The organism is Algoriphagus mannitolivorans DSM 15301 (assembly GCF_000429425.1).
GTDB lineage: Bacteria > Bacteroidota > Bacteroidia > Cytophagales > Cyclobacteriaceae > Algoriphagus > Algoriphagus mannitolivorans.
In genome coordinates, this window is record NZ_AUBV01000009.1 from 1 (window position 1) to 57,671 (window position 57,671).

Below are 57,671 nucleotides of genomic sequence, written 5' to 3' on the forward strand. Positions count from 1 at the left end.
AGGCAAGTGGGGGCAGAAATACGGCTATGCCATCAAAAGCTGGAGAGAAAACTGGGAAGAACTCACAGCTTTCCTGGACTTCCCACTGGAGATCAGAAAGATCATCTATACCACCAACATCATCGAAAACCTAAATGGAAAAATCAGAAAATACACCAAAAACAAGCTTTCCTACCCCACCGATGAAGCCGTCCTCAAATCGGTCTTCTTAGCAGTCATGGAGGCCACAAAAAAATGGACCATGCCCATCCGAGACTGGGGAATGATCCTAAACCAATTTATGATTATGTTTGAAAACCGTCTAAAACTCTAACTAACCCTAAAATCTATTTACACACTTTTCGGGATAGTGTCTCAGTTTGGAATTTTTTAAATCCGAAATCCGAAATCCGAAATCCGAAATCCGAAATCTCAAATCCGATATCGGCTTATTTTCCCCATTTACCTCCTCCAATGGTTATTCCCAGTGTAAATCCAAAATACTGGTTGATGGCCTCGCCGATGACTTGTCCATTGACATTCTGAAGATTGCTTGGAGGTACAATATTATATTCTGCACCCAGTCGGAATTTGGCCAATTCAATTCCTGCACGGATCATCGGGGCCCAAACAAAATCAGCTTCCAAGTCTCCAGATCCAGAATTGGTGGAATTGGTGTCATTTACTTCCACATTGGCAAGGGCATAGTATCCAAAGCCTGCTCCGATGTACGGAGCTACTCGGCTGTTGCCGTTGTTGAAGAAATAATTGGCAGTCCCCGATACAGAGACATTGGCGGAAACTTCCCCTTCATAATCCTGAGAAACACTGTAATAGGTAACGTCTTTCGCCAAGCCTGCCACACCCATTCGGATGCCGACAGCAAGGTTTTCTTTGACAAGAATTTGGGGTTCCAGGTTAAATAAGGCCCCAATTCCGCCTCCATTAGGAATCGCAGTTCCCAAATCAGTACTCAATCTAAAAGCTCCGGCTCTTTGCGCTTCGGCAATTTGAAAAATGAGCAAGGCAAACAGTAATCCAATGAGTTTTTTCATCGCGTTGTGGTTTTAATTTTTTGTGTATATCCGCTTTCTTACCAGTAGGCCTTACAATTGGAATAAAATCCCGATTGAAATTCAGTTTTAGTCAGCTTCGGTCTTCAGTCTTCGGACTTCCGACCGCCAAACCAAAGGAATTTTGGATTGCGGTGCAATTGCGGATAATCATATAATTTATCTAAGTTTCGCAAAAAAGATTCCAAGTTGGAAATTCTTCTCCTCCTTTGAAGAACTTTTGGAAAGGATCATTTTATTTTAATTGCCTGTAAACTTAGTGTTCTAGAAAAATCATGCTTGTAGTTTCTCATTTGGTAAAAAAATTCGGCAAGCAAAATGCCGTAGATGACATCAGCTTTCAGTTGGACGGGGGTGAGGTTGTGGGGCTTTTGGGTCCTAATGGAGCTGGTAAAAGCACGACTATGAAATGCATTGTCGGCTTGCTTCGAAAGACTTCGGGAGAAATAAGCATTGGAGGATTTGATCATCTGAGTGTAGAGGCAAAACGCTTTTTCAGCTACATCCCGGAAACTCCCTATGTGTATGACCTACTTTCTGTATGGGAACATCTTCAGTTTATTGCCCAGGCTTATGGGATTAAGGATTGGAAGGACAAAGCCGCTGAGCTTTTGGAACTATACGAATTAGATGACAAAAAGAATAAGCTGGGTAGGGATTTGTCCAAGGGGATGCGACAGAAAGTATCGATCTGCTGCGCCTTGTTGCCGGATCCACAGCTTTTGTTTTTTGACGAACCGATGATCGGCCTTGATCCCAAGGCGATCAAAAACACCAAATTGATTTTCAAGAAACTCAAGGAGTCCGGTAAGACCATTCTGGTTTCTACTCATTTGATAGACAGTGTGGAATCCATTGCAGATCGGATCATGATCATGAAGGAAGGCAAAATCATCGGAAATGATACTGTGGAAAACCTGAAACTTCAGGCTGCGGCAGGTGCTGAAGGACTGAGTTTGGAGGATTTGTTTTTAGAATTAACCAAAGATGAGAGAGCTTAAACTTCTCCTTAGAAAGGATCTTTGGATCCTCAAAAACAACCTGCTTCTGATCCTGAAAAATCCACTTCGGCTTTTGCCGTACTTGGTGCTCGTGGGATATTTTACTTTCATTTATTCTCAAAGGATCAAGTCCAGAAGGAATACTTCAGAAATGGGGATTGAAGGGGTGAATCAAATTGATTATTCCGTACAAAATATAGTAGGAGCCATCACTTTGCTGGTTTTGGGATTTTTGATATTTCAATTGTTCCGTGCCACTAAGTACAATGTGACATTTTTCAAGATGGCAGATGTCAACCTGCTGTTTCCTGCTCCTGTTCGGCCTCAGAATTTGCTGCTATACTACATGATCCGGTCCCTGATTCCATCTTTGGGAGGTGCTGTTTTATTTATGGTTTATGGTGGGAGTCAACTTGCGGGGGATATAAATCTGAATCTAATCAGCGGGACTTTTATGGTCTTGGGTTTTGCCTTGTTTTTCTTCATGATTTTCCCGATCCGGTTTTTGGTTTATACCCTTCACACGAAGTATGGGATCATGGAGTATATCCGGTTTGGAGTCGTCGCGCTGGGGATTGTCCTGGGTTTGATGGTAGTGATTCCCGGGTTTATGGCAGATAAGTTTTGGCAGGGGATGTTTTCCTGGATTGCCTCTCCTTGGTTTGATTTTTTTCCATTGGTGGGATGGAGTCGTGGGATTTTATCTTTTACCATTCATGGGAATTGGGTGATTTCCACTGGTTTTATATTGTTATATGTTCTTTCATTTTATACCGTCCTACGCTTGGTAATCCAGTTTTCGGGCTATTACTACGAGGATGTCCTGGAAGCCACCAAATCCAATGAAGAGAAGCTTGAAAAAGCCAGAGGCAAAAAAGAAATAACAGAAGATACCTACAGCCTAAACGCCAAAAAACAGTTGGCACTTCCGGACTTTGGAATCGGAGCAAAAGCCTTTTATTGGAGAAATTATGTGCATAGTAGTCGGCAGGATTTTCACCCCTTAGTCGGAGTCTATAGCTTGAGTTTGGCAGGTATCGGAATCCTAATGGCAGGCCTCTCTAATTTTGAGTGGTTTTCCCACAAGGTGCTCTATTTTTATTTGATCCTATTGATGGGCATTTATTTCATGGCAGGAATTGGGCGGGCAAACATCGGAGATCTGAAAAAGCCATGGTTTATTCTTGTACCTGCTTCTTGGGCTGCCAAATTCTGGAATATGATAAAGCTGGACTTGATTCAAATTGCCATTTTCTCCGCCCTGTTGATCATTCCCTCAGTTTTTTTGGCTCAAGTCAGTATTGGACTAATTCCCTTGTTCCTATTGGGGATGATCTGTAGCTATCTGATTGGACTTTCCATCAATCTGATCCCTCAAGTGGCCCTGGAGGAATCCTGGGATAGGTTTCTGATCAAACCTTTGATGATAGGAGGGATTTTTATTTTCGGGATTATTCCAGCCTTGGCTTTGGGGATTTTAGTATTCATAGTCTTAAAAAAATTCATCTGGACGCTCTTGGTAATTGTCTTAGGATTTGTCGGGATAGCCGCAATTCTCCTCCATGTTGTTTTGGATGTATTGAAGCGACTGGAGTTTAAAGAATTGTAGGTGAAGGCACTTTTGCAGAAAATTGAGGCTTTGGAAAACACCAATTTTGCTCTGCACTAAGCTTTGGAACTCAAATGGGTCAAATTACATTTCTTCAATTGAATCAGGAGGTTAGGACTTAACCTCCAGGCCAAAAAATCAAAGGAAAGTCCAAGAGTGATACAAAATAATATTCTGTAAAACCTTGAGATTTTTCCTTCCTCCTTGAAAATTCCGCTAATTTTACCCCTCCAAATGTAACTGACTATGATTTACAATTCCATCATCGAAACCATCGGAAATACGCCGATGATCCGTCTCAACAAGCTCGCCAAAGGTATCAAAGGAGAAGTCTTGGTGAAGGTAGAATATTTCAACCCCGGCAATTCCATGAAAGACCGAATGGCCATCAAGATGGTGGAGGATGCGGAAAAAGCGGGGATTTTGAAGCCTGGAGGAACCATCATCGAAGGGACTTCCGGAAACACCGGGATGGGTTTGGCTTTGGCAGCGGTGGCGAAAGGCTACAAGTGTATTTTTACAATGGCCGACAAGCAGTCCAAGGAAAAGATCGATATTTTGAAGGCTGTGGGTGCGGAAGTGGTGGTTTGTCCTACGAACGTGACACCTGATGATCCGAGATCTTACTATTCCGTAGCTCGAAAGCTGAATCAGGATATTCCTAACTCCTTTTACCCAAATCAATACGATAACCTTTCCAATGCCGCTGCGCACTACGAAACCACTGGTCCTGAGATTTGGAAGGATACCGAAGGGAAAATCACCCACTATGCTGCCGGAGTAGGCACGGGTGGTTCTATGTGCGGAACAGCTAAATTCCTTAAAGAGCAAAACCCAAATGTGGTAACCGTGGGGATCGATACTTACGGATCAGTATTCAAAAAATACAAAGAGACCGGAGTTTTCGATGAGAAGGAGATTTATCCTTATCTCACTGAGGGTATTGGAGAAGATATTCTTCCAAAAAACGTGGACTTCAGCCTGATTGATCACTTTATCAAAGTGACTGATAAGGATGCTGCAGTCATGACTCGGAGATTAGCCAAGGAGGAGGGTTTGTTTGTGGGTTGGTCTTGCGGATCTGCCGTTCACGGTGCTTTGGAATATGCAAAAGAGAATCTAAAAGAAGGGGATGTGATGGTGATCATTCTTCCTGATCACGGCACCCGATATTTAGGTAAAGTCTATAACGATGAGTGGATGAGGAACCACGGATTTTTGGAAGACAAAACCTTCTCTACAGCAAGAGATATCATTGCTCAGAGAAATGGAAGCTATCACCTACTCTCGGTCAAGAAGTCCGATTCTGTAAAGGAAGCGATAGGGCTGATGAACGGGAAAAGCATTTCCCAGATTCCTGTATTGGATAAAGGTGAGGTAGTAGGAAGTCTTACGGACAATAAGCTTCTGTCCAAAATCATTGAAAATCCCCAGTTGAAAGATGTGGAGGTAGCAGAAGTCATGGAGCCATCCATGAAGTTTGTGGCTTTGGATTCCACTTTGGATGTGCTTTCTTCCATGGTGGAAAAAGAGAAAGCGGTGCTGGTAAGAGATATGATGGATAATATTCACATCATCACCAAGCACGATATTCTCGATGCCTTTACGAAATGATAAAGAATGAATTCAAACCGTTTTGACCGTCTTTTGGAGACAGATTGGGATCTGGATATCAGAAGGGTCTTTGTCAAGGCCTGGGAGCTTTTTAAGTCCCAGGCTTTGCTATTTGTAGCTTTTACACTGTTGATATTCAGCAGTGCTTTGATGTTTATCATTTATTTCCAGCCCTATACGATTCTTTTTTCGGCTTTTTTAGCCCCGCCGCTCTACGCAGGGTTTTATTTGGTAGGGAATAAAATCAGTAGGGGAGAAGAGATCATTTATCCGGACTTTTTCTTGGGATTTCAGTATTGGATTGTCACGGTAGGGATTTCTTTGATTTCCCAGATTTTGATTGCGCTAGGGATTTTTGCCTTTGTGGTTCCTGGACTTTACCTCTTGGTGGCGTATATGCTTGCAGTTCCCATGGGAATATTTGCGGGAGTGGATCTGTGGTCAGCCATGGAGCTGAGCCGAAAGCTGGTGACCAAATATTGGTGGAAATTCTTTGTCTTGCTGATCTTGCTATTGTTGTATAATGTATTGGGTGCTTTCTTTTTCGGAGTGGGGATTTTGATCACATTTCCGATGACTTTTTTGGTGATCTATGTGGTTTTTGAGGAATTGACTGCGGAGATATTGAGTGAGGAAGAACCATTAGAAAAGGATTTCCAGAATTAAAAGGAATTAACCGTGTGCGACCAGCATCGCCTCCAATCTGTTTTTGCATTGGGCTGAAAAATCATTGACAGCTTTTTCGGAAGGGTTAGGCGGAAGAATTGGCTTGGAAAAGTAGATTTTTACTTTTCCCGGACTCAAGAGGATGGACCCTCGCTTCATGATTTGGTCCGCACCAATGACGGCCATTGGAAGGATGGGAATTCCCGTTTCAATGGAAAGCCGAAAAGCTCCTTTTTGAAAGGGAAGTAAAAGTTCATTGCTGTCATTTCTGGTGCCTTCAGGGGCTACTACGACGGATTTTCCTTTTTCAAGAATCTGGACGAGCTTTTCCAAACTTGCTCTACGGGACTCAGTGGAGCTCCTGTCAACCCAAACGGCTAATTTTCCCACTACCCAACCGAAAAAGGGAATCTTGGACAGCTCTTTTTTTCCTAAGGCCCGAAGTTCCTGTGGGATTGCCATCGGAATTACCGGTGCATCGATAAACGAACGATGGTTGAAAATATAGATATAGGGTTTGCTGCGGTCAATATGTTCAAGCCCTTCAATCTCATAGCGAATACCGGAAAGAAAAGACCAAATCCCAGCCCAAAGGCGGATGAAAATAAAAGAAATCCGATCCCCTTTGTCACTGATCAGAATGGGAATGACAATAAACCAACCGAAAATCAGCATCAGAAGGATAAACAGCAATCCTGAATAAAGGGTATAAATCCACTGAAGGAACTTGATCATAAGTAGAATTGGCTATATTTGGGTTCGTAATTAACCTTTAACTCTTTGCTTGCAGGTCCCGCTTTTGCGGGACTTTTTTTGACTAATTTTAATTTTTCTAAATCAAATTTAAGCCGTTCAAATAACAAAAAGGAAGATTACCTAAAAGAGCTTTCTTTTTTTTTTTCGAATTAGGTTTTATGTTAAACTTAAATCTTTTCAAACATGAAAAAATCATTGCTTGCTTTTGTATTAGGTTGTGGTATTTGTTTTTTAAATAGCCCAACTACTTTGTATGCCCAGGCATCATTTCCTGACAGTTATTACATCAATATTGAATTTTGTTATTGTGGAGCTTCTGTTGTTAAATGTAGGCCAGAAGGTTTAGGCAATTGTGAAACATCAAGTCAAATTCCATGCGGAGAGGCATGTGAAGGTTAATTAATTTTTATCAGGGCTTATTAAGCCCTGATTTCTTTTTAAAATTCATATTCTGTTAAATATGCGATTCTTAGCAAATTTCAATAAAAATTTCTATTTCCTTTTTGGATTAGTTTGCTTATCGAACTGTGGAAAATCATTTCAATCCAAAGAGATTATTGAAAACATTTCATTTGAAAAGTCAAAACTCGAGAATTTGTCTCAATTCGTTGAAGAAATTGATTATTTGATTTTAAAGAATCCGAATAAGGCTTTTGTTCAGGTGGACAAAATGTTTGTTGTTGATGAAAATCTTATTGTTGTTGACCTTTTTGGGATGCAGTCTTTGCTTCAGTTTGACCTCCAGGGGAATTTTCTCAATACAATAGGTAAGCTAGGAGAAGGGCCGGAAGAGTATTTGAATACTATAGATGTTGCTTATAGCCACGATGAAAAGCTCATTGAAATTCTTTCAACTAAAGGGATTATCCAATATGGGTTGGATGGAAAATATAATTCCAGAGTAGATTTGGAATCAAGGCCTCATAGATTTTTGAAAGTAGACCCCTCTCGTTATATTTTTTATATTCCGGAAGTCATGGCGTCCGAGTTAAGAGAAGGATATGGAAAAGATATTCTTTATTCCTTTGAGGTAAAATCGAAAAGGCTGAGTCCTTTACTAGAACCTATATTTCCAGAAGTTTTGAATTTCATGGGGGATAAAAACAACCTTTTTCACTTCGGAAATGAAGTGGTTTTTTCTTCTAGTTTTTGCGATACCATCTATTTGATTTCACCTAATGCTGAAAAGAAGAAATTATTCTTGAATTTTGGTTCATCCCAAATTGACCTGTCCAAACTTTATAATCTTTCTGCCTATCAGTTGGTAGACCAAATTAATGGGGAAAATCTTCGTCAAAAATCACTTCATGTTCCTCATTTGTTTTACAATGAAAGATATTTAACATCCTCTTTCCTCAAGGATCGCTCCTTTCATTTTTTTGTTTATGATTTAAGAAACAAGACGACCTATCTTTCTTCAAGAATGAAAAATGACTTGGATAGTGGACCGGGACTTGGGGTGATCAAAATGATGGACAAGGAATATATCTATTCTGTATTTGAACCTGAGGAACTCATCCAACATGCTCGGAATTTAGATCCAAATTCAAAAAAGAGAAATGATTCATTTTTAAACCTAGTAGAGAATTTAAGCAATGATGATTTTTTGGTGGTGGCGAAATACAAATTGAAATAGAAATTAATTGAGGTACTTGCCATCCTAATTTTTACAGTTTTTTTCCCCTGGGAGTGATTCCTGGTTTTTTTTTAGGAAGCTGTCGAGACCTCGGGGGGATTAATAAAAACTTAATGTGCAGGTTATTATTATGTTTTCTTACAAAATTTAGAAGAACGGAGCTGGTAAATTATTTTTAAACTACGGATTCAGAATATTATATTTTTTTGGGATATCGTCTTTTTAAAAAAAATAAAATTCCTTTTTCTTTTTGTAATTATTAAATCTAAATATTTGGTAGTTCTTTTTTTTTTTACATTCACAAGACTAACTTTTCTATAACCATTAATTATTCATTTTATGAAAAAGTACCTTTTATCAGCCACATTCGCTTTTGCAATGGTGGCAATGTTGTTATCTTCTGGGAAAGTACAAAGCCAAGCCTCTCTGCCAGAACAGGGCTATGAACCAAAGCTTGAACCTTGTAGCTATCCTATAGTTGCTGGTACACTTTGGGTCGTTAAGTGCAGGCCATTAGAGAATCCATCATGTTCAGTTTCTGCTCAAATTCCATGTGGCGAAGGTTAAATTTAAATAAGCCTGAATGAATTGGTTATTCATCTAGGCTTATTTTTTTTAAATTGTATTATGAGAACATATTTCTTTTGCATTGTTTTGTTCGTTTTCTTTAGCTGTACAAAAGAAATCGACAAAGAGAAAATTTCGATTAATTTGAACGATACTAAAGATTTGAAGTATTCGGATATTTTTCAGGGTTTTGAATATATATTTCTGCAAATTCCTGATAGTGTACCTCTTATAAACCCTGCCAAATTAACAATAAATGAATTCGGGATTTTTGTTCAGGATAGAGACCAAGATAACCTATTAATATTTAGTAGTTCAGGTAAATTTGAAAGAATCATTAAATCATCCGGGCCTGGACCTGGTGAATTCTTAAATTTGGAAGATTTCCAAATTCTCCTAGGTGAAATTTTAATATTGGACAATAATCTAAAGAAATTAATAAAGTTTGATTTGTTAGGAGGATTTAAAGAGGAAAGTAAAATTGAATTTCACCCTTACAACATTCATCAATCAACCAATCGACTATTATTGTATTTTGCGAATAGGCCTGAGTACAAGAATTTTTCTATTGTCGGAAAAAATAAGAATGAGCTTTCAGGGATAAAAAAAGTAAAAGAAGAATTCATAGGGATAAATTATTCTTCAACTGCTGGGTTCTTAAAAGACGATTTAAGGAAAAAGATTTTTTTAAAACTTGACACATCTTATGAAGTAGTCGTTTTTGATGAAACTGGGAATATCGAAAATGAGATTGAATTTGATTTTGGACAGTATAATTTTTCAGACCAAAAAAGAAAGGAATTCGGGCTTTCTCCTGAACGTTATTCTTACTTAAGGGAGAATAATATGGTAGAAAATATATTTTCCTTTCTCCCACTTAAGAATAATTTCTTGGCAACGATTGTTCAAATTGGATTGAAGACCAAATACGTTATTTTAAATGAAGACTTAAAAAGTTATACAGTTGCTTCTAAATTCATTAATGATATCGATAACTTTGAGGGCGATTTTTCGCCAATTTCGCAATTCAATGGGAATATTATTTTATTTAAAGATTCAAGAAGTTTTCAAAAAGAATATCTCAAAAGTTTTGGAGGGAAATCAATTAGTTCTAATAATTTTAATAAACCGGATGGCATTCATCAGTTTTATAGAAAAAATGAAAATGATTTTCAAAATGATAACTTTGTTGTAATTAAAGCCAATGTGAGATAATGAACAGTTTTTTTATTTGTAAAATAGCTGAATAATCTTCCACCACCCCCCTTCTCCTTTTCCGAAAAAACCTTACCTTTGCAGTCCGTTCGGGTGAACGGGGCATTTTGGGATCCCAAAGTGTTGAATACTAACCTAAAACCTCTGATCTCATGACTCTAGGATCTGCAGGCTTTTCAGAGTCGTTATTTATTTATGTCTAGTTCAAAAGAATTTAACTGGGAAAACTTCGAAACCAAAGGATTCGGAGAAGGCTATTCCAAAGAGCAAAGAGCTCAAATGGAAGCCATGTACGCCGGAACCTTGAATGAAATCACCGAAAAAGAGGTGATCAAAGGTGTGGTAGTAGGAGTAAATGACAAGGATGTGATCATCAACATCGGCTTTAAGTCTGATGGATTGGTGCCTCTTTCCGAATTCCGTGATTTGGAATCCATCAAGCCTGGTGATACCGTAGAGGTATTTATCGAAGAGCAGGAAAATGCCTTGGGTCAGTTGATCCTTTCCCGAAAGAAAGCCAAAATCGTGAGAGCTTGGCAGGACATCGAGAGCGCTTTGGAAAACGACAGCGTGATCGAAGGTCTAGTGAAAAGAAGAACCAAAGGTGGTTTGATCGTAGATATCTACGGGGTAGAAGCCTTCTTACCAGGTTCTCAAATCGACGTGAAGCCTATCAGAGATTTCGATATCTATGTAGGTAAGAAAATGGAAGTGAAAGTGGTGAAAATCAACCACGCTAACGATAACGTAGTCGTTTCTCACAAAGTGTTGATCGAGAAAGATCTCGAGAAGCAAAAAGCAGAGATCCTAAACAACCTGGAAAAAGGTCAAGTATTGGAAGGGGTGATCAAGAACATGACCAACTTCGGTGTATTCATCGACTTGGGTGGTGTAGATGGATTGCTTCACATCACAGATATCTCTTGGGGACGTATCAACCATCCAGAGGAAGTGTTGCAGCTTGATCAGAAAGTTCAGATCGTTGTTTTGGACTTTGATGACGATAAGAAGAGAATTTCTTTGGGCATGAAGCAGTTGACTGCTCATCCTTGGGATTCTTTGGCAGCTAGCCTTGAAGTTGGATCCAGAGTACAAGGTAAGATCGTTAACGTAGCTGACTACGGTGCGTTCTTGGAATTGGCTCCAGGTGTAGAAGGTTTGATCCACGTATCCGAAATGAGCTGGTCTCAGCACTTGAGAAACCCAGCAGACTTCGTGAAAGTAGGAGACGAAATCGAAGCTGTAGTCTTGACATTGGACAAGGACGAAAGAAAAATGTCTTTGGGCATCAAGCAATTGACTGAAGATCCTTGGACTAAGGGCGACATGTCTACCAAGTATGCGGTAGGTACCAAGCACAAAGGTGTAGTAAGAAACTTGACCAATTTCGGTCTTTTCCTAGAATTGGAAGAGGGTATCGACGGATTGGTTCACGTATCTGACCTTTCTTGGACTAAGAAGATCAAGCATCCTTCTGAATTCGTGAAAGTTGGAGACGAGCTAGATGTAGCTGTTTTGGAACTTGACGTGGAAAATAGAAGATTGGCTCTAGGTCATAAGCAATTGGAAGAAAATCCTTGGGATACTTTCGAGACTGTGTTCCCAGTAGGATCTGTTCACAAGTGTACTGTAGTTTCCAAAAATGACAAAGGTGCAGTTCTTGAGCTTCCTTACGGTTTGGAAGGTTTCGCGACCGTGAAAAACTTGGAGAAGGAAGACGGTTCTCAGGTAGAAGTTGGTGAAGCTTTGGATTTCAGAGTAACCGAATTCTCCAAGGACGACAAGAGAATTGTATTGTCTCATACGGCTACTTTCAGAGAAGAAGCTAAAGCTGCTAAGAAACCTGCAGGGAAGAAGAAAAGCGAAGACAGCGCAGAAGCGCCAGCTCCAGCTGAGAAATCTACCCTTGGAGATATCGATGCACTTGCCGAACTGAAAGAGAAAATGGAAGGCAAGAAGTAATTTCAGATTTGATATTTGAAATATAAATAGAAACGCCGGCTGCAAAGTCGGCGTTTTTTTGTGTCCTAACTTAGGAAGCCTCCTTGCCAGATCCCCATTTAAACCGAAAATTAGATTCCAGGGAATGCGTATGCAGGAAAAGATAGATGGCGAATTAGTCCAGATAAGCGCTTTTTTGGAGGATTGGAAGAATGGATTCCAAAGAATGCCTAAAATAAAAAAGCATCCGCGATGACGGATGCTTTTAATTCTGGAGGTCGCGAGCAGACCTGCCTGTTGGCAAACAGGTTCTAACCGCTATACAAGGTTTTGTTTTTAAGGAAGAATTGAAATAAAAAAAGCACCCATGGAAGGATGCTTTTGAATTTGGAGGTCGCGAGCGGACCTGCCTGTTGGCAGACAGGTTCTAACCGCTATTCAAGGTTTTGCTTTTATGGAAGAATTGAAATAAAAAAAGCACCCATGGAAGGATGCTTTTGAATTTGGAGGTCGCGAGCGGATTCGAACCGCTGTACAAGGTTTTGCAGACCTCTGCCTAGCCACTCGGCCACGCGACCATGATTTTCGGAATGCAAATGTAGGATTATTCTGCGCCTCTCCAAATTTAGTTTTCATAAAATTCTCTCTTCGAGCCCAAAAAAAATCCTTCGGTATTACCCTTTAGGTGCTTAATTTTTTTGGGAAATACTGATTATCAGTGAGGTATAAAAAAGGGATAAAATTTCCATTATTTATAAAGATTCTAAATTGAATTTAGAATAAAAATAACTTCCTAATAAATTGAAAATCAGTATTCTAGAGAGCTAATTCTAGGCATAAAGGTGAATATTTGGGCTTTAATCTGTTATTTGAAAAATTGGGTTCGGGTAGTACCTTTGCAGGGGTTAAATGAGAACCGTTAAAACTATTTAATTAGCTAAAATATGTTATCCAAACGCTCGTTAGTAGGGATTCGATTGAATTTCCAGACACTGGCAGTGCTGTTTTTCATGCTGATTGGAGTTTCGGCGTATGCTGTGGATCCGGCTGTGGCAAACAGTGATGAGGCAATCTCCGCAGGTAAAACCGTCTTCAATGCCAATTGTAAGCAGTGTCACAAACTGGATCAAAAAAGCGTTGGTCCTGCTCTTAGAGGCATCACCGATCGCAGACCAGTAGACTGGGCAAAAAGCTTTATCAAAAACTCTCAGGCAGTAATTGCCTCAGGGGATGCTTATGCCACGGCTCTTTACAAAGAGTACAACAACACCGTCATGCCATCACATGAGTTTTTGAGTGATGACGACTTGAACAATTTGTTGGCCTACATCGAGTATGGAGACAAGGTAGATCCAAATGCTGTTGTAGCTGGTGCCGAAGGTGCCGCTGCCGGAGCTGCTGGAGGAGGAATTCCTACCGAATACCTCAGCGTGATCCTAGGTGTTTTAGTATTGGTTCTCTTGTTGATCCTGGTGGTTCTGGGATTGATCATTTCTGTTTTGACCAAATACCTGAACAAGCAGCCTCTCTCTGAGGATGATCAGGAGTTTGTAAGTCAAAAGACCGATTTCGGTAAAATCTTCAAGTCTGACGCCTTTATCATCATTGTTACGGCATTGGTAGTAGCCTTGGTAGCTAAGACAGCTATCGATGGACTATATAATGTAGGGGTGCAGCAGGGATATGCTCCAGCTCAGCCGATTGCATTCTCTCACGCTTTGCACGCTGGTCAATATGAAATCGCTTGTCAGTATTGCCATACTGGAGTTGAAATCGGAAAATCCGCAAATATCCCTTCTCCAAACATCTGTATGAACTGTCACATGCACATTCAGAATGTGGGAGGAAAAGAGGGAATCTCTCCGGAAATCCAAAAAATCTACGATGCGGTGGATAATAACCAACCGATCGAATGGGTACGTGTACACAACCTACCTGACTTGGCATATTTCAACCACTCTCAGCACGTAGCTGTGGGAGGTATTGAATGTCAGACCTGTCACGGTCCAATCCAGGAAATGGAAGTGGTCGCACAGCATAGTTCTTTGACTATGGGCTGGTGTATTGATTGTCATAGACAGACTGAAATTGCTGCAGAAGGCAATGCGTATTATGACAAGTTGGTTCAACTTCACTCTGACTCCAAAGATGCCTTGAAAGTGAAAGACATCGGGGGCTTGGAGTGTGCCAAGTGTCATTATTAATTCCTTATCCTTTTTGCTAATTCATTCCTAGAAATAAAAATGAAGGAAAATAAAAAAACCTACTGGAAAGGGCTCGAGCAACTCAGCAACGATCCGGAGTTTGTAAAGCATGCCGACAGGGAGTTCCCAGAACTTCCGACTACTTTGAATGAAGAGGGTAGTGCTTCGAGAAGAGATTTTCTGAAACTGATGGGATTCAGCTTGGCAGCAGCTTCATTGGCTGCCTGTGAGACTCCGATTAGAAAGGCTATTCCTTATGTGAATAAGCCGGTGGATATCAACCCTTCTATTCCTAATTATTATGCATCTACCTTCGCTTCCGGAGGTGATTATGCAGCCGTAGTGGTAAAAACCAGAGAAGGTCGTCCGATCAAAATTGACGGTAACGAGCTTTCTCCTATTAACAAAGGAAAAGTCAATGCTATTGTAGAAGCTTCTGTGCTTTCACTATACGACAAGCAGCGATTGACTGGACCTATGGTGGGCGGAGCAAAATCTGACTGGAAAACAGTGGATGAGCAGGTTAAATCCAAATTGGCTTCTGCGGGCTCTGTGAAAGTTGTTTCCAATACCATCCTTTCACCTTCTACTGAAAAAGCTATCCAGGAAATGGGTGCTGCTTTCGGAGGGGTAGAGGTAATCACTTACGATCCGATTTCGAATTATGGAATTACAAAGGCCAATGAAACCTATTACGGTAAGGCGGTAATTCCTTCTTATCATTTCGATAAAGCAAAGACTATCGTTTCTTTTGGTGCTGACTTCTTGGGTACTTGGATTTCTCCGATTGAATTTGCCGGAGCTTATGCCAAGACCAGAAAAATTACCAAGGAAAAGCCAGAAATGTCCCGTCACTACCAGTTTGAGTCTAATCTCTCCATGACTGGTGCTAATGCGGACTATAGAACTCCAATCAAAGCTTCTCAAAGCGGTTTGGCAGTTTTGGCACTATATAATGCTATTGCCTCCAAAGCAGGCGCGGCGACAGTTTCCGCTCCAAAAGTGGAAATCGCTCACTTGACTCAGGCGGCGAATGATCTTTGGGCAGCCAAGGGAGCTGCCTTGGTAGTTTCAGGTTCCAATGATCCAAATGTACAAGTGGTGATCAATGCCATCAACGAATTGTTGGGAAGCAATGGTACTACAATTGATTACAGCACTCCTGTATTCTTCAGAAAAGGAGACGATGCTAAAATGAACCAGTTTATCGGGGACTTGAAAGCAGGTAGAGTAGGTGCTGTGATTTTCTACAACTGTAACCCAGTGTATGACCACGCACGTGGTGCTGAAGTAGCCGAAGGAATTGCAAAAGCTAAAGTAAGCATCGCGACCAACGGAACTTTGGACGAGACTGCATCCTTGGTACAGATTGTAGCTCCGGATCATCACTTCCTTGAGTCTTGGAATGATTTCCAACCAAAATTGGGTCATTACTCACTTTCTCAGCCTACAATTTCTCCTTTGTTTGACACTCGTCAGGCTCAGGATTCTTTCTTGACTTGGGCTGGATCTACTTCCAATTATTACGATTTCCTTCAGGCCAACTGGAATTCTACGCTTTATGGTGTAGCTGGAAATGGTGATTCATTCCAGGAATTCTGGGATAAAGCACTCTATAATGGTGTGGTGTCTGTAGAATCTTCCGCCGGAACTGTTTCCCCAGTAGGTGACTTGGCTTCTGCTGCTGCAGAAGTTGCAAAAAGTTACAAGGCTGACAACGCTGGTGCTGAATTGGTAATTTATTCCAAAGTCGGAATGAGTAACGGTACTTTCGCCAACAACCCTTGGCTTCAGGAAATGCCAGATCCAATCACTAAAGTTACCTGGGATAACTATTTGACTGTATCTCAAGCTTGGGCTTCCGAAAACGGAGTGACCATGGTGGAAGAGAATACACAGAAAGCTCAAATCACTGTCAATGGTAAATCTTTGATCGTTCCTATCTTGATCCAACCAGGTCAAGCAAATGGTACTTTCGGTTTAGCATTAGGTTACGGACGAACCAAAGCGGGTAGAGTGGCTGATGGAGTAGGGGTTAATGCCTACGAATTGGTGGATTCGAGCAAAGGTTTCGTGAATTTTGACATTACTGCCGGTGTGGAAGTGGTTGCGACTGGAGACTCTTACAAAATCGCAAGAACACAAACTCACCAGACTTTCATGGGACGTGAAAACGTGATCCAGGAAGCTACTCTGGCAGAATATAAGACTGATGCTTCTGCGGGTCGATACAAACCTGAAATCTACAAAGACGGTGAATTCGTGAAGCCTTCCAAGATTTCACTTTGGAAAGGTCACCAGTACAGCCAGCACCACTGGGGTTTGGCGATTGACATGAACTCATGTATTGGTTGCGGCGCTTGTACGGTAGCTTGTCAGGTTGAAAACAACGTGGCAGTAGTCGGTAAGCAAGAAGTGATCAACCGAAGAGAAATGGCTTGGATCAGAATTGACCGCTATTACTCCTCAGATGCTCCTGCAGATGATTTGAGAGGAATGGAAAAAGCTTCTGAAAACCCTGAAGTAACCTTCCAGCCGATGATGTGTCAGCAGTGTAACAACGCTCCATGTGAGACGGTTTGTCCAGTTGCTGCTACCACTCACTCTTCTGAGGGTTTAAACCAGATGACTTACAACAGATGTATCGGTACAAGATATTGTGCGAACAACTGTCCATATAAAGTGCGTCGATTCAACTGGTTCAAATACCATGACAACAAGGATTTTGCAGCGGTGAACGTCGCACAAAATGATGACTTGGGTAAGATGGTCTTGAATCCGGATGTAACTGTTCGTGTGCGTGGTGTAATGGAAAAATGCTCCATGTGCGTGCAGAGAATTCAGGCTGGAAAGCTTGCGGCTAAGCGTGAGAAGAGAAAAGTTCAGGACGGAGAAATCAACGTGGCTTGTGCTGTGGCTTGTCCTACTGATGCTTTGGTATTTGGTGATATGAATGATCCAAACAGCAAAGTTTCTCAAATGCTTAAGATCGAGGAAACTACTTCAGCACTAAAAGAAGTAGGAGAGGAAAGAGCCTACCATGTTTTGGAAGAGATCAACGTTAGCCCTAACGTTTGGTACTTTACCAAAATCAGAAATAAAGAGAAAAACGAAGCGTAATCATAATTTTATAAACTATGCAGGTTACATCATCTGTACGTAAGCCGTTAGTTACAGGAGGAAAGACCTACCATGACGTGACGCATGATATTGCCCGTCATGTGGAAAATAAGCCTACCAAGGCTTGGTTTCTTGCCTTCCTTGCCTCGGCGGGTACTTTGGGATTAGGATTCATAGCTATCGCTGCGACCCTCTGGGAAGGGATCGGTATGTGGGGGCTAAACAAAACTGTAGGTTGGGCTTGGGATATCACCAACTTCGTATGGTGGGTAGGTATCGGTCACGCCGGTACACTGATCTCAGCGGTTTTGTTGCTTTTCAGACAGAAATGGAGAACCTCCATTAACCGTGCAGCAGAAGCGATGACCATCTTCGCGGTTATTTGTGCGGCGATGTTCCCGATTATCCACATGGGTCGTCCTTGGTTGGGTGCTTATTGGGCTCTTCCACTGCCAAATACCTTCGGATCTCTTTGGGTAAACTTCAACTCACCGCTTCTTTGGGACGTTTTCGCAATCTCTACCTATTTCTCTGTTTCCTTGGTCTTCTGGTATATCGGTTTGATTCCGGATTTCGCTACGATCAGAGATAGAGCAACCGGTTTGAGAAAAACTATTTATGGTGCGCTTTCTTTCGGATGGGATGGAGCAGCTAAGACTTGGATGCGTTACGAATCAGTATCCTTGATTCTCGCAGGTTTGGCTACTCCGTTGGTACTTTCTGTACACACCATTGTATCCTTTGACTTTGCTACTTCTGTAATTCCAGGATGGCATACCACGATCTTCCCTCCATACTTCGTTGCGGGTGCGATTTTCTCCGGATTCGCGATGGTATTGACCTTGATGATCATTACCAGAAAAGTGTACAAACTGGAAGATTACATCACGATGGAACACATCGAGTTGATGAATATTGTAATCATCATCACCGGTTCTATTGTAGGTATTGCCTATATCACCGAATTCTTTATCGCTTGGTACTCTGGAGTAGAAGCAGAACAATATGCCTTTATTAACAGAGCAACTGGTCCTTACTGGTGGGCTTACTGGTCTATGATGACCTGTAACGTAATCTCTCCACAGCTTTTCTGGTTCAAAAAAATCAGAACTTCCATCGTAGCTACCTTCATTCTTTCTTTGGTAGTAAACATAGGGATGTGGTTTGAGCGATTTGTGATCATTGTAACCTCTCTTCACAGAGATTTCTTGCCATCTTCTTGGGCGATGTTCTACCCAACCCTTTCAGACGTTGGAGTTTACGTATTCACCTTTGGATTATTCTTCACCTGTTTCTTCCTTTTTGCGAAGTTCTTCCCAGTGATCAACATGGCTGAAGTTAAATCTGTATTGAAGTCTTCATCTGATAAAGTGAGCAAATAATTATGGAAAGAGATACACATTTCATTTTGGGAGTTTACGACGATGAGGACGTATTGCTCCACGCAGTTACTGAAGTAAGAAACAGCGGAGTAAAAATCCATGAAGTTTACTCACCTTATCCGGTTCATGGCTTAGAGCATGCTCTGGGTTACAGAAGATCCAGATTGCCAATTGCTGCTTTCCTCTTTGGTCTATTAGGAACAAGTTTGGCGATCACCATGCAGGTATATATGCTCGGGATTGATTGGCCAATGATCATCGGTGGTAAAAATTACCTTGCCTATCCTGATTTTGTTCCGGTATCTTTTGAGCTGACAGTTTTGTTGGCTGCTTTCGGAATGGTTGGTGTGTTTATGGTTAGTTCTAATCTGAAACCATGGGCTCTACCTAGGATTTTCGATGCCAGAAGTACAGACGACAAGCACATTATGGCGATCGATATTGCAAACAACAGTGCGTTGGAACAGGAGAAAATCAAAGAGATTTTGAAGTCTTCTGGAGCTACTGAAGTGAATAACAAAAGTTTTGAATAGAAATAACGGATATATGAAAATTGCTAATGCATTAGTATTCGTAGGTTCTGCACTTGCCATCTCCTTTTTGGTGGGGTGTAAAGCAAACGGAGATAATCCTGGCCTTGAATATGCGCCTCAGATGTATCATTCTGTTGCTTATGAGCCTTTGACTCAAATCCAAAATGAAGGAGAAGGTTCTTGGCTTTCCACTCGGGAAGACGGAAAAGGAGAATTCTTCAACTCCAACATGAACAACCCACATGAGATGAACATGAGGGAGCCGGTAGAAAACACTGTTCCAAGAACAAAAGGAGGCTATCTTCCTTACAGGCTAAAAGCTTTTGAACTGGAGCAGGCTGCTTTGGTGAAAAACCCAGTTGAATCTTCTGAGGCAGTTCTTGCCGATGGAGAAAGACTTTACCTTCAGTATTGTAATGCTTGCCATGGTACCAAAGGTATGGGTGATGGTAAAGCAGGAGAAGTTGTAGGTGGTGTGGCTAACCTGACTGGTGGCGCATACATCAACCTTCCAGAAGGTCATATTTTCCATGTCATTACCAAAGGAAAAGGTAGAATGGGAGCTCACGGTTCTCAAATCCCTGCTGAAAGCAGATGGAAAATTGTTCACTATGTCAAACAAGTTATCCAAGGTCAATCTGCAGCAGCTGCTCCGGCACCTGTGGCTGACAGCACCGCGGTAGCACAAGTAACCCCAGCTAACTAATCATGGCTCATCACGGCGAACAACATTATAATTTGGATCAGCGGTTTGATTTTACAGCCGCTACCAAGAAATCCATCATGACTGTATTGGTCATCGGTGCGATTCTTCTAGGAATTGGTATTGTCCTTGCGATGACTGGAGGCCACCATGAGGAGGCTGGAGAAGCAGGTGGACATGCGTTTCATTGGTATGAAAGATTGTATGCCAATCTTTGGATCAACAACGTATTCTTCACAGGTATTGCAATCGTAGGGGTATTTTTCTTTGCAATCCAGTTTGCTGCTCAGGCAGGATGGTCTGCTCCACTATTGAGAGTAATGCTTTCTTTTGGTAACTGGTTACCAATTGCAGGTATCCTGATGATTGCTACTTTCTTCCTAGCTAATCACGACCTCTTCCACTGGACACATTCTTATCTTTTTGATAAAAATGATCCTCAATATGATTCCATCATTGACGGAAAAGGAGCTTTCTTCTACTGGCCAATGGAAAAGGGTACTTTCCCAATTTTCTACATTGCCAGAATGGTCCTTTTCTTTGGATTCTGGGTATTCTTCTTCAATAAGTTCAAGAAGATCTCAGCACAGGAAGATCAATTGGGAGGAAGCTCTCATTGGTTTAAAATGAGAAGTTGGTCAGCGTATTTCCTAGTTTTCTTTGCAGTTTCTTCTTCAATTTCTGCTTGGGACTGGGTAATGTCAATTGATACTCACTGGTTCTCTACCTTGTTTGGGTGGTATGTGTTTGCTTCTTGGTTTGTATCTGGTCTTTCTGCTATCACCCTTTTGACCATCTTCCTTAAGGGCAGAGGTTATTTGGAAATGGTTAACGAAAACCACGTGCATGACTTGGGTAAGTTTGTTTTCGGATTTTCTATCTTCTGGACATACTTGTGGTTCTCTCAGTTTTTGTTGATCTATTATGCCAACATTCCGGAGGAAACTGTTTATTACATCGAAAGATTGTCCAGCGATGTTTATGGAGGGTTCATTTTTGTTAACATTATTCTAAACTTCTTCCTACCCTTCTTAGTTTTGATGACAAGAGATTCCAAAAGACACGGGGTATTCTTGAAGGTTGTTTGCTCTATCTTGTTGGTAGGTCACTGGATTGACTTCTTCTTGATGGTGCAGCCAGGAACTTTGGGTCACAATGGAGGTATCGGATTTATGGAAGTAGGTTTGTTCTTAGTTTATGGTTCTGCGGTGGCGTTGGTTGTTTTGGGAGGTTTGGCTAAGAAAAACCTGATCGCGAAAAATCACCCGATGCTTGACGAAAGTTATCATCATCACATTTAATTAATTATCCGAAAAAAATAAGATATGTACGGATTTCTGATTGGAGTAGGGGTATTGTTGTTACTATCCATTATCTGGATGGTATACAGAATTCAGACCTTGGTGTCTGTAGTGAAAGGCTCAGACAAGAAAATTGTAACTGGTAGTAACAAAATCAATGCGATTCTATTTGTATTGTTCTTGTTGGGATTTGGGTTTTTGATGTTCTGGTATTCTATCAAAGAATTTGGGAACTATCAACTTCCTATTGCTTCTGAACATGGAGTCGTGACTGATAAGTTATTTTGGGTCACCATGGCAGTGACAGGAGTAGTGTTCTTGATCACTCACGTGCTTTTGTTTGTTTTCCCATACAAATACCAGTATAGAGAGGATAGAAAAGCTTCTTTTTATCCAGACAACAACAAATTGGAGGTTATTTGGACTGCTGTGCCAGGTGTGGTTTTGGCAGTACTAGTAATCACTGGTTGGATGGCATGGTCTGATATCACAGCACCTGCTCCTGAAAAAGCCCATGTGGTAGAAATCATGGGATACCAGTTTGCTTGGGAAGTAAGATATCCAGGTAAGGACAACGTTTTGGGTGATTATGATTATCGTTTGATCACTGCATCCAACTCTCACGGGGTTGACTTTACTGACAAAAATGCTTTGGATGATTTTCCATCTCCAAAGGTGGTAATTCCTAAAGGCGAGCCTGTTTTGTTTAAAATTAGAGCAAGAGATGTATTGCACTCTGTTTTCGCTCCTCATATGAGATTGAAAATGGATGCTGTTCCTGGCATGCCAACTCGTTTCTGGTTTGTTCCTACCAAGACAACCGCTGAAATGAGAATTGAATTGAATGATCCTGAATTTGAATATGAAATCGCTTGTACAGAAATCTGTGGGCGTGGGCACTTCTCAATGAAGAAGGTGATAGAAGTGGTAGAGCCTGAGGCATACCAAAAGTGGTTGGCGGAGCAAAAATCTTTCATTCAGCAAAATCCTGCTTTGGCAGAGAATCTTCCAGCTGAGATGAAGGAACTTGCAGAAATTCAATTGAGCGAAAGTAAAAAATAAATTTAAAGGTTATGGCTACAGCATCTGTTGCACATCACGACGCGGCGCATCATGATCACCATGAGCACGAGCATCATGATAACTTTATAACAAAATATATCTTCACCCAGGATCACAAGATGATCGGTAAGCAGTTTTTGGTTACCGGTATTTTCTGGGCTTTGATTGGAGGTTTTCTTTCTATCCTATTCCGATTGCAGCTAGGATTCCCGGATATGAATCTGGAGTTTCTTAGACCTTTGCTAGGCGGTTGGATTGATGAAGGTGGAAAACTGGATCCTACTTTCTATTTAGCATTGGTGACCATGCACGGTACCATCATGGTATTCTTCGTGTTGACTGCCGGCTTGAGTGGAACGTTCTCCAACTTCCTGATTCCTCTTCAAATCGGTGCCAGAGATATGGCATCCGGTTTTATGAACATGCTTTCTTACTGGTTCTTCTTCTTGTCCAGTGTGGTCATGTTTATTTCCTTATTCATTAAAACTGGTCCAGCAGGTGGCGGTTGGGTAGTGTATCCTCCTCTTTCTGCTTTGGAGCAAGCAATTCCTGGTTCAGGTCTGGGGATGACCTTATGGTTAGTTGCAATGACTTTCTTCATTGCTTCCTCCTTGTTGGGTGGTATCAATTACATCACAACAGTAATCAACTTGAGAACCAAGGGTATGTCTTTCTCTAGACTACCTTTGACTATCTGGGCATTCTTCCTAACCGCTGTAATCGGTTTGTTGTCTTTCCCTGTTCTCTTTGCTGCTGCTTTGCTTTTGGTATTTGACAGAAGCTTTGGTACTTCATTCTATCTATCTGATATCTATGTAGCTGGTGAAGCATTGCCAAACACTGGTGGTAGTCCAGTATTGTTCCAGCACTTATTCTGGTTCTTGGGCCACCCTGAAGTATATATCGTATTGCTCCCAGCTTTGGGTATTACTTCGGAAGTAATTGCTACTAACTCCAGAAAGCCAATCTTTGGTTACAAAGCGATGATCATTTCCATGTTGGGAATTACCATCCTTTCCTTCATCGTATGGGCTCACCACATGTTCGTGTCTGGAATGAATCCATTCTTGGGATCTATCTTCATGTTCCTGACTTTGATCATTGCAGTACCTTCAGCGGTAAAAGTATTCAACTACCTGACTACACTTTGGAGAGGTAACTTGATCTTTACCCCGGGTATGCTTTTCTCCATCGGTTTGGTATCTTTCTTTATCTCCGGTGGTTTGACAGGTATTTTCTTGGGTAACTCTGCAATTGATATTCAGCTTCACGATACCTACTTCGTAGTAGCTCACTTCCACTTGGTAATGGGTTCTGCATCTTTCTTCGGTCTTTTGGCTGGTGTTTATCACTGGTTCCCTAAGATGTTTGGAAGAATGATGGACGCGAGATTGGGTTATATCCACTTCTGGTTGACATTTGTTGGGGTTTACTTGGTATTCTTCCCAATGCATTACATCGGTATTGCTGGATTCCCTAGAAGATACTATTCTTGGACAAACTTCGAGTTTTCTAACATGTACACGGATTTGAACATGTTTGTGTCTGTAGCTGCGATCGTAACGTTCTCTGCTCAGTTTATCTTCTTGTTCAACTTCTTCTACAGCATGTACAGAGGAAGAAAAGCAACTCAAAACCCATGGAGATCTACCACTTTGGAATGGACTACTCCAATTGAACCAGGACATGGTAACTGGCCAGGTGAGATTCCAACTGTTTATCGTTGGCCTTATGATTATTCTAAGCCAGGTGCTGCAGAAGATTTCATTCCTCAAACTGTACCTCTTTCTCAAACTCCAGAGTCTAACCTTCCTCATGAGCAGGAGCAGGTGAAACTTGAGCTTGAAATCATGAAAGAAGAAGAAGAGGTGCTGGTTGCAAATGAATCCAAACACTAATCATCTTATAAACAGCTTCCGCCGGACGTCATTTATGACGGTGGTAGCTGTTTATTTTCTCATTTTGGTCGGAGGCATTGTCCGTAGTACCGGTTCTGGTATGGGATGTCCTGACTGGCCAAAGTGCTTTGGAAGTATTGTGCCTCCAACTAGTGTGGATCAGCTTCCTGAGAATTATCAAGAAATCTATCTGAATATCAGACTTGCTAAAAACGAAAGGTTTGTAGCACTACTTGAAAAATTAGGATTTACAGAGACTGCTCAGCGCATTGCCAATGATAAGTCTATCCTAGTAGAGGAGGAGTTCAATGCTGTAAAAACTTGGATTGAATACATCAATCGGCTAATCGGAGTGGTGATTGGTTTATTTATTTTATTGACTGTTTGGAAATCTTTCAAGCTTTGGACAATTGATAAATGGATCCCAATCAATTCCCTTTTTGCGCTGGTTTTGGTATTGTTTACAGGTTGGATCGGTTCCATTGTTGTCTCTACCAATCTTCTGGCATGGATGATTACCTTCCATATGTTATTAGCTTTGGCTTTGGTAGGAGTGTTGTTATATGTTAACCATAGGGCTCAAAGGCTTCAGCCAAGTCAGGGTGTAGCTGTAGATGTTCCGACAAAAGTTCAGTTGATGCTGATTATAGGAACGGTATTGATGCTGGTTCAGGTGGTTCTTGGCACTCAAGTTCGGGAAGAAATTGACCGGATATCCTTCGCGCTGGGAGACTTATTGAGAGAAGAATGGATCGAAAGGTCAGGAGTGGTATTTCTTATACACAGATCTTTCTCTCTGGCCATACTTGGAGTGCATTTGATCTACTTCCTTTGGGCATTTAAATATGCGGCTAGGAAGTCCAAAGTTAGTCTTTGGAGTCAGGTGCTAATAGGTTTGGTTCTTCTGGAAATAGCGACAGGAATTGGGATGGCCTATTTTGGTATTCCCGCAATGCTTCAGCCCATTCATCTTTTGCTTGGGTCTCTAATCTTAGGAGTAGAGTTTGTCCTGATTCTTCAATTGAAGGATCATATTCAGTTTAAGTTAAACTCGGATTAAAATGAGGACAGTTAATGTAACTGACCATTCTATATCAACCTTTGTTCTGTCTAGGATCAAGGCGTATTCCGATCTGATTAAGGTTAGGCTTTCTGCCCTTGTGACCTTTTCTGCAGTATTCGGCTATATTCTTGGTGACCGTGGGATCAGCTTCGGCTGGACTGGTTTCCTGGGCTTAGCTTTGGGTGGTTTCCTTATTTCAGGCGCCTCCGGAGCTGCAAATGAAATCATGGAAAGGGATTTGGATAAGCTGATGAAGCGAACCCAAAACCGTCCACTTCCCCTACAAATCATTTCCCTGCAAGAAGCTTATTGGTTTACAGTATTGGTAGCCTTGATGGGGATCACGCTCCTTTGGATATTCACCAATCCTCTTACAACCTGGCTTGGAATTTTGAGTATGGTCCTGTATGTGTTTGCATACACTCCTCTTAAAAAGGTTGGACCTATTGCAGTTTTCGTGGGAGCTATTCCTGGTGCAATGCCTCCTCTTTTGGGTTGGACAGCTGCCACAGGTGCGATTTCTCATGAGGCTCTTATAATCTTTGGAATTCAATTTATCTGGCAGTTTCCTCACTTCTGGGCCATCGCTTGGGTAAGTGATGAAGACTACAAAAGAGCAGGTTTTAAACTTCTTCCGAGTGGTGGAGGACAGGATTTGAATACTGCTATCCAAATTATGATTTATACGCTTTTTCTCATTCCATTGGGACTGTTGCCTACTTATTTTGGCTTGACAGGCCTCAATTCTGGGATTGTAGCTACGATATGCGGAGTTTTGTTTTTGGCTCAAACTTTCTCCTTGATGAGAGACTGTTCCAGAAAATCCGCTTTGAAGATCATGTTTGGTTCCTTCCTTTACCTTCCAATTGTACAGATCGCTTACCTATTGGATAAAATGCCTTAATTATGGAAAGAGAACTTAAGTACATTGATATTGTCGAGCAGCCGATCAGCATGCATCCAAAGAAATTTGCGCTTTGGTTGTTTATGGTCACTGTTGTCATGCTTTTCGCAGCATGGACATCTGCTTACATTGTCAGACAAGCTGAAGGAAACTGGCTGGAATACGACTTGCCGGAAATCTTCTGGTACACCTCTGGAGTGGTTGTTTTAAGTTCAGTCGTGCTTCAGTGGGCGTATTACTCTGCTAAGAAAGACAATTTGGTCAACCTGAGAATAGGAATGGTGATTACCGTGGCACTTGGGATTGCGTTCCTAGTGGGACAGTGGTATAGCTGGGTTGCTTTGGTGGACAGAGAAGTGTTTTTTGTCGGAAACCCGGCGGGCTCATTTCTCTATGTAATCACCGGAATGCATGCCCTGCACCTTATCAGCGGTTTATTATTTCTGATAATTGTGCTAATTTCGACCTTCCGTCTGAAGGTCCATTCCCAGTCAATGAACACGATGGAAATGGCCACCACGTATTGGCATTTCCTAGGAGGCCTTTGGCTATACTTATTTATGTTTTTGCTTTTGAATCATTAAAATAAACCTGGTACAAACAATTAATCTATGTCTGCGCATTCTACTGCTATAGGAGTAAGCTCTAAAAGAGGCACTTGGGGTGGAGGTAACGAACCCATGAAAGCCAGCTATGGAAAACTCATGATGTGGTTTTTCCTGCTCTCCGACATTTTCACTTTCGCTGCGTTTTTGATCACTTACCTTTCTATTCGGGTGAGTTATCCAGCCTACGCAGGTCCCGCTGAATCATTTGTCGGATCTAATGAATATTGGCCTGTACCAGAATTGGTTTTTGAGGCAGTTCCTTTTCTACATGGAATTCATGCTCCACTAGTCTTCGTCGGTATCATGACGTTCATTTTGATCTCTAGCTCTGTGACCATGGTATTGGCAGTAGAGGCTGGTCATAGAAATGACCGTAATGACGTTGTAAAATGGATGCTTTGGACTATGGTGGGTGGGATCACTTTCCTAGGCTGTCAAGCTTGGGAATGGAGTCACTTCATCCATGGAACTGAGGGTGGCTCAGTGTTGACTTATATCAATAGCTTGGGAAGAGAAGTTACCGAAACAGTATTCGGAGCAAACCTGGTTGTGAATGAATATGGACCTCCTGCATTTGCGCAGCTGTTCTTTTTCATCACAGGATTCCACGGTTTCCACGTGACCATAGGAGTTGTACTACTTTTCTTGGCTTTTTACCAAGCCGCTGTAGGGGTATATGACAAAAGAGGTCACTATGAAATGATCGAAAAAATCGGTCTTTACTGGCACTTCGTTGATTTGGTTTGGGTATTTGTATTTACCTTGTTCTACCTGATTTAAGCTTTAAAAATATTGCAATATGGAAATTCAAGAAAATAAGTCTACGCTTGAGGTAACTCCCAGAAATGAGGAGAAAGTAAAGAAAATCTGGATCACTGCCGGAATTCTTCTTGCAATCACTGTAGCTGAATTTATCATGGCATTTACCATGCCGAGAGGTTTGTTGCTTTATGCCTTGTTCATCATTTTGACTATTTGGAAAGCCAAATACATTATGATGGAATTTATGCACCTTGGTGACGAAGCAAAGTCTTTGTTTTACTCCATCATTGTGCCTTTGATCTTCCTGGTATGGTTGCTGATTGCTCTAGCCAAAGAAGGTACAGAGATCTTCATGATGCGTTGGTAAACCAATCAAAATCCTAAAAAAATGTGGGTTGAGGTGAATCACTTCAACCCTCTTTTTTGTTAGAAAGATATTATGCGAAGTTTGAGAATATTGCAGGGCTTTGTGCTTGTTTGCATTCTGTTGATTCCGGTTCTGATTTTCATGTTTTTGAAAGGATTTGGATCCAATGAGTACGATCTCCCTATTTATTACCAAAACGGTGTAGACAATCCCTTTCAGGAGTGTCCGTCTTCGGATACCACCCAACATTACATTCCTGAATTCTCCTTTGTTAACCAAGAAGGGGCAAAAGTAGGTCGCTCTCAAATGGAGGGGAAAATCACCATCGTGGATTTCTTCTTCACCTCCTGTCCGAGCATCTGCCCGATCATGTCGAAAGAAATGGAGCGGGTGAATGACATGTTCAGGGATGAGGCCGGAGTACAAATCATGTCGATCAGCATTGATCCGGAATACGATACTCCAGAGATTCTCAAAGAATACGCAGATCGTCACAACGCTATTTCAGGAAAATGGCATTTTCTCTCTGGACCCAAGGATGAAACCTACCAGTTAGCTCGTTGCGGATTTGTGATTCCAACAGTGGATGGAAATGGTGTGCCGGATGACTTTGTTCACAGTGATAAGTTTATGCTAATTGATGAGCAAGGAAGAATTCGCGGCTACTACAGCGGAACAAATCGGGAGGAAGTTGACTTATTGATGTTAGAAACCAAAGTCTTATTGCATGGAAAAAAGTAATACGCCCATTCTTCAGAATGAGGGAATAGTCAGGAATTGGATCGTGGGGATTTCCATCGCCATCCCGCTTGCTGTTGCAGTCTTGTTATTTATGCCATCCAAAATCACTGCTTTTGGAGATTGGGTGTATTTTCTCCCCCATCTAAATGCGGTGATGAATTCTGCTGCTTCTCTTGCTTTGATTCTGGCTTTGGTCTTTGTGAAAAGAAAGAATTATACCTACCATGGAGCAATGATGACGGCAGCCTTTGTTCTGGGAGCGATATTTCTGGTATCCTATGTCATCTATCATAGCGCTGCAGAAAGCACCAGCTATGGAGGTACAGGCTTTATTCGGCAGATTTATTATTTCTTATTGATCACGCATATCATTTTCGCAGCCATCGCCTTGCTGCCGATTTTGTTTGCCTATTATTATGGATATACCAACCAAAGGAGAAAACACAGAAATGTGGTTAAATTTGCCTACCCAATCTGGTTGTATGTATCTGTGACTGGAGTGATTGTGTACTTGATGATTGCTCCGTACTATACACATTGATAAGGCTAAAAACCCAAATGAGATGAGATTAAAGTATTGGTTGTTTGTGATTTTGTTTTTCGGAGTTCAGCTCTCCTCTTGGGCTCAATGCGCCATGTGCAGAGCTTCTGTAGAGAATAATGTCAGCAATGGGGACACCAGTATTGGCGCGGGGTTGAATAATGGGATTCTTTACCTGTTCGTCATGCCCTATTTGATGGCTGCAATAATCGGGTATCTTTGGTATCGAACAGCCAAGAAACGAAAGGCCAAACTTTCAATTCGTTAATAGAAATCTAAGCAAAGTTTGATCACAGACTTTGCTTTTTTATTTTTAGATCAAATGAGCCCATCCGCCCGACGACTTCTATTTCTGCTGAGCATCATTTGTTTCCTTATTGTATTGATCCTGAATTTTTTTGTCTTCCAAAAAAGTGATGAGGAAAAATACCTGGAAGCAATTCAGCAAAAAATCCTGAAGGTAGATGAGCAGTTTGACTCCGATTTCATCAATGTGCTGATGAAAGTCAGACCTGAGGAGCCGATCACCTTCACTCAAATCAGCAACCCGGAGCATCAATACCCCATGTTTTTGCTGGACATGGAAAAGGATCTTTTATTCTGGTCTGATTTCACGGTAAATCTGAATTTTTCAGCCATTGATTACTCCAAGGAACTTCAGATGCTGGAAGATCCATTTGGAACATTTCTGATCAAAACCCGGAAAGTAAAAAGAGGGTCCAATGAATATTTTCTGGTTCACGCCTTTCGTCTGATCTGGCCGGGAACTATTGAAAACGACTACCTCAAAACCGGACCGAATCCTGAAATATTTGGCAATGACCGTTTTCAGCTTTTTGTAAATCCTCAGGAAGCAAACCATCAGGTCAAGACCAAAAGCGGTAAAGAAATCTTTGGAATCAATTTTCTACTGGGCTACCAACCTGTGAGTAAAGTTTCCAATTCAGCACTACTCATTTTCATCCTTTCCATTTCCTTATTGTATTTCATTCTCAGCTTTGAGTTTCTGAGGAGAAAATGGAAAAAAGGCTATCGTTGGCAGGCGATAGGCTATGGTGCAGCCTTATTCGTGGTGGTAAGGATTCTGATGATTGCCTTGAATTTCCCGGCTGAATATGTTGAGACGGGATTTTTCAATCCGCTCAACTATGCCTCCTCGTGGTTTAATCCAAGCTTAGGAGATTTATTGATGAATACCCTTGGACTGGTGTTTCTGTTTGGTTTGCTGATTTTTGAGTTGGCTTCCAAAAATACCCTTCAAAAGGCCCAGCGGATCGTTACCCAGCTCAATTCCAGAAATTCCCTAATCATCGTCTTTTTCATCAGCAGCTTGTTCTTTCTGTTGATTTGGTTTCTACCCCGAGATTTGATCTTCAATTCCCAGTGGGTTTTGGATATCCGCTCTATTCCTTCCTTTGATTGGTTTAAAGGGACCAGTTTTATGATCCTTTTCCTTTGGGCGGCAGTGTATGGGCTGTTGACCTTGACACTTTTCAGCATTCTTCTGCAGACTCAGCCCACAAAGGATTTTTACTTTAAATGGGTTTTGATTCTTGGAGTGCCAATCGGTGGAGTATTGTTCTTTTATTCCTTTTGGTTCAGCTTGGCTTGGATGATTCATCTGATTTTCATGCTGACCATCATCCGCTTTGAATTATACCGGAATATTTTCCGCTTAGGATTGGATACCTTTTTGACCTTTTTCTTTGCGAGTTTGCTCTTGGCAGGGGTAATGGGGATTAGTACCTTTCAAACTGAACGTGAGCGTTTGGTCCAGTCCAAGTCCAGATTTGCGACCCAAAACCTGATCGAAAATGACGTCATGACGGAGTTTTTCCTCAGTGATATTTTCGGTCGGCTGAAAAATGATCTTTTTATCCAAAACAGACTTGCAGACCCCTTACTTTCCAAGGATCCGGTGGAGACTAAAATCCGGAAAATCTATCTGGATAATTACTTCGATCAGTTTGAAGTAGTAATCCGGGTTTTCAATTTCTCCGGCCAACAAATATTGGGACCCTTGGAGCGGGTTAGCCTTCAGAGCCTTCAGCAGGAATTCATCAAAAGTGATTTCGCAACAGGGGTAAGAGATCTGTACTTTATCCGAGGCAGGGAGACGGGAGCCAATAAAATGGTTGGATTTGTTCCCATCGTCCGAGAAAACAACCTGCTTGGGACTGTATTCTTTGAGCTGAATCAACTGAGAATTCAGCCAGGAAGTGTTTATCCCAAACTCCTCCTGGACCGAAAGTATGCCGATAAGCTGGAGCCGATCACTTATCCCTACGCAGTTTTCAAAGAAGGCGAATTGCTCCGCAGTTCAGGGGTATTTAACTATTCCCAGGCAGAGTTCCAGAGCCATCTTGAGAGGGAACAACTTTTTGAGATGGGAATCATCAGTATGGGTTACCACCATTATGGAATCCAAAATGGGGAGGAGTTGATCGTGATTTCATCGCCCACTTGGTCTGTGGCTCAGTTTTTCGGGAATATATCCCTGTTTTTTGTGGCCTTTGTGTTTCTGACTTTCCTTTCGATCCTTTTGAATACCTTATTCAAAGGTTATCGAAATTTCGAGTTTAATTACTCCACCAAGCTTCAGCTATATCTGAATTTTGCCTTTTTCTTCCCCATAATCATCATTTCCATTATCACGATTGGGCTGTTGACGGGGAGCTATCAAGATGATCTGAACCGGCAGTATGTTGAAAAAGCCAACCTGATCCGTTTTAATCTGGCCAGTCTGCTGAATAATCAGAATCCTGCCAGCGTGGATCGGGACTTGCTCAATGAAGAAATCAATTCTCTGGCTAATACCGTTGCTAGTGATATCCTGTTTTATACTCCTGAGGGGATTCTGGAGTCAACCAACCGGCCCAATATCTTTGACAAAAAAATCCTTTCCCATCTGATCAATCCGGTGGCCATGGGGGGAATCAAGGAGCAAAACCAAATTGAGCTTTTGCTTCAGGAAAAGATCGGGAATCTACGATACCAAACGGTGTATTTGGGCATTCCCTCCCAGTTTGATCAGTCCATTTCCGGGATTTTGGCGGTTCCGTTTTTTGAATCGGAGACAGAGCTCAATTCCCTGATCGCGGATGTTCTGAGCAATATCTTCAATGCTTTTGTAGTCATTTTTATCCTGTTTCTGATTGTTTCGAGCTTTGTTTCGCGCAATCTGACGCTTCCTTTTAAAATTCTGACGCAAAAGTTGAAAGCGACCAATCTGGAAAATAACGAGCCGATGTATTGGGCGGCCAAGGATGAAATCGGCTTGCTGGTCAACGAATACAACAACATGCTCTATAAGCTGGAAGCCAGTAAGAAAGTCCTTGCTTCCACAGAAAAGGAGTCAGCCTGGAAGGAAATGGCCAAGCAGGTAGCCCATGAAATCAAAAACCCTCTGACCCCGATGAAGCTGACTTTGCAACATCTGATCCGGCTGGAGCATGAGGGTAAATTGGAGGATAAAGAAAAGCTCAAAAAATCCTTGGAAACCCTTATTCACCAAGTAGATGCCTTGAGTGGAATTGCTTCATCCTTTTCCACTTTTGCCAAAATGCCGCTTCCTAAAAATGAGCGGATGAACTATAAGGCGGTTATCCTGAAAGTCCTTGACCTCTTTCAGAATGACAAGCGGGTCAATTTGGAGTTTCGGGATGATTCCTACACCGATACCATTCCGATTATGGGAGATGACAAGCTCTTTGGTCGGGTGATCGCCAATTTGATCATCAACGGAATCCAGGCGGTAGAACCGAACGTGACCCCTCATATCAAAGTATGGCTTTGGATGACCGAGCAGGCGGTGTTTTTGGAAATATCCGATAACGGGAAAGGAATCCCTCCCGAACTCAAGGACAAGATTTTTATTCCGAATTTCAGTACCAAATCCCAGGGTTCCGGCCTTGGACTGGCGATAGCAAAAAGCGGAGTAGAGACCGCAGGAGGTAAAATTTGGTTTGAGACCGAAGTAGGAAAGGGGACTACCTTTTATCTGACTTTCCCATTGGTCGAATAGTTTTCGGTTTTTAGTACCTTAGCCCAAAAGCACCGTTCCCGAATGCGCTTGAGGTTTCTGTTCCTGTTTTTATTTTTTGGTTTGGCCTCCGTCCAGGCGCAGGAAAAGTGTCGATGGTATCCCAAGACTGAGCTTGAGCAGGCCTTTATTTTGGACTCCTTGTCAGCCTTGGAGTCTAGTATCCGAATTTTGGACCGGGATGGAAATGCTTACCCTTTTACCTATAATCTCTCCTCCAGAAAACTCCAAGTAATCTTTGAAGGAGAAGCCCGACCGGATTCCCTTCAGATTTGCTACCGAACTTTGGGGGCTCAGTTGGATAGAACCTTGGCCAAAAGAACACTTCTGGTGGACTACGATTCCGGAGCCATGTTCAAGGACAACCGGATCAAAGCCACTCCCGAGCTCGATATCCGGGAGGAGCTTTTTCCCAGTAATACGCTTTATAAAACCGGAAGCTTAACTCGGGGAGTGTCTTTTGGCAATACCCAAAATGTGTTTGTGAACTCTGCCCTGAATCTTCAATTAGAAGGAGATATTGGGGAAAATCTAAAAATCCGTGCTTCCATTACGGATCAGAATGTTCCTTTTCAACCGGAAGGGAATACCCAGCAAATCCAAGATTTTGACAATGTCCTGATCGAGCTTTACAACGAGGATTTTTCACTGGCAGCGGGTGATGTTGTGCTGCAGCAGCGGCAATCGGAGTTTTTGAGGTATTACAAAAACGTCCAAGGTCTGCAATTCACTTCCAACTATGGCTTGAAAAACAATTGGGAGGCCAGCAGCCAGGCCTTTGCTTCAGTGGCTAAAGGGAAGTTTGCTTCTATCCAGGTTCCGATTTTGGAAGGGGTGTTGGGACCCTATCGGCTCAATGGTCCTCAGGGAGAGCGATTCGTAGTAGTCATGGCCAATTCCGAACGGGTATTTTTGGATGGCCGGCAGCTTCAACGTGGCTTCAATGCGGATTATGTGATTGACTACAACCAGGCTGAAATCACCTTTGCCCCAAGAGTGCTAATCACCCAGTATTCCCGGGTTAGAGTGGATTTTGAATATGCAGAGCGCAACTATTCCCGGTCCATTTTGGGGGCTAATCATCTTCAAACCAATGGGAAGGTGGACTTTTATTTGAATTATTACCAGGAAAAGGACAATCGAAACCAACCCCTGTTCACTGAATTTTCACCTGCGGAGCAGGCGCTATTGGCAGGGGTAGGAGACCAGACTGACCTTGCTACTATTCCAAGAATTGACTCGGTGGCCTTTGATCCTACCCGTATTCTGTATGAAAAAGTAATGGAACAGGATGCCGCAGGGAACACTCTTGTTTTTTATCGATACTCCACAGATCCTGAAAAAGCCCATTTCATCCTGTCCTTTTCTCAAGTGGGTGCAGGGCAAGGAGATTATAGGAAGAGCCGGCAACTGGCCAATGGAACCGTCTTTGAATATGTTCCAAGAGTAGGAGGGCTGTCTCAGGGCGATTATTCCATTTTGACTCAATTGCCCGCTCCTGATTCCAAGCGAATGATCACGGCAGGATCGAGGGTCAAATTGGGGGGACATGAGAAAGTATATACCGAGGTGGCACTTTCTTCGGTCGATAAAAATCTCTTCTCCAGTGTGGAAGACGAAGACAATGCCGGCTTGGGTTGGAAGCTGGGCTTGCAATCCGAAAACCGAGAGCTGTCTTGGCTAAAAGGTTATACTTTCAAAGGACAGACGGAAATCGAATACAACTCTATCAATTTCAGTTTTATTGACCGTCTTCGGTACATAGAATTTGATCGGGACTGGGGTCTGAATACGCAAGATTTGCAGAAAGCTGCCGCCGAACGATTTTTTTGGACTCAAGTCCAGCTGGAGAAAGATTCCAGAAACAATTTCTTGTACAAGGTTTATCTCAGAAATAGAGAGGAAAAACTCACCGGTACCCAACACTTGGCGACTTGGAATACGGAACTGGGAAGAAGATTTCGCTTACGTCAGGAGTTTTTCAATCTGAATGCAGAGGTAGATTCTTCGCGAAATCAATGGACTAGATATCTGGGGAATTTCAGCTATATCGGGAAAGTATTTGTCCCAGGATATCAATTCTCTTTGGATCAGAATGAAGTCATAAACAGCCGAAATGATTCAATCCTGAGCACGGCGATGAATTTCAAAGAGCACAAGTTTTTCCTTCAAAACAATGACAGCCTGAAGGTTCAATTCTTGGCGGATGTGGCTTGGAGAAAAGATAAATTCCCGATTTCCGGTGTTTTGGAGGATTACACGGATGCTTTGACATCTAATTTTTCATTGAGAAAACAATGGACTAAGCATAGCCTTACTGGCACATTTACCTACCGGGAATTGGAATACCTGCATCAGGATTTACCCAGAGAGCTGACCGTTTTGAGCAAGGTTGATTACTCAGGAAGTTTGGGAAAAAATCTGATCCGAAACGAAATCAGTTATGCCATCGGAAACGGGCGGGAATTGCAGCGGGAATATGTCTTTCTTCCTGCCCCAAATGGAGACGGGACCCATACCTGGAGAGATGACAATGGGGATGGAATCCAGCAATTGAATGAGTTCTATCTGGCTCTCAATCCCGAGGAAAAGCTGTATATCAAGATTTTTGTGCCGACAGACACCTATGTCGAGGCTTATACGACTTTGTTGAATTATAGAATTCAGGGTAGGTTTCCAGAACCTTGGAAGGAAGATGGAGGCATCAAGTCATTCCTGTACCGTTTTTCCAATACCTCCAGCCTGAGTGTGGAGAAAAAGGTCACTTCTGATGAGTTTGGAGACCGGATTAATCCCTTTATAGGGTCCATCGGCAGAGAACAGATTTTATCCCTTCGTCAGGTGATTCGGACAAGCTTCTTTTTCAATCGTGCCTCAGCGGTGTATGGGTTTGATTTGTCCCTCTTCGACTCCCAGCTGAAACAATTACTCTCAGGAGGATTTGAGGATCAGATTCAGCAGGAATGGAAACTCAATACCCGATATAGTTTTAATCCCCGAGCCACCTTGAGGCTATTGGGAAGTGTGGGCGAGCGAGTTTCTGCTTCGGATTTTCTTGAAAATCGAAATTATGCATTGGATGTTTTTTCTCTGGGACCAGAATTTGCCTTTCAGCCGACACCCTATTTCCGTGCAACAGGCTCTTACCTTTTCACCGGAAAAGAAAATACTCAAAACATGGAGTTTCGGGAGCAGTCTCAATTGCATCAGATAGGTCTGGATTTACGATTTGCAAAAGCACTAAAAACCACCCTGAATGGAAATCTGAAATTGATCCAGATTGATTACAATGGGCAGGTAAATTCCCCCGTAGGCTACGAAATGCTCCAGGCCTTGACTCCTGGGACCAATGTCACCTGGTCACTCAACTGGCTTCAAAAGATCGGCGAGGGGCTTCAGCTGAATATGGTGTATGAAGGAAGAAATTCCGAAGGCCTAAATCGGGTAGTCCACATCGGTAGAATGCAAGTCTCGGCGCTGTTTTGATAAAAAAATGTAACTTTGCTAAAGCTAGATAGTTGTCATACTAACTATTAAAACACGAAACAAATGCCAAAAAGTATCCTGGTTACAGGAGGTACCAAAGGGATAGGGAAAGCGATCGTGGAACGCTTCGCAAAAGAAGGGTTTGACATCTTCACCTGTTCAAGGAATGCGCACGATTTGGATCTTTTGAAATCCAAGTTGGAAAAAGAAAATATTGGTATCCAGGTTTTTACCAGCGTGGCCGATCTTTCCAATAAAGAAGAAGTGGACAGGTTTTCCCAGGAAGTAAAATCCCTCGGGATTCCGGATGTCTTGGTGAATAATACAGGAGTATTCCTTCCCGGTGCATTGCATGATGAGCCGGAAGGTAACTTTGAATTCATCATGCAAACCAATCTTTACTCAGCCTACTACCTGACCCGGGCATTTGTCAAGGAAATGATGGCACGTAAATCCGGGCATATTTTCAGCATGGGTTCGATTGCAGGTTTGACCGCTTATCCCAATGGAGGGAGTTATGCTGTCTCCAAATGGGCCATGCTTGGAATGACCAAGTGCTTGAGAGAAGAATTGAAGCCTCATCAGGTAAAGGTGACCTCAATCCTTCCCGGAGCTACCTTTACAGACAGTTGGGCGGGAGCTGGAATTCCAGAGGAACGTTTCATGAAACCTGAAGATGTAGCCGAAAGCGTATGGGGCGCTTATAACCTTTCCCCGTTTTCTGTTGTTGAAGAATTAATTATACGCCCACAATTGGGAGACCTATAAACTATGGAGTCCTTGATCAAATCCCTTGATTCCCTGTATTGCGACAGTTTGACGCAATATTCCCGTCGAAAGACCATCCCTGTTCACGTAGGAGATGTAGTCATCGGTGGGGCAAATCCAATCGTGGTGCAATCCATGACCACTGTGGATACCATGGATACCAAAGGTTCTGTGGAGCAATGTATCCGGATGATCGAATCGGGCTGTGAATTGATCCGAATCACCGCTCCTTCGATTAAAGAGGCAGAGAATCTTAGGAATATCAAGGCAGAACTTCGCAAAAGAGGATACCAAACTCCCTTGGTAGCGGATATACACTTTACTCCCAATGCAGCCGAACTGGCCGCTCAGATCGTGGAGAAAGTGCGAATCAATCCCGGTAATTATGCCGACAAGAAGAAATTTGAGGTCATCGAATATACAGATGCCAGCTATGCTGAAGAGCTAGAACGTATCCGTGATCGGTTTTTGCCTTTGGTGAAGCTTTGCAAGGAAAATGGAACTGCCATGCGGATTGGTACCAATCACGGTTCCCTTTCCGACCGGATCATGAGCCGATATGGAGATACTCCTTTGGGGATGGTGGAGTCCGCCTTGGAGTTTTTGAGAATTTGCGAGGATGAAAATTACCATGAGATTGTCATCTCCATGAAGTCTTCCAATACTCAGGTGATGGTACAGGCTTACCGATTGCTGGTGCAAAAGTTGAATGAGGGTGGGTTCAAGCCTTATCCTTTGCACTTGGGTGTGACAGAGGCCGGAGAAGCTGAAGATGGCAGAATCAAGTCCGCTGTTGGAATCGGAACTTTGCTGGAAGATGGATTAGGAGATACGGTTCGGGTTTCTTTGACCGAAGATCCGGAGTTTGAAGCTCCTGTGGCCAGAGCGCTGATTGATCGATATACCCATCGTGAAGGCCATGCATCCATTAAGGACATTCAAAAATATCCTATCAACCCATTCGAATACAATAAGCGTCAAGTCGCTGAGATCTATAATTTCGGAGGCCACAATGTCCCCCGTGTGATTGCGGATATTTCCAAAATCGAAAAAGTTACTGACCGGGAAATGAAAGCGGTGGGTCATTTTTATTTGCCAGAACTGGACAAATGGAAAATGAATGACCAGGGAAGTGACTTTGTATTTACTGGAGCCAATCCGATTCCTTTCATGCTTCCAAATGGGATGAAAGAAATCCAAAACTTTTCTGTGTGGCAGCAAGCTCCAGACCAGTTGAACAAGTTTCCTCTTTTCTCTTTGGAAGAATTCAAGAAGAGCAATCTGTTTCATGCTGAAATTAATTTTCTGGAAGTATTCGATACGGAAATTGAGCAAGCGATAAAAGCAGTGGAGGGAAGAAATGACACCGCTCTGATTCTCAAGACAGCCAATGCCCATGCCATGCCTGCTTTAAGAAGGGCTTTTGTTAGCCTAATTGAAGCAAAATCTACTATTCCGGTGGTGGTGAAAGTCAGCTATCCTGAGCAAACAGCAGATATGACGATGCTCTACTCTGCGACAGACGTGGGTGGTTTGTTGGTAGATGGATTAGGCGATGGGATTATGATTTCTTTGGAAAAAGAAGGTGAACATTCCCGTCAGGAAATACTGGATCAAATCAAGCTTCACAATTCGGTGAGTTTCGGAGTGCTTCAGGCCGCGAGAACCCGTATGTCCAAGACTGAATACATTTCATGCCCTTCCTGTGGCAGAACGCTCTTTGACCTGCAAGAAACCACTGCCATGATCCGTAAGCGCACCGACCATCTGAAAGGAGTAAAAATCGGAATCATGGGTTGTATTGTAAATGGTCCTGGAGAGATGGCCGATGCAGACTATGGGTATGTCGGCTCAGGAAAAGGAAAAATTACACTCTACAAAGGCAAAGAAGTGGTCAAACGCTCGGTTCCTTCCGATAGAGCAGTCGATGAACTTATTGAAATCATCCGGGAAGACGGGATGTGGAATGAACCGGAGACTATTTGAAGTTTAAAGTTTAAAATGAAAAGTTAAGAATTGGGATGAGATCCCAGAATTTTCAGAATTATGTCAGAAAAAAATAAAGTTCAGGAATTCTTCAAGTTGGGTGAAGTTGGGAATTATTTCGTGCGGGTGTTTCAGAAGCCTGACCCTGACAAGCCTTCCAACTTCAACTTGAGAATGATGCACGGGATCAACAAGATCTCCATCTTGATATTTCTCTTTGCTTTGATCGTATGGACCATCAAGAGATTTCTGTGAGGGGATTATTTCCCTGAAAATCATTGAAGGTAAGGTTCCAAATCAATTTTTTGAAGGCCTTCAAATTTTGCGACCAATACGCCTTCTGGATTGATTAGGAAAGTTGTGGGCATAGAGACCAGATTGAAAATCTGAAAATATCCCACCCCATTATTGATCAATTGAATTTGTGGTTGGTATTTTTCTAGATCAGATTTCAAGTTTTCAGAATAGGAAAATATAGCGAAAGCATTGAGTGCTGTCTGTTTTTTCGCTTTCAAAACACTTTGGTAAAGTCCCTCAAATTGTTCTTTGGATAAGTTTTGGACAGAATTTCTGAAATACAAAACAACCCAATTCCCTTTTAGATCCTCGTGATTGATCTCTTCATTTTCCAGAGTTTTAAAATAGAATTCAGGAAAGTGTTCCCCTATTTTTGGCTGTAATTCTCGATTCCGAGTGGTTTTCTTGAAAGGGTCGTTGGGATCAAAATAATATTTTTCTACCTGCCCATATTTATTATAAACTGCCTCTACCGTAAAATTTGGAATTTCCTCACGGAGCTTCATTAATTCAGCAGTAGTCATTAATTGATCCGTATTTTTCCAGTAGAGAATATTATCAAATGAAACTGTAGAATAGGAATATCCGGTTTTTGTGATTTCTTGGCCTAAAGAAATGGAAGTGTGGACCAGAAAGTAAAATACAATTAGGGGTAGGATTCTCATGATTTTGAAAAACTAATTTTTCAAAAATATATTTTTTAGTTAAAAATCATTCTGGAGCTCGTGGATTTTTTTAGAACTGATAGTTTGGATGGTCAAGAGTGAATTTTTGAGACTAAGGTCTATTTACCAAGAACCATAGACATTAATACATCAATCCCACACGAAATACAAAGCTGTGGAATAAACTTGCCGTTTCACTGACGGAGTGGAATCCCGGAGGAAGAAGCCCTTCACTTCTAGGCGTTATTGTAGTCCTCTGGTCCAATTGCCCCCAGAAATAGGAAAGTTCCTGGCGCTTGTAAGCAAAAGTCATACTTAGAGAAGCTTTTCCTTTTCTGGAGGGAAAGCGGAATCCCGCCATTGGACTGAACAATAAACCTCCTTCATACCAGCTTTTTGACCATTCGGTTTCTTCTTTTTTCTCTAAAAGCATAGACCCTGCTCCCAGATCCAATCCTCCAAAAAGCTGTGCCTTTCCCTCTTTTCCCAAAAATCCCCGATATCCCATAGCAATGGGAATGACTGACAGATAATCGTATCGGTCTAAACCCACTGAAAATCCAATCACATTTTTGGAATTGATCCTTGCCCCGTGGAAGGACTGGAAGCTCAATCCTATTCTTTTTTGATGCTTTCCTTCCCAGTCTTCTCCACTTTTCCCAAGCATAAATCCCAGTTCAGTTTGGCTGTAAAACATCTTTTCCTGCGCCAAACCTTTGACACAGGAAAAGTAAAGTCCGATCAATAGACAGAGAATTTTTCTCATTTCGTGCATCATTTAATTGATGATCACCGGGTTTTTGACCTGAATACAGCTCAGTTTTTTCAGTTGGGCAGGCTTACTGTAATCAAACTGGCAGACTCCATCCGGACCAATCACAATCAGGGATTTTGGTCCGGGGATCAAATCGACGGATTTCATGGATTTTAGAAATTCCAATTGGTTTTGATCGATTTTCATCACGTCGCTTACATTGAAGCTTTTTAGCCCGTGCTGCCCTTCGGCCAAATAGAGGTAATTCCCGGCCAATCCCAGCCCATGTGGATTGAGCATGGTATAGGCTTTTACCAAAACTGGTTTGTAGGGATCCTTGATGTCCACAACTTGTAATTCGTTGACTCCATTCCAGCAGGTGTTGCCGGTTCTCAAGGTCACAAACGCGTGGTTTTCGTTGACCACTACCGGGTCACAGGCCAGCACATGTTCAAAAACAGACATGCGGGTAGGAGAGCTGGGTGTGGAGGCATCGTAAATATGCATTCCGCGGTTAGAGCCAATAAAAAGTTTATTTTGAAAAGGAAAAATAGTCTCTATTCCCCAGCCTAAGTCCACTGGCTTGATGAATTTTGGATCTTTGGCGTCTTTCACATCAAAAACCCGCAGGGTACTTTGATCTACGGCATAAAGATGGGCATTCATCAAAGTAAATCGGGCCAAGGAACCGCCCATGCCATAGCTTTGCGAAGCAGCTGAAAAATTAGCCCGAAAACTCATGTCGGACAGCATTAGCCAGCCAGTTCCCGGTCTTCCTCCCCAGGTAGGACTTTCTGTAGTAATGACTGTATCCTTGAAAGTAACTATCTGTCCTGTCTGTTGGGTATATTGACTGGCAAATACATCTTCCACCCGCTTGATCAGCTGAATATTTCTCAAATTGCTTATGTCAAAAACCAAGAGGTCAGCATAGTTATCGGCGTAGAGCATGTTGTTGTTGACCGCCAAGTCGATGTTCCCTTCTATGGGGATAAAGCTCAGGTTAACCGGGTTGGATGGATTGGTGTTATCCAGAATGTGAATTCCTTTCGTAGGCTCATTGATCAGCAGATAATCGCCATAAATGTAGATTTTTCCGGGATTATCCAGAGGTTGTGGGGGTTCTGGGGCAATCAGTCTGGCCCGGACATCACTCATTTCCAGATAGACTGGTAGCATAGTCCGGTAAGTGTAGGTGTTGGTGATCTGATCCTCGCAGGCTGAAAAAACAAGCAGGAGGCCAATCACTACCAGTGAAAGAATAGGTGCGGTTTTAGTTTTCATGATCTAGGTTTTTTGGTTGAAGGTTAAAAAATCATTTTTCCCTGAACGATGACTTAGTGAAAGATGCTACAAAAGTCTTTGACTTTTAATTCTCTGGCTGACTTTTATCATGAAAATCCCCCCGTGAGATCATATTTATCCAGTTTGGAATTGGGTAAGTTTAATAAGCTCTTTTGAGAATAAACCCAAAACAAATGGAAGATAGAATTATTTCCTTTGCGAAGCTTGGAATAGGGGACATCGCACAGGTAGGGGGTAAGAATGCCTCTCTTGGTGAAATGTTCCAAAAACTGAACCCTTTGGGAATTCGGATTCCCGAGGGCTTTGCGGTGACTGCAGCAGCTTATCGTGAGTTTATCGATCATAACCAGCTGAAGGAATTTATTGCAAACCAATTGGCTTCCTTGGACTTGGTTCACTTTTCCAACCTTCGCAAAGTTTCTTCTTCCATTAAAACCAAGATTCTAAAAGGGGAGCTGCCCAAAGAACTTGTGGAGGAGGTATTGCAGGCCTATCATACCCTAGTACCGAATCTTCCTAACCCAGATGTGGCTGTAAGAAGCAGTGCGACTGCGGAAGATCTTCCGGGGGCAAGTTTTGCGGGTTTGCATGAATCTTTTTTGAATATCAAAGGAAAAGAAAGCCTACTCCGAGCGGTAAAATCCTGCTTCGCCTCTTTGTATAATGGACGGGCAATCAAATACCGACATGATAAGGGGTTCGATAAATTCGATATCGCTTTATCTGTCGGAGTTCAGCGGATGGTTCGGGCGGACTTGGCGTGCAGTGGGGTAAGTTTTTCCATAGAGCCTGAGTCAGGCTTTGAGAATGCGGTTTTGATCACCGGTTGCTGGGGATTAGGGGAAAATATCGTCCAGGGCGCCGTGATTCCGGATGAGTTTTTGGTTTTCAAACCTTCCCTGGGAAAGGGTGAAAAGTCCGTGATTTCTCAAAAAATCGGTTCTAAGACCAAAACCATGGTTTATGCAAAAAGTGGAGGCGTATTGAACAAAAATACCCCAAAAACCAAGCAGGTCCAGTTTGTGCTCCAAGAAAAGGAAGTAGAACTGCTTGGAAAATGGTCAGTGGCCATTGAAAAGCACTATGGACTACCCATGGATATTGAGTGGGCCAAGGATGGGAAATCCGGGGAACTCTTTATCGTCCAGGCTAGACCCGAAACAGTGCATTCGGAAAAAGACCCTTTCAAACTCAAAGAATATTCTCTTACCGAATCCGGTAAAATCCTGTCCACCGGGTATGCCATAGGCTCGGGAATTACAGCGGGGAAGATTAAAATTCTCCATTCTCCTGAGGAAGCGGAAAAGCTCAATGAAGGTGAAATCCTTTTGACCGAAATCACCAATCCCGACTGGGATCCTATCATGGAAAAAGCCGCCGCCATCATCACCACCAAAGGCGGGCGAACCAGCCACGCCGCAATAGTCGCGCGTGAAATGGGTGCGCTGGCAATTGTAGGGGCTGAAAATGCCTTGGAAAACCTTCGGAACGGGCAGCTGGTGACGATCGATAACTCCAGTGGAAAAATGGGAACCGTCTATTCCGGAAAGCTTAATTGGAAAGTTATGGAACATGATTTCAAAGGACTAAAACTTCCCAAGACACAACCGATGTTCATTTTGGCAGATCCTGAGAAAGCCTTCAACCTTTCCTTTTTTCCAAATCAGGGGGTAGGACTGATGCGAATGGAATTTGTAGTCAGCAAAAGCATTCGGATTCATCCCATGGCTCTGGTTCATTTTGATCAAGTAAAAGACAGAAAGGAAAAGGCGGAGATCAAAAGACTTTGTCAGGGGTATTCAGACAAGCGGGAATATTTTGTTGACAAGCTATCCCAGGCACTTGCGACCATTTCTGCTGCTTTTTATCCTAAAGATGTGATCCTTAGAATGAGTGATTTCAAGTCCAATGAATACGCCAATCTTCTGGGAGGAAGGCAGTTTGAGTTGGAGGAAGAAAACCCTATGATTGGTTTTCGGGGAGCATCAAGATATGATCATGAGCGCTATCGTGAAGGATTTGAGCTGGAATGCCAAGCCGTGAAGCGGGTTAGGGAGGATATGGGGATGGAAAATCTTAAAGTGATGATCCCCTTTTGCCGAACTCCAGAGGAAGGGAAAAAGGTCATTGGCCTGATGGACTCCCTCGGACTTAAGCAAGGAAAGAAAGGTCTGGAAATCTATGTCATGGCAGAGATCCCGTCCAACGTGATCTTGGCCAAGGAATTCGCCCAGATTTTCGATGGCTTTTCCATAGGTTCCAATGATTTGACCCAGCTGACTTTGGGAGTTGACCGGGATTCGGAGGTGCTAAGCGAACTTTTTGATGAAAATAATCCGGCCGTAAAATGGATGATCAGCGAGGTTATTCGAGTGGCCAAAAAGGAAGGGAAGAAAATCGGGCTTTGTGGTCAGGCACCCAGCGATAATCCGGCATTTGCCAAATTCCTCATTCAGGAAGGAATCGATAGTATCTCCTTTAATCCAGATGCTTTATTGAAGGGCATTGAAAATATGATCCAAGCAGAGTCCAAAAAATAAATCCAAACACTATGAATCAACTTGAAAATAAAACTGTGGTCGTTACCGGCGCAGGATCCGGCATGGGAAAAGCCATAGCTGAACTTTTTGCCCAAGAGGGAGCAAAAGTAATCCTGGTAGACTTAGTAGCTGCTGATGTTGAAATTATCGCTGAGCAAATCCGGGAGAAAGGCGGACATGCCATCGGACTAAAGTGCGATGTGTCTCAGGAAGAGCAAGTAAAGAAAATGATCCATGCGGCCATCCTTGAATTCGGTTCTTTGGATATTCTGGTCAATAATGCTGGAATCATGGACAATTTTATGCCTTTGGAAAAAGTAAGTGATGCTCTTTGGAACAAGGTCCTTGCCGTCAACTTAAATGGGCCATTCTACGCAAGCCGAGAAGCTATTTCCCAAATGCTCAAGCAGGGGAAAGGTGTGATGATTCACATTGCCTCTATCGGTGGAATCAATGGTGGGAGAGCGGGTTTGGCCTATTCCACTTCCAAGCATGCGCTGATCGGGATGAGTAAGAACATCGGGTTCATGTATGCGAAAAAAGGCATCAGAAGTAACGTCATAGCCCCAGGAGGAGTCAATACAAACATCATGAAGGATGCCCAGCCTGATGAAGAAGGCGCAGCATTGTGCAGCTCCGGTGCTGGCTCCATGCCAAGAATGGGGGAGCCTGAAGAAATCGCTCAGGTAGCCTTATTCTTAGCTTCTGATGCTTCTTCTTTTGTCAATGGAGAAGTCCTGACAGCAGACGGGGGATGGACGGCGTATTGAGAGAAGGTTTCAGTGATCAGTGGGAGTTCAGTCAACAGTCCACTGACCACAGCCAATTCGTGATTGGGTAAAAGTTCGTTTTTAGGAACTAAGATTTGATCCTTCTGTGAAAATCTGCCATACACCGGTGGGTCTGGGGGAAATATTTGAAAATCAGAAGTCCTTTAATGCGGTTCTTTGGACACTTTTCGGTGTAAATCCAAAGTCAGGAAAATCTGCGCAGCCAGAAATATCCCCAAAAACCAAACTAGTGTAGAATAGTTTAACCAAGCTGCCAATTCTCCAAATAATAAAGGCATCAACGTTATACCCACATAAGCACTGGCCATCTGCATTCCCATAATTGCTTGTGAATGGAGTTCTCCAAAATTTCGAGGGGTTTCATGCAAAAGACTGGGAAAAATAGGTGCACAACCTAAGCCTATCAGAATAAATCCAAGAAATACGGTGAATTCAAACGGCAAGGCAAGGACAATCAAACCCACTAGAATCACCAGCTGACCACCATAGATCAGTTGCTTGTTGGTAAAATGACTGGTGAGGATTCCGGATACAAATCTTCCGAGGGTAATTCCGCCATAATAATAGGCCACCAACTTGGCAGCATCCTGTGTTTCAAAATCCCGGACCAGTACCAAATAACTTGCTCCCCAAAGCCCGAAAGTAGCTTCGATGGTACAGTAGCAGAAAAAAACCAAAAGCGCATGTTTCAGCCCCGGAATCGCCAATAAAGTAGAAAAAGAAGCCTTGGACTTGGTGTTGCCTGAACTGTGGTAATGACTAGGAGCCCAGAGTGGAGCAGACAAAAGAAGGACCATGACTAGGGCGAGTTGAATTCCACCGACAGTAGAATAACCTGTCGTCCAGCTTTCTCCTTTCGCAAAATATCCAGCCATAATCATCGGTCCAATTGCCGCACCCACACCCCAAAAGCAATGAAGCCAGTTCATGTGCCTGGCCCTGTAATGCAAAGCCACATAGTTATTGAGTGCTGCATCTACACACCCTGCCCCGAGGCCCAAGGGGATTGCCAAAATGCACAAATAGACAAAATGATCCGAGAAGGAAAAGGTAATCAGCGCTACAGCCGTCAGGAGCACACTTAAAGTAGTCATGGGCCCTACACCAAAGCGATCAATTAATCGGGAAGAAAAAAGACTGGAAATGACAGTTCCTCCTGCAATGATCATGGATAAAATCCCCGCGTAATACACAGGCACCTTCAGACTTGGATACATCTCCGGCCATGCCGCTCCCAAGAGGGAGTCCGGTAAACCCAGCCCCACAAAAGCCAGATAAATGATCAGAAGAAGGAAACGCTTTTTCATGAGAATGATCTAGTCCTAGACTTTGTCCATCTAATCTAGAAATAAACCGGGGAAAGTCAGTTTTCAGTCGACGGTCAACGGACCACAGACCACCGCAAATTCGTGATGAGGTAAGGATTTGTACCCAATAGCTTGTTTTATTGATCTGTGTGAATCTGCGTCTTTTTCTGCGGCAATCTGCGGGAACCTTTTCAGAAGACAAATGGCAAAAGGCAATAAGCAAAAAGTCAAAGGCCAGAAAGCTGAAGTTTTTGAACTTTATCTGAGGGAAGTAGTCAACTGTCGACAGACCACAGACCACCGCAAATTCGTGATGAGGTAAGGATTTGTTTCCAATAGCTTGTTTTGTTGATCGGTGTATATCTGCGTCTTTTTCTGCGGTAATCTGCGGGAAAATTTTATAAGACACTTGTTAGAAAGTGGGAAGACGGATGTCCGATGACCGATGTCAGGCTGAGCGAAGTCGAAGCCCTTTAAGTTATTCTGGTGGGAAGACGGGGGGAATGATGTCTGATGACCGGAGACGTGAGACGGAAGTCCGATGGGGGAAGTGAAAATCTGTGTGAATCTGCGTCTTTTTCTGTGGTAATCTGTGGGAAATTTTTTTTAGGACACTTGTTTGGAAGTGGGAAGACGGGAGACGGAAGTTTGAAGACGGATGTCCGATGACCGATGTCAGGCTGAGCGAAGTCGAAGCCCTTTAAGTTATTCTGGTGGGAAGACGGGGGGAATGATGTCTGATGACCGGAGACGTGAGACGGAAGTCCGATGGGGGAAGTGAAAATCTGTGTGAATCTGCGTCTTTTTCTGTGATAATCTGCGGGAACCTTTTCAAAAGGCAATAGGCAAAAGGCAAAAAGTTAAATCTGAATTAAAAAGTCAGAAGGCTGAAAATTTGTGGCTCAAACTAGGGAAGTAGAAAATTAGTCAACAGTCAACAGATCACCGCAGATTTGTGATGGGGTAAGGATTTGTAACCAATAGCTTGTTTTATTGATCTGTGTGAATCTGCGTCTTTTTCTGTGATTATCTGCGGGAACCTTTTCAAAAGGCAATAGACAAAAAGTCAAAACTCAGAAGGCTGAAAATTTTGGGAATCAATCTGGGGGAAATAGTGTAGCAGTAAACGATCAACAGACTACAGACCACAGTTGTTTCGAATTTAAGAATAGATTCTAGTCCTGATTTAGAAAGAAATCCTACCCGATTTTGACCGAGGTCATAGTGAGCGAGCCGCCTAAAGGTTCGTCGTTGAAAAGGCTGATTTCTTCTCCTTTTCCCTGAAGACTTAAGGCGTAAAGCAAGGGGAGGTAGTGCTCCGGGGTGGGAATGGCAAGTTCAAAGGCTTTTCCTTGCATTGAATAATCAATCAGTGGCTGATGATTGCCCTCCAAGATCCAACTCTTGATCCGTTCGTTGGCTTCAAAAGCCCAATCATAGCCATAAGGTTCATTCAACTTTTGCCAATGAACCATACGGAGGTTGTGGACCACATTTCCACTACCCACGATAAGTATTCCCCTTTCTCGGAGTTTTCCCAGTTCTTGGGCCAGTTCGTAGTGCTCTTTGGGGCTTTTGTAATAGTCCAAGCTTAACTGCACCACAGGAATATTTGCCTCGGGATACATATGGCGGATTACAGTCCAGGCTCCATGATCCAAACCCCACTGTTCATCAAGGTGTACCTCAGAGGAATGGATGGATTGCTGCACTTCACGTGCAAGTTCTGGGGAACCGGGAGCCGGATATTATACTTGGTATAATTCCCTGGGGAAGCCTCCGAAATCATGAATAGTGGGAGGATTTTGCATGGCAGTCACCAGCGTGCCAGGAGTCTCCCAATGGGCTGAAACGACCAAAATCGCTTTGGGGACTTCTATTTCCGAAGAGACCTTGCGGAAGCCCTGGACAAATTGGTTTTCCTCAATGGCATTCATCGGGCTGCCATGTCCCAGAAATAAAACAGGCATCTTGGGTGTATTGTCCAAAGGACTTAAAATAGATTGGAGGTTTCCGAAGTCCATTGTGGCTTTTGGTAAAAAAGGAATATGATTATACGCAATAATTCCAGTATGGGTAAATCGACGCAAAGATGAGTCTGTCAAAGAGTTTTTGACCGAAGTATCTTCTGTTGAACTTGTAGCAAGACTCATCTAGGTAGTTCTGCATCTTTCGTTCGCTTATCATATGGTAGGTTTGAGGGTGTTTCTTCAAGTTACTGATGGCAATATGAACCCATTTGAGGTTAAAATTGCCATCTTTGGTTCCAGAGATTTCTCTGACATGGACATCAATACAATCACTAAGATCTGAGAAGGTGGTACTCTTATCTGTTTGAAGTACAGCGTTTGAATCAATGTACTCTTTGATTAAAGCCTGTGCTGTTTTTGCCTCCAAGTTCTTTATTTTCTTCATTTTGAAGTTCCTACAGCTTTTTGCAAACTTTCCCGACATAGGGTCCTCTAAAACAGCCGATTCAGCCATTACAGCCACTTTTGATGTTTTGAGTTCCCCGGTCTCGCTTGAGTTTACTTCGGATTTGGGATTTGGTGGACTTTACCACAAAAGCTTCATCGTATTCAACCTGGTCTTCTAGTCTATGGCGGTCATCACGTTTTCCCATAACTGTCCTGAGCTAGTGATACATTTTGAAAACCGGTTCATAACGCTTCATCCCCAGTTGTCTTTGGAGTTCAGCCGCACTGAATTCCTTCTCGATGGCGGGAATGAATGTGATAGCCATAATCCAGATCCTAATCGGTAAGTTGCTGCTCTCCATGACTGTACCGTTCTTAATACTAGTTCTGAACCCTCAGGCAGCGCACTGGAACGAAAGCTTTTTTTTCAGCCAATACTATTTTTGGAATGTGCACTTCTTACAAATAATTCCTAGCCGGATTCTCTTTTTTATGATGAATTCAAAGGTGAAATATTCTTCTGAAAATCGATTAATAAATTTGAATTTGCTAATGGCAAAAACCTTTTAATTTTACTTTACTTTTTTATTTTTATTGAATCTGAACAGGGGATCTATAATTCTGTTTTTCAGCGGTGCAAAACGATGTATTTAATTTATATGTTTTCTGATTTAACAGGAGGATTAATCAAAAGGCGTAGAATTCAATTTTCCTGGTTCATTTTTTTCTTGTTTGGAGCCTTTTTTCCTGTGGTTGTTGGTGCCCAAGAAAAGCTCGGACTTGATGTAGAAAAGTGGGCGATTGAATTAAGTAAAAAGAAGTTAAACGAGGTGAACAGCCTTGGTAGCTTGATAGAACAATTAATTGAATCAGATAGTATTCGCGCAATTCAATTTTTGGATTCCCTTGAGCGGTCCCCTAAAGGGAAGGGGTATTTCTTCAGGACCTTCTTTTGCATGGTCAAAGCAGAAGTGATTTACGCCAAATTTGCCGGATTGGACAAGTTTAAAGATCGAAAAGCGCCATCTTTGATTCCCATAAAAGAGCAATTAATGCATCTTTACGCAGATGCTCTTGATGCGGCATACCAAACCGAAAATGAAAATCTCATCGCTTGGGTTAATTTTTATTCTGCTCGTCGAGTACTTCAATTTGGAGAGGTAGCTTGGGCGGTGATGTACTCCAAAAATGGGGTGGATCTATTCGAAAAGACAAATTATGCCCTGGAGCCACCTGTTTATACTGAACTTGCTGAATTACTGTATCAAGTGAGGGAATATGATGAGTCGATCATTTATGCAAAAAAGGGGATTGAAGCTTGGAAATCACTCAACTATGAGCAAGAGTATTCCGATCCCTACAAAATTAAAATTAGAGCGTTTAGTACAATCGGAAGCAGCTTTTTTAGAAAGAACAGGTATGATTCTGCAATTAATTATCTGCGAGAGGCTCTTCAATTAGCCGTAGACAACTCGGATTCGGTTTTGGAAGCGAAGGTTTTGGGTGAGATAGGAAAGGTCATCTATGCACAAGCTAACTATGACTCGGCCTATACTTTGTTTAAGTCTGATTACCGATTCAGTTTATATGATAGTGGGTTCAACAAAGCAGCCAATGCATCTCAATGGATGGCTAAGTCAAATCTGGCGAGAGGAAATAAGATTGCTGCTTTAGCTGAGGCAAAAGAAGCACTTCAGCTGTTGAGACTTTGGCCAAACGACCAATACCTACGGGACACTTATTATACCCTAAATGAAATATACAGGTCATTGGAAATGTATGACAGTGCATTTTTTTACAACGATCTCTACATCGCATTGAATGACTCGTTGGAAAAAGAAATAGCCACAAGTAGTCTCGAAATTTCTAAGGCACGATTATTAGGTGAAGAAAGTCGGTACAGAATTGAAAAAATAAATAAAGAAAAGCAGAAGGAGCTTTGGATCAGAAACGGATTATTAGCAGCTATAGTGACGTTTTCAATAATCGTTTTTTTAATTATAAACAGGGGACGTCTGAAAAATAAGATGGCATTGGAAAAGGCAGAAAGTGAAAAATTGCTTATGGAGCAGGAAATTCAATCTGCAGAAGAGCAAATAATTGACTTTACTAGTCATATCATCGAAAAGACTAACTTAATCGAAAGGTTGGAAGAGCAGCTTAACGGCACTATTCAATGGTCGGAACAGCAAGAGTTGATTGCTGAGCTAAGCAAATATACTATACTCACCGAAGATGACTGGTTCAAATTCAAAACACTTTTTGATAAAATATACCCTGCATTTTTCCAGAAACTAAAAACAAATGTTGCTGATATCACCGTTGCCGAACAGCGTATGGCAGCGCTAACCCGGTTGGAATTGAGCAGCAAGCAAATGGCTGCTATGCTGGGTATATCGGTCGACAGTGTACACAAAACCCGGCAACGCTTACGTCAACGTCTTCAACTCGGTTCAGACATGAGCCTCGGTGAGTACATTGCCAATATCTGATCCTACGCTAGCTTAATAGTTAGAGTAGGAAATTTTATTGGATCGATACTTTTTTATAAGTTCCTCACTATAAGGCTTTTAAATTTTTTTTGTCCGGTCTTTGTCCAGTGCTTCTAAGCATTCTGGATACACTTGTCAGTTTTTTGTCGCCTAAAAAAAATTGTTTGTTCTGGAATTAACTTGTACTTCATCAAAACTTCCTAGGCGAAATGAAAATAGTGATTGCACTTTTATGATTTTGGTTATTTACGTTTTGGTGCTTCTCCTCCTTGTGTATTTCGATTTTGAAAAGCGAATTGAATCGGTGTCATATTTTGCGAAATAATAATTACACAACTCCAATTACTTAATGAATAGTTCAGGGTGAAATTAACTTATTAAAAAATCTCTTTAATTCATCGTAATGAAAACTAATATACTTTTGGGACAGACCGTAATACGTGGAAAAAAAAATTTCATGTTGTTTCTATCCTATCTTTTCCTAAGCGGTGGGATTTATGCACAGACAATTGATCTGAATCCAACCCCAAATATCAAGGCTCCAACAGTAACTACGCTGACCACGAGTGCAAATCCTTCGGTTAATGGGGCTCCAGTGACTCTTACAGCTACTGTTAGTAGTAATAGTAATACCATCACACCAACTGGAACTGTAATCTTCAAAGATGCTATTTCTGGTTCAATTCTTACACCGAATGGTGCAATCCTTACGAATGGAGTGGCAAATTTTCTTTTACTTGACTTAGGACTTCTAGGCAGAAGTTTAATAGCAGAATATAGTGGTGACCAAAATTTCGCTCCAAGCACCAGTCAAATATTACAACAAACGATCCTTATTCAAATTGATGGAGAGCTCATTGAAGCAACTTCTGTAACGCTTACTTCTAGTGCCAATCCCTCAGTCGCAGGTTCCCCTGTAACTTTCACGGCTACGATACGGAGCACTAGAAATCCTGCTTTACCTTTAACAGGGACTGTCACATTCCGAGATGTTACCAATAATACCATCTTGACACCGAATGGAGTTTCATTAGTTAACGATATCGCAACATTTACAACAAGTGCGCTTCCTTTTGGGACTAGACAAATATCAGCTACTTATAATGGTGATTCCAATGGAAACCAAACTGGGGTAGGTACGATTAATCAAGTTGTTGATTTAGTTGTTTCAGGACTTGCTGTTAACCTTTCTGCCAATTTAGATCAGAGCACTATTAATGAAACTAATACGACTCGGTTTGGAGATCGAATTACCTTGATAGCAACTGTTCAAAGTGGAGTAGGAGCAGCTGGTGGTACCATCACGTTTACAAATAATGGATTCTTTTTAGGAACAGCTGCCTTAGATGGATCAGGCATAGCAAGGTTGACTACCAATTCATTACCAGTGGGGACTAATGCTATTCAAGCTCAATTTTTCTCCACTACAAGTAACTTATTAACCCTTACGGTCAGGCGACCATTCCCTCCCACTAATAACGATATTTCATCACCTGGTGCGGGCACTGGTCTCGCAACTGTTTATTTAATTACTGAGGTTGGTCGAAATGTTATAAGTAACGGTGAATTTCGTTATTTTATTGGTGATGCAACTCCTTACGGAAGGGCGATAAAGCTCACTGTACATGTTGGAGGTTCATCTAATCCCATGTTTCCAATAAGTGGTAATGTCTCATTTTTCATTGCAGCCGAAGATTCAGATTTCCTATTTCCACTTGGATCAGTTGTCCTGGATGCGTTAGGAAATGGCTCAATAAACACCTCAGTCATACCTCCTGGAAGACAAACTTTAATTGCGAAATACTCTGGGAATGACCTTTATCTTGAAAATAAAGATAATGTCCAAATAATCATTGAACGAGGTCCAACCCAGGCAACCCTGAATTCAAATCTGAATCCTTCTGTTGCAGGGCAAGAAATTACCTATACCGCAACAGTATCCTCGATATTCCCTGAAAGCACAGCGCCACGACCAACTGGGGAAGTTGCTTTTTTTATAAATGGAAATCCTCAACCTGCAGTACCCATTGCAGGCGATGGAACTGCTACATTTAGAATCAATACTCTTACTCCAGGGAATTATAATGTACAAGCCAGGTATTTAGGAAATGATAATTATTTAGGTAGTAATTCTCCTACTATTGGACAAGCAGTTGAACAAGTAGGCACAGCTCTTTTCTTCCCTCTAGGAGATACAAAGTCCGCATTGATAAATACTAGTTTCGGTTCAAGTCTGGCAGTCAGTATATTGAATTTCAACCCTAGACTTACTAATGGGTTACCCATAACATATTCAGCTCCTTCCTCTGGTCCCAGCGGAACATTTTCAAATGGAACTAATACAATCACTGTTCAAACAACAAGTAGTAGTGGATCTTCAGCTATAGTGAATGGTGGAGAGTTTATTGCAAATGGAATAGCTGGGGATTATGAGGTGATTGCCTCAATACCAGGGTTTGGTAACGCTACGTTTAGAATGACTAATGAAGCTTCACCTGTTCCTATTACTATTGGAACCTCAGTTAGCGGTCTAAGTTATAGTTATTCTGACAACTTCGGGACACTGACATTTAATAACACGCGAAGTTTTAATATAATCCCGGGAAGACAATTCACACTTGCGACAACTTCTCCGCAAATTGGACCTGATGGGTTACGGTACATATTTAATGGATGGTCTGATGGATTCACAGAGCTTACTAGAACGATTATTAGTCCCGACACTCCAACAAGCTTTATTGCCGAATTTTTATGCGAAAGAGAATGGGTGCTGGATGCGGATGGAGATAATTATTATGTAGGAAGCCCTATCATTTCCTGTCAATCGCCAGGCCTTGGGTATGTCCCAATTGAATCCGCAATTCTAGGGGATTGTAATGATGCTAACCCTGATGTAAATCCGGGAACTTCAGAAGTCTGCGATGGCATTGACAACAATTGTAATAGCGAAATAGATGAAGGTGTAAAAAGTACATTCTTCCTTGATTCGGATGGGGACGGATTCGGAGATCCGCTAGTCAGTATCCAATCTTGTGCAGTCCCGGAGAATTATGTGAGCAATAATTTAGATTGTGATGACAGCAACTTCGCTATTAACCCAACAACGGAGTGGTTTTTAGATGCAGACGGAGATGGCTTCTATACAGGCGAAAGCATAGTACAATGTGAAAGCCCGGGTGCTGGATATAAATTCACTGGTCTGCTCGGAAGAGGTGACTGCGATGACAATGATGAAACTTTCAATCCAAATGCCCAAATGACCACTAACGGTGATCAGAATCTATTTGCAGAAGCTGGCCTTTGTTCAGCAAATTTTATGGCTTCGGCAGATGCTAGTAAAACTTGTGCAACTGGTGAAGTTGTCGGTACAAGAAGTGATAGCAAACTCCTAACGGATCCTTATCCTGTTGGAATAACAACGATAACTTGGACTGTAGTAGGTGGAAATGATTTTTCAGTAACCCCTGTAGTCCAGACAATTATAGTAACTGATGCACAAATACCTGTAATCATCACAAATGGTGATCAGAGTTTGAAGGCAGATTTAGGACTTTGTTCTACCACCTTCTTGGCTACAGCCTCTGCAAGCGATAACTGCTCAGTAGGCACTCCAACAGGTCTCCGAAGCGATAATAAATCACTAGCAGACCCGTATCCGGTCGGTAAGACAACTATCCAATGGACTGTCACCGACATCCATGGAAATGATGCAATTCCAGTAAACCAAATCATAGAAGTACTTGATAAAGAAAATCCTTCGGTTGTAGTCAGAGATTTTTCTTTACAGCTGGACAATACTGGTATCGGAATTCTTATGGTCGATGATATTGACAATGGAAGCTTTGATAATTGCCGAATCAATACTCGTCTCCTTTCTAAAACCAACTTTAGTTGCGAAGATCAAGGTGAAAATCGTGTAACATTAAAAATAACTGATGGGGCGGGGAATTCCTCAGAAACTGAAGCTATTGTAACGGTACTTGCTCCAGTTAATCCGCTGAAAGTAAGTATCAATTCTACGGTTGCGCCAAATACTAATAATAATGTCGTGGTTTTTGAGGGAGCGAGTATGTCTCTAGGTCTACCATCTACGGTAACCCTATCTGCGACCAATATACCGACAACCTATACAGGTCTTACCTACAAATGGTATTGGAAAAATCTGTCAAACGGTAGCTACCAATCAGGGCCGATCAGTAATTCCTCTTCGCTTATCATCAATGCAGCAGGTGATTTCTCGAGAATTTATAGGTTAGTTGTAACTAGTGACTCAGGGTGCATGACCGAACAAGAGATTAATGTGATTTCTGTAAATACTGCCTGTGGTAAATCTGAACAAAATAGAGTTTCCGTCTGCCAAATACTTCCAAATGGAAGAAGAACCACTTTATGCTTGAATCCAAGTGCTGCTGAAGCCTTCTTAGCAAGAAATCCTGAATCCTTTATTGGCAGCTGTGCGAATGTTTACAGGGTCGCGAATGAACCTGAAATAATTAAGATTGCTTGGAATACACCATTTGAGATGGTGGAGCAAAAGATCAAAACCCAAGGTGACCTTTGGTTCAATCGTAAAAAAATAGACTTAACTGTTTCAGCCGATTCTTATGACCCTATGGTGCCGGGTTTGTATGAATTCCAAGTGGAAATGGAAGAAAACGAGTGGTATATCTTAGAAGAACCTATTTCCATCAAGGTACAGGTTCTTGAGAAACCGCAAGCTTTGGACATTAGTATAAGCAATCGACTATTAGCTAAGGACTTAAGGTTTGGCCAAGTTATCGGTACACTTTTTACCCTTGATTTGGTAGATAACATTCACTCTTACTCTTTAGATGAGCATCCGGATTTTGAAATTCAAGGGGATAAGATGGTCTGGAAAGGGAATTCTATTCCTCCTGTTCAAATTAATCTGAAAGTCAGCAGTACAGATCGCGCTGGTCAAACTATCCATAAAGAAATTCAACTTTCAAGAGAAATCGGACCTAACGAATTTATTTTATATCCAAACCCAACTCAAAATAAAGCCAATATAGTAGTTGATTTGGATGAGGGGGCAACCATTGAAATCAGGGTATTTGATGGTATCGGTCGATTGGTGGTCCAGGACAGTATTTACCGCGACAAAACCTTCCTACATACCTTAGATTTTAATGGATTGGCTCCTGGAATTTATGTGGTTCAAGTCAAAATCGGATATGTAGTAATGACAGAACGATTAATTAAACTTTAAAACCTTTAAATAATTCCAATTTTGATTATTAAGCCGCCGGGAAAAATTCTGGCGGCTTTTCTTTTCAAACGATGTGCTGAATAGTTTGGGCATAGGTAGGAGGATGTAATTATGGCTATCTTTCAATCTGTTTGAAATTCTGGACCAAAAATTAAGTTGAACAATCACCCGGAACATGAGTAGAAGCGGAATCGCAAATTCCTGGAAAATAGGAGAGTGGTATTGCAAATTTCACCTAGTCCTAATGGAGTTTTTCTACTCTCAGAAGGGGAGACCTTGCGGAAGCCCCGGACGAATTGGTTTTCCTCAATCGCATTCATCGGGCTGCCATGTCCCAGAAAAAGT

General features: G+C 42.1%; 41 protein-coding genes, 1 tRNA gene and 2 pseudogenes. 34 read left to right on the forward strand and 10 right to left on the reverse strand.

The genetic code is table 11. From position 1 onward, the window contains the following. On the forward strand, positions 1 to 313 hold a 313-nt coding region (locus G458_RS20580; protein ID WP_035468076.1), incomplete at its 5' end, for a transposase. 115 nt (positions 314 to 428) lie between these two features. On the opposite strand, the gene G458_RS0111240 is transcribed toward G458_RS20580, so the two are convergent. Next, complete coding sequence (locus G458_RS0111240) at positions 429 to 1,034, reverse strand: membrane protein (protein WP_026952005.1); 606 nt, start codon at positions 1,032 to 1,034, stop codon at positions 429 to 431. 293 nt (positions 1,035 to 1,327) lie between these two features. Here G458_RS0111240 and G458_RS0111250 point away from each other — a divergent pair, with 293 nt between their 5' ends. The 4 genes from G458_RS0111250 to G458_RS0111265 all read left to right on the forward strand — a co-directional run bounded on the left by G458_RS0111250 (position 1,328) and on the right by G458_RS0111265 (position 5,942). Then, positions 1,328 to 2,053 carry an ABC transporter ATP-binding protein gene (locus tag G458_RS0111250; protein ID WP_026952006.1) on the forward strand — a complete coding sequence of 242 codons (726 nt, stop codon included), beginning with the start codon at positions 1,328 to 1,330 and terminating at the stop codon, positions 2,051 to 2,053. Continuing rightward, positions 2,040 to 3,662 (forward strand): putative ABC exporter domain-containing protein, encoded by a 1,623-nt coding sequence (locus G458_RS0111255; protein ID WP_026952007.1) that lies wholly within the window; start codon positions 2,040 to 2,042, stop codon positions 3,660 to 3,662. The genes G458_RS0111250 and G458_RS0111255 overlap by 14 nt, the downstream gene beginning before the upstream one ends. Positions 3,663 to 3,908: 246 nt before the next feature. Continuing rightward, positions 3,909 to 5,276, forward strand: coding sequence for a cystathionine beta-synthase (locus G458_RS0111260; protein WP_026952008.1), 1,368 nt, complete (start codon positions 3,909 to 3,911; stop codon positions 5,274 to 5,276). Between the two features lie 6 nt (positions 5,277 to 5,282). Continuing rightward, positions 5,283 to 5,942: a hypothetical protein gene (locus G458_RS0111265; RefSeq protein ID WP_026952009.1), complete on the forward strand. Its 660-nt coding sequence runs from the start codon at positions 5,283 to 5,285 to the stop codon at positions 5,940 to 5,942. Between the two features lie 6 nt (positions 5,943 to 5,948). On the opposite strand, the gene G458_RS0111270 is transcribed toward G458_RS0111265, so the two are convergent. Continuing rightward, positions 5,949 to 6,677: a lysophospholipid acyltransferase family protein gene (locus G458_RS0111270; RefSeq protein ID WP_026952010.1), complete on the reverse strand. Its 729-nt coding sequence runs from the start codon at positions 6,675 to 6,677 to the stop codon at positions 5,949 to 5,951. Between the two features lie 204 nt (positions 6,678 to 6,881). Here G458_RS0111270 and G458_RS21790 point away from each other — a divergent pair, with 204 nt between their 5' ends. The 4 genes from G458_RS21790 to rpsA all read left to right on the forward strand — a co-directional run bounded on the left by G458_RS21790 (position 6,882) and on the right by rpsA (position 12,078). After that, the gene (locus G458_RS21790) at positions 6,882 to 7,097 is read left to right on the forward strand and encodes a hypothetical protein (RefSeq protein ID WP_157359758.1); all 216 of its coding nucleotides are present in this window, start codon (positions 6,882 to 6,884) and stop codon (positions 7,095 to 7,097) included. A gap of 61 nt (positions 7,098 to 7,158) precedes the next feature. Then, positions 7,159 to 8,334 (forward strand): 6-bladed beta-propeller, encoded by a 1,176-nt coding sequence (locus G458_RS0111280; protein ID WP_026952011.1) that lies wholly within the window; start codon positions 7,159 to 7,161, stop codon positions 8,332 to 8,334. Positions 8,335 to 8,961: 627 nt separating this feature from the next. Further along, positions 8,962 to 10,116: a 6-bladed beta-propeller gene (locus G458_RS0111285; RefSeq protein WP_026952012.1), complete on the forward strand. Its 1,155-nt coding sequence runs from the start codon at positions 8,962 to 8,964 to the stop codon at positions 10,114 to 10,116. Positions 10,117 to 10,311: 195 nt separating this feature from the next. Further along, entirely contained in the window at positions 10,312 to 12,078 is a 1,767-nt protein-coding gene (gene rpsA, locus G458_RS0111290) for a 30S ribosomal protein S1 (protein WP_026952013.1), read from the forward strand. Positions 12,079 to 12,561: 483 nt separating this feature from the next. Here rpsA and G458_RS0111305 read toward each other — a convergent pair. Then, positions 12,562 to 12,635, reverse strand: a tRNA-Cys gene (locus G458_RS0111305). Between the two features lie 366 nt (positions 12,636 to 13,001). Between G458_RS0111305 and G458_RS0111310 the strand changes: the two genes are divergently transcribed. The 21 genes from G458_RS0111310 (at position 13,002) to G458_RS0111410 (ending at position 39,783) form a co-directional block, all read left to right on the forward strand. Beyond that, positions 13,002 to 14,261 (forward strand): c-type cytochrome, encoded by a 1,260-nt coding sequence (locus G458_RS0111310; RefSeq protein ID WP_026952014.1) that lies wholly within the window; start codon positions 13,002 to 13,004, stop codon positions 14,259 to 14,261. Between the two features lie 39 nt (positions 14,262 to 14,300). After that, the gene (locus G458_RS0111315) at positions 14,301 to 17,381 is read left to right on the forward strand and encodes a TAT-variant-translocated molybdopterin oxidoreductase (RefSeq protein WP_026952015.1); all 3,081 of its coding nucleotides are present in this window, start codon (positions 14,301 to 14,303) and stop codon (positions 17,379 to 17,381) included. Positions 17,382 to 17,398: 17 nt separating this feature from the next. After that, the gene (nrfD, locus tag G458_RS0111320; RefSeq protein ID WP_026952016.1) at positions 17,399 to 18,763 is read left to right on the forward strand and encodes an NrfD/PsrC family molybdoenzyme membrane anchor subunit; all 1,365 of its coding nucleotides are present in this window, start codon (positions 17,399 to 17,401) and stop codon (positions 18,761 to 18,763) included. Between the two features lie 2 nt (positions 18,764 to 18,765). Continuing rightward, positions 18,766 to 19,296 carry a DUF3341 domain-containing protein gene (locus G458_RS0111325; RefSeq protein WP_026952017.1) on the forward strand — a complete coding sequence of 177 codons (531 nt, stop codon included), beginning with the start codon at positions 18,766 to 18,768 and terminating at the stop codon, positions 19,294 to 19,296. 13 nt (positions 19,297 to 19,309) lie between these two features. Further along, complete coding sequence (locus tag G458_RS20585; RefSeq protein WP_084438853.1) at positions 19,310 to 20,002, forward strand: c-type cytochrome; 693 nt, start codon at positions 19,310 to 19,312, stop codon at positions 20,000 to 20,002. A gap of 2 nt (positions 20,003 to 20,004) precedes the next feature. Beyond that, positions 20,005 to 21,300 carry a hypothetical protein gene (locus tag G458_RS0111335; protein ID WP_026952018.1) on the forward strand — a complete coding sequence of 432 codons (1,296 nt, stop codon included), beginning with the start codon at positions 20,005 to 20,007 and terminating at the stop codon, positions 21,298 to 21,300. Positions 21,301 to 21,324: 24 nt separating this feature from the next. Further along, a complete protein-coding gene (locus G458_RS0111340) occupies positions 21,325 to 22,362 on the forward strand; it encodes a cytochrome c oxidase subunit II (protein WP_026952019.1) in 1,038 nt (345 codons plus the stop codon). A gap of 11 nt (positions 22,363 to 22,373) precedes the next feature. Then, a complete protein-coding gene (locus G458_RS0111345) occupies positions 22,374 to 24,260 on the forward strand; it encodes a cytochrome c oxidase subunit I (RefSeq protein WP_026952020.1) in 1,887 nt (628 codons plus the stop codon). Between the two features lie 34 nt (positions 24,261 to 24,294). Then, a complete protein-coding gene (locus tag G458_RS0111350; RefSeq protein WP_245579267.1) occupies positions 24,295 to 25,320 on the forward strand; it encodes a COX15/CtaA family protein in 1,026 nt (341 codons plus the stop codon). A gap of 1 nt (position 25,321) precedes the next feature. After that, a complete protein-coding gene (cyoE, locus tag G458_RS0111355) occupies positions 25,322 to 26,227 on the forward strand; it encodes a heme o synthase (protein ID WP_026952022.1) in 906 nt (301 codons plus the stop codon). A gap of 2 nt (positions 26,228 to 26,229) precedes the next feature. Beyond that, positions 26,230 to 26,811, forward strand: coding sequence for a cytochrome c oxidase subunit 3 (locus tag G458_RS0111360; RefSeq protein WP_026952023.1), 582 nt, complete (start codon positions 26,230 to 26,232; stop codon positions 26,809 to 26,811). A 27-nt stretch (positions 26,812 to 26,838) separates the two neighbouring features. Further along, complete coding sequence (locus G458_RS0111365; protein ID WP_026952024.1) at positions 26,839 to 27,615, forward strand: cytochrome c oxidase subunit 3; 777 nt, start codon at positions 26,839 to 26,841, stop codon at positions 27,613 to 27,615. Between the two features lie 19 nt (positions 27,616 to 27,634). Further along, positions 27,635 to 27,964 (forward strand): cytochrome C oxidase subunit IV family protein, encoded by a 330-nt coding sequence (locus G458_RS0111370; RefSeq protein WP_026952025.1) that lies wholly within the window; start codon positions 27,635 to 27,637, stop codon positions 27,962 to 27,964. 72 nt (positions 27,965 to 28,036) lie between these two features. Further along, positions 28,037 to 28,705, forward strand: coding sequence for an SCO family protein (locus G458_RS0111375; RefSeq protein WP_026952026.1), 669 nt, complete (start codon positions 28,037 to 28,039; stop codon positions 28,703 to 28,705). Beyond that, positions 28,692 to 29,246 (forward strand): DUF420 domain-containing protein, encoded by a 555-nt coding sequence (locus G458_RS0111380; RefSeq protein ID WP_026952027.1) that lies wholly within the window; start codon positions 28,692 to 28,694, stop codon positions 29,244 to 29,246. The genes G458_RS0111375 and G458_RS0111380 overlap by 14 nt, the downstream gene beginning before the upstream one ends. A 22-nt stretch (positions 29,247 to 29,268) precedes the next feature. Beyond that, positions 29,269 to 29,514, forward strand: coding sequence for a hypothetical protein (locus G458_RS0111385; RefSeq protein ID WP_026952028.1), 246 nt, complete (start codon positions 29,269 to 29,271; stop codon positions 29,512 to 29,514). Between the two features lie 54 nt (positions 29,515 to 29,568). After that, positions 29,569 to 33,270 (forward strand): ATP-binding protein, encoded by a 3,702-nt coding sequence (locus G458_RS0111390; RefSeq protein ID WP_026952029.1) that lies wholly within the window; start codon positions 29,569 to 29,571, stop codon positions 33,268 to 33,270. Between the two features lie 42 nt (positions 33,271 to 33,312). Then, positions 33,313 to 36,774: a hypothetical protein gene (locus G458_RS0111395; RefSeq protein WP_051287195.1), complete on the forward strand. Its 3,462-nt coding sequence runs from the start codon at positions 33,313 to 33,315 to the stop codon at positions 36,772 to 36,774. Between the two features lie 63 nt (positions 36,775 to 36,837). After that, entirely contained in the window at positions 36,838 to 37,542 is a 705-nt protein-coding gene (locus G458_RS0111400) for an SDR family NAD(P)-dependent oxidoreductase (protein WP_026952031.1), read from the forward strand. 3 nt (positions 37,543 to 37,545) lie between these two features. Continuing rightward, positions 37,546 to 39,528 (forward strand): (E)-4-hydroxy-3-methylbut-2-enyl-diphosphate synthase, encoded by a 1,983-nt coding sequence (gene ispG, locus G458_RS0111405; protein WP_026952032.1) that lies wholly within the window; start codon positions 37,546 to 37,548, stop codon positions 39,526 to 39,528. Between the two features lie 60 nt (positions 39,529 to 39,588). Beyond that, positions 39,589 to 39,783, forward strand: a complete 195-nt coding sequence (locus tag G458_RS0111410) for a DUF6728 family protein (RefSeq protein ID WP_026952033.1) — start codon at positions 39,589 to 39,591, stop codon at positions 39,781 to 39,783. Positions 39,784 to 39,803: 20 nt separating this feature from the next. Here the strand turns inward: G458_RS0111410 and G458_RS0111415 are convergent, their stop codons facing one another. The 3 genes from G458_RS0111415 to G458_RS0111425 all read right to left on the reverse strand — a co-directional run bounded on the left by G458_RS0111415 (position 39,804) and on the right by G458_RS0111425 (position 42,528). Then, on the reverse strand, positions 39,804 to 40,490 hold the full coding sequence (locus G458_RS0111415) for a TlpA family protein disulfide reductase (protein ID WP_026952034.1): 687 nt from the start codon (positions 40,488 to 40,490) through the stop codon (positions 39,804 to 39,806). Positions 40,491 to 40,632: 142 nt separating this feature from the next. Further along, a complete protein-coding gene (locus G458_RS0111420) occupies positions 40,633 to 41,256 on the reverse strand; it encodes a hypothetical protein (protein WP_157359759.1) in 624 nt (207 codons plus the stop codon). Between the two features lie 12 nt (positions 41,257 to 41,268). Further along, positions 41,269 to 42,528: an LVIVD repeat-containing protein gene (locus tag G458_RS0111425; protein WP_026952036.1), complete on the reverse strand. Its 1,260-nt coding sequence runs from the start codon at positions 42,526 to 42,528 to the stop codon at positions 41,269 to 41,271. A gap of 194 nt (positions 42,529 to 42,722) precedes the next feature. Here G458_RS0111425 and ppsA point away from each other — a divergent pair, with 194 nt between their 5' ends. Beyond that, on the forward strand, positions 42,723 to 45,089 hold the full coding sequence (gene ppsA, locus G458_RS0111430; RefSeq protein WP_026952037.1) for a phosphoenolpyruvate synthase: 2,367 nt from the start codon (positions 42,723 to 42,725) through the stop codon (positions 45,087 to 45,089). A gap of 11 nt (positions 45,090 to 45,100) precedes the next feature. Next, a complete protein-coding gene (locus G458_RS0111435; protein ID WP_026952038.1) occupies positions 45,101 to 45,859 on the forward strand; it encodes a glucose 1-dehydrogenase in 759 nt (252 codons plus the stop codon). A 164-nt stretch (positions 45,860 to 46,023) separates the two neighbouring features. Here G458_RS0111435 and G458_RS0111440 read toward each other — a convergent pair whose 3' ends face one another. From G458_RS0111440 to G458_RS20595, 4 genes and pseudogenes are all read right to left on the reverse strand, one after another. Next, positions 46,024 to 47,187, reverse strand: a complete 1,164-nt coding sequence (locus tag G458_RS0111440; RefSeq protein ID WP_026952039.1) for an MFS transporter — start codon at positions 47,185 to 47,187, stop codon at positions 46,024 to 46,026. A 1,199-nt stretch (positions 47,188 to 48,386) separates the two neighbouring features. Further along, positions 48,387 to 48,923 (reverse strand): annotated as a pseudogene (locus G458_RS20590) (dioxygenase family protein); the annotation flags it as partial. 12 nt (positions 48,924 to 48,935) lie between these two features. Further along, complete coding sequence (locus tag G458_RS22060) at positions 48,936 to 49,211, reverse strand: dioxygenase family protein (RefSeq protein WP_322786243.1); 276 nt, start codon at positions 49,209 to 49,211, stop codon at positions 48,936 to 48,938. A 28-nt stretch (positions 49,212 to 49,239) separates the two neighbouring features. After that, positions 49,240 to 50,158 (reverse strand): annotated as a pseudogene (locus tag G458_RS20595) (IS1595 family transposase). A gap of 90 nt (positions 50,159 to 50,248) precedes the next feature. On the opposite strand from G458_RS20595, the gene G458_RS0111455 reads away from it, so the two are divergent. Continuing rightward, positions 50,249 to 52,096: a tetratricopeptide repeat protein gene (locus G458_RS0111455; protein ID WP_157359761.1), complete on the forward strand. Its 1,848-nt coding sequence runs from the start codon at positions 50,249 to 50,251 to the stop codon at positions 52,094 to 52,096. Positions 52,097 to 52,499: 403 nt separating this feature from the next. After that, entirely contained in the window at positions 52,500 to 57,326 is a 4,827-nt protein-coding gene (locus G458_RS0111460) for an Ig-like domain repeat protein (protein WP_026952041.1), read from the forward strand. Positions 57,327 to 57,671 lie beyond the last annotated feature (345 nt).

Excerpts from the sequence above, each read along its gene's own strand:
- G458_RS0111240 (WP_026952005.1), bottom strand. The coding sequence starts at position 1,034 with ATGAAAAAACTCATTGGATTACTGTTTGCCTTGCTCATTTTTCAAATT.
- G458_RS0111250 (WP_026952006.1), top strand. The coding sequence starts at position 1,328 with ATGCTTGTAGTTTCTCATTTGGTAAAAAAATTCGGCAAGCAAAATGCC.
- G458_RS0111255 (WP_026952007.1), top strand. The coding sequence starts at position 2,040 with ATGAGAGAGCTTAAACTTCTCCTTAGAAAGGATCTTTGGATCCTCAAA.
- G458_RS0111260 (WP_026952008.1), top strand. The coding sequence starts at position 3,909 with ATGATTTACAATTCCATCATCGAAACCATCGGAAATACGCCGATGATC.
- G458_RS0111265 (WP_026952009.1), top strand. The coding sequence starts at position 5,283 with ATGAATTCAAACCGTTTTGACCGTCTTTTGGAGACAGATTGGGATCTG.
- G458_RS0111270 (WP_026952010.1), bottom strand. The coding sequence starts at position 6,677 with ATGATCAAGTTCCTTCAGTGGATTTATACCCTTTATTCAGGATTGCTG.
- G458_RS21790 (WP_157359758.1), top strand. The coding sequence starts at position 6,882 with ATGAAAAAATCATTGCTTGCTTTTGTATTAGGTTGTGGTATTTGTTTT.
- G458_RS0111280 (WP_026952011.1), top strand. The coding sequence starts at position 7,159 with ATGCGATTCTTAGCAAATTTCAATAAAAATTTCTATTTCCTTTTTGGA.
- G458_RS0111285 (WP_026952012.1), top strand. The coding sequence starts at position 8,962 with ATGAGAACATATTTCTTTTGCATTGTTTTGTTCGTTTTCTTTAGCTGT.
- rpsA (WP_026952013.1), top strand. The coding sequence starts at position 10,312 with ATGTCTAGTTCAAAAGAATTTAACTGGGAAAACTTCGAAACCAAAGGA.
- G458_RS0111310 (WP_026952014.1), top strand. The coding sequence starts at position 13,002 with ATGTTATCCAAACGCTCGTTAGTAGGGATTCGATTGAATTTCCAGACA.
- G458_RS0111315 (WP_026952015.1), top strand. The coding sequence starts at position 14,301 with ATGAAGGAAAATAAAAAAACCTACTGGAAAGGGCTCGAGCAACTCAGC.
- nrfD (WP_026952016.1), top strand. The coding sequence starts at position 17,399 with ATGCAGGTTACATCATCTGTACGTAAGCCGTTAGTTACAGGAGGAAAG.
- G458_RS0111325 (WP_026952017.1), top strand. The coding sequence starts at position 18,766 with ATGGAAAGAGATACACATTTCATTTTGGGAGTTTACGACGATGAGGAC.
- G458_RS20585 (WP_084438853.1), top strand. The coding sequence starts at position 19,310 with ATGAAAATTGCTAATGCATTAGTATTCGTAGGTTCTGCACTTGCCATC.
- G458_RS0111335 (WP_026952018.1), top strand. The coding sequence starts at position 20,005 with ATGGCTCATCACGGCGAACAACATTATAATTTGGATCAGCGGTTTGAT.
- G458_RS0111340 (WP_026952019.1), top strand. The coding sequence starts at position 21,325 with ATGTACGGATTTCTGATTGGAGTAGGGGTATTGTTGTTACTATCCATT.
- G458_RS0111345 (WP_026952020.1), top strand. The coding sequence starts at position 22,374 with ATGGCTACAGCATCTGTTGCACATCACGACGCGGCGCATCATGATCAC.
- G458_RS0111350 (WP_245579267.1), top strand. The coding sequence starts at position 24,295 with ATGACGGTGGTAGCTGTTTATTTTCTCATTTTGGTCGGAGGCATTGTC.
- cyoE (WP_026952022.1), top strand. The coding sequence starts at position 25,322 with ATGAGGACAGTTAATGTAACTGACCATTCTATATCAACCTTTGTTCTG.
- G458_RS0111360 (WP_026952023.1), top strand. The coding sequence starts at position 26,230 with ATGGAAAGAGAACTTAAGTACATTGATATTGTCGAGCAGCCGATCAGC.
- G458_RS0111365 (WP_026952024.1), top strand. The coding sequence starts at position 26,839 with ATGTCTGCGCATTCTACTGCTATAGGAGTAAGCTCTAAAAGAGGCACT.
- G458_RS0111370 (WP_026952025.1), top strand. The coding sequence starts at position 27,635 with ATGGAAATTCAAGAAAATAAGTCTACGCTTGAGGTAACTCCCAGAAAT.
- G458_RS0111375 (WP_026952026.1), top strand. The coding sequence starts at position 28,037 with ATGCGAAGTTTGAGAATATTGCAGGGCTTTGTGCTTGTTTGCATTCTG.
- G458_RS0111380 (WP_026952027.1), top strand. The coding sequence starts at position 28,692 with ATGGAAAAAAGTAATACGCCCATTCTTCAGAATGAGGGAATAGTCAGG.
- G458_RS0111385 (WP_026952028.1), top strand. The coding sequence starts at position 29,269 with ATGAGATTAAAGTATTGGTTGTTTGTGATTTTGTTTTTCGGAGTTCAG.
- G458_RS0111390 (WP_026952029.1), top strand. The coding sequence starts at position 29,569 with ATGAGCCCATCCGCCCGACGACTTCTATTTCTGCTGAGCATCATTTGT.
- G458_RS0111395 (WP_051287195.1), top strand. The coding sequence starts at position 33,313 with ATGCGCTTGAGGTTTCTGTTCCTGTTTTTATTTTTTGGTTTGGCCTCC.
- G458_RS0111400 (WP_026952031.1), top strand. The coding sequence starts at position 36,838 with ATGCCAAAAAGTATCCTGGTTACAGGAGGTACCAAAGGGATAGGGAAA.
- ispG (WP_026952032.1), top strand. The coding sequence starts at position 37,546 with ATGGAGTCCTTGATCAAATCCCTTGATTCCCTGTATTGCGACAGTTTG.
- G458_RS0111410 (WP_026952033.1), top strand. The coding sequence starts at position 39,589 with ATGTCAGAAAAAAATAAAGTTCAGGAATTCTTCAAGTTGGGTGAAGTT.
- G458_RS0111415 (WP_026952034.1), bottom strand. The coding sequence starts at position 40,490 with ATGAGAATCCTACCCCTAATTGTATTTTACTTTCTGGTCCACACTTCC.
- G458_RS0111420 (WP_157359759.1), bottom strand. The coding sequence starts at position 41,256 with ATGAGAAAAATTCTCTGTCTATTGATCGGACTTTACTTTTCCTGTGTC.
- G458_RS0111425 (WP_026952036.1), bottom strand. The coding sequence starts at position 42,528 with ATGAAAACTAAAACCGCACCTATTCTTTCACTGGTAGTGATTGGCCTC.
- ppsA (WP_026952037.1), top strand. The coding sequence starts at position 42,723 with ATGGAAGATAGAATTATTTCCTTTGCGAAGCTTGGAATAGGGGACATC.
- G458_RS0111435 (WP_026952038.1), top strand. The coding sequence starts at position 45,101 with ATGAATCAACTTGAAAATAAAACTGTGGTCGTTACCGGCGCAGGATCC.
- G458_RS0111440 (WP_026952039.1), bottom strand. The coding sequence starts at position 47,187 with ATGAAAAAGCGTTTCCTTCTTCTGATCATTTATCTGGCTTTTGTGGGG.
- G458_RS22060 (WP_322786243.1), bottom strand. The coding sequence starts at position 49,211 with ATGGACTTCGGAAACCTCCAATCTATTTTAAGTCCTTTGGACAATACA.
- G458_RS0111455 (WP_157359761.1), top strand. The coding sequence starts at position 50,249 with ATGTATTTAATTTATATGTTTTCTGATTTAACAGGAGGATTAATCAAA.
- G458_RS0111460 (WP_026952041.1), top strand. The coding sequence starts at position 52,500 with ATGAAAACTAATATACTTTTGGGACAGACCGTAATACGTGGAAAAAAA.